The organism is Zwartia sp. (genome assembly GCF_049655405.1).
GTDB lineage: Bacteria > Pseudomonadota > Gammaproteobacteria > Burkholderiales > Burkholderiaceae_B > Zwartia.
In genome coordinates, this window is sequence record NZ_JBASJR010000016.1 from 114,406 (window position 1) to 172,076 (window position 57,671).

The window sequence follows — 57,671 nt, forward strand, 5'->3', positions numbered from 1 at the left end:
CAGCGGGCAGGCGACTGCCTTTTGTACTCCGGCCTCAATCATTGCGCCCAAAATATGCTCGTGCTCAGTCTGATTGCCTTGGGTCAAGTCCCTGAGCATGGAGGCTGCAAAGCTCGAACCTGACTTGGTCAGCATCGCCAAGGCTTTTTGTTGAGCGCTTTCTTTTGTGGGATAACCATTCGCCAGCGCAATCGCACAGCTTTCTGCATAGAAACTGGTCATCGTTTCTTTGCCCCAGGGTGCATCGGCAATTTTTCCAACATGTCCACGACAAAGCGTCGTCATACCGGCCAGGGTCGCAAGAAAGACCCATTTATCCCAGAGTGATTGTTCAATGTTTTCACTGTAGGTATTGTCAAACGCGGCTTGTTCGCACAATGCTGAAAACTCGCGTGCGAGTGCTTCGTGAGCGGGATCTCTGTGTCCGACCGTCAACGCGTGGAGGTCTGTGAGTTGTTTGACAGAGCCGCTGCCTGTCACGGTTGCGGCGATGTGTGCCACGCCACCCATCACGCGGCTACGCCCAAATTTCTCATCGAGTGTGGCGATATGGCTCAGGCCATTGAGCACAGGCAAAATCACGCCACGGCTACTTGCTGCGCTGACTGACTCGAGTGCGTCGTCTAGGTCATATGCTTTGGGCGCTAAGACGATGAGGTCGTACTCGGGCTTGAGCTGATCGCGCGTCACCGTCTTTGGGCGAAGAGTGAAGGTTTCCTTCGGTGTCTCAACCACGAGTCCCTCTGCTTGGATTTTTTGATGTCTTTTGTCCCGCAGCAAATATGTCACATCCGCACCCGCCTGAATGAGTCGAGCACCAAAATAGCCACCCACGCCGCCTGCACCCAATATTAGAATTTTCATGCTTTCTCCTTGTAAGCATCAATCTTATCGTTTTGACGCGCCTTGTGCCATGACAAGCTCAACGGGTGGAATCTTGGCTCGGAAATCATGGACAACGACAGATTTTTCAAGGAACATACCTGTCATGCTTTTCGTGCTACTTTTAAAAAAAGCACAATAAAAATCCTGGAGATTGTTTTGAAAATATTTCGCTTAGCCTCTGTGCTCCCTGCTGTCTGTCGTCTGTCGCTGGCCTTGGGTGCGCTCGGCACTGCTGCGTTCGTATCCGCCCAAGAGTTTCCAAAAGGTCAGACCATCACGATCGTGGTGGGTTTTGTGCCCGGTGGCGGGACCGATACCGCCACTCGCATTGTGGCTAAAAGCTTGTCGGCCAACTTAGGCCAACCCGTCGTCGTTGAAAACCGTGCCGGAGCGGGAGGGGTGATTGCAACCCAGGCGGTGGCCAATGCCAAGCCCGACGGCACAACACTGTTGCTGGGTACGATTGGTCCAATGACGGTTTCACCCCATCTGATGAAGATGACAATTGATCCGCTCAAGGACCTTGCACCGATCACCATGGGTGTGAACTTCCCCAACGTCTTGGTTGTGCCGCCAGAGTTAAAGGTGAACACTTTGGCCGAGTTAGTGGCCGCGGCTAAAAAAAATCCTGGCAAGTTGACCTATGCTTCAACTGGAGTGGGTTCGGCGGCGCATTTAGCGGGTGAGTTGTTTGCCCAGCGTGCCGGTGTGGAAATGATTCACGTACCCTACAAGGGCGGCAGCGCAGCCATGCTTGATTTGCTAAGCGGTCGCATTGATGCGTATTACGCGACGCCTACGACAAGTATTCAACATGTTCAGGCCAATAAACTCAAGGCCTTAGCGACAACAGGTTTAAAGCGTACCAACGCGATGCCTGATGTGCCTACGATGGCTGAATCTGGCTACCCAGGCTTTAATGCGACCAACTGGTATGCATTCGTGGCGCCAGGTAAAACACCAGCGCCGATCCTGGATCGTTGGAATACTGAGATCGTCAAAGTGCTCAATGATCCCGAAGTTCGCATGCAGCTCAACAAGCATGGTTTGACGCCTGACCCCACCACACGACAGGAATTGGCTGATTTTATGGCCAAGGAGTCTGCAACCTGGAAAAAAGTCGTCACTGAGCGCAACATCAAGCTTGAATAAACGCTCGTATGCCTGGTTCTTTTCGCAGCATGGTGGAGTCCACTCGCGCACCTTTTAAGGTGCGCAGTTTTCGTTATCAGTGGACAGCCGACATGGCGACTTCCTGGGCGTTCGAAATGGAATTGCTCGTGCTGGGCTGGTATGTCTTGGTCGAGTCGGGCTCTGTGCTTTTGCTGGTGATTTACGGTGCTTTGCAATACACAGGTGCCTTGATTTCACCTTTTTTGGGCATCGCAGGTGACCGGGTCGGTTATCGCGTGCTCTTTATGGTCACACGGGGACTCTATGCGCTGGCAGCGATGACGATTGCTTCGCTCGCATTTTTTGGTGGTTTAACACCCCTGACGGTGATTGCGGTGGCGACCTTTGTCGGCATGATTCGCCCTTCTGATTTGATGATGCGCTATGCCTTGATCGGGCAGACGCAACCCAGCGATCAGCTGACCTCTGCCTTGGGTATTTCACGCATGACCTCTGACTCGGCCCGTATTGCGGGTGCCTTAGCGGGGGCGGGCATCTTTGCTCAGTTCGGAATGGTGCCGGTTTACATCAGCATCACCGTGTTGTATGTGACGAGTTTTTATTTTTCCATGGGGGTGGCGGGCAAGCCTGACATCGAGCGTGTGCACACCGCACGGCCTTCGCCTTTTACGGATTTGCAGCATGCGTTTTCCTACGTGTGGGCCAAGCCGGTCTTGCTTGGGACAATGAGTATTGCATTTCTCGTCAACTTTTTAGCCTTTCCGTTCTCGCTCGGACTGCTGCCCTATATTGCCCGATCAGTCTACGACGTGGGTCAGTCTGGACTAGGTGCGTTGAGCGCGAGTTTCGCCTTTGGTGCCTTGGTCGGTTCGATTGTCTTGGGCACTAACCGGTTTTCGCTGGGAACGGGGCGAGCTCTTCTGGTCGCGACAGGGCTTTGGTTTGGGCTGCTCTTGATGTTCGGAGCCACGACGCATTTCACTTTGGGCGTGACACTTCTCATGACCGCGGGATTTGTGCAAAGTATCAGCATGATTCCGCTCGCGGCTGTGATGTTGCGGGCGACTGAACCACAGTATCGTGGTCGCATTATGGGTATGCGGATTTTGGCAATCTGGGGCCTGCCGGCTGGGCTGTTGATTGCTGGTCCGATGATCGATGTGCTGGGTTTTGCGTGGACGACAGCTTTATATTCATGTCTCGGTATTGCCGCCACAGTGGCGATTGCACTCAAGTGGCGCAATGCCTTGTGGATCAGATCAGCGCCTGCCAATCAACATGGCTAGCAGGCGCTTTTACGCTTAGACGCCTTCGACGATTCGGATATCACGCTCTGCAGCGCCCGTGCCAAGTGCACGAATCGCCTCTTGGTAGGCGGGGCTGTTGTAGGCGGCCAAGGCTGCATCCACACTTTCAAACTCAATCAGGACAGTGCGCTGCTTGACGCCATCTTCTTTGACGGCGGCGGCTTCATTGCGTGCTAAAAATTTTCCGCCAGCAGCCGTCAGGGCCGGGCCAGCAAGCTTGGCATAGGCTGCCAGCGCTTCGGGGTTAGAAATAGAACGGTAGGCACTGATCCAATATGCTTTTGCCATGATGGTCTCTAAAAAGTATGTGGGTGTTTTAAATTCAGATGAAAAGACACTGTAGCCGTCTCTGCAAAAGAATGCTCTTTATGTTAGGGTTGATACCAATACGAATAATATAAAAAAATCTGGCGTTCAGTCCGGATCCTAACTGTACACAAATGTAATCGCCCGGAGACAAACGGTGTTTGGCAAGAAGATTTTTTACGGCTGGAAAATGGTGTTTGCTGCAGCCTCGCTGCAGTTTATTCAGTCGATGATGCTGCATCAGGCTTTCGGGGCTTATGTTGCCGTCCTCATACAAGACAAAGGTTGGAGCAAAACCTCTGTTTCAGGTGCTTCGGCCATGATGTCAATGGAGGCGGCTGTCATTGGTCCAATCTTGGGCTGGTTTCTTGACCGTTTTGGTTCACGCGGGGTGATCAAGGTTGGTGTCATTATGTTTGGCATCGGTTTTATGCTGCTGAGCCAGATTGACAGTTTGTTGGGTTTTTATGGCGCGGTGATTGTCATTGCGATTGGGTCCTCAATGGCCGGTTATTTCCCCCTCAACGTGGGTGTGATTCAGTGGTTTGAGAAAAAGCGCGCACGGGCTCTATCGATGGTGGGGCTTGGGCTGGCGCTAGGCGGCATGTTTGTCCCTATCGTCGCCTGGAGTATTGAAAGTATTGGCTGGCGAGAGACCGCTTTTGGTTGCGGTGTGGTGGCAATCGTGATTGGCTACCCGTTGGCCTGTATTTTTCGTCGTCGTCCCGAGGATTTTGGGGAAACGGTCGATGGTCTGGGCGCAAAGCGCGGCACTGTCGACGTATCGGGTGTTGAGCCAGAGAGCAAGGTTGAACCTGAGTTCACGGCCAAACAAGCCCTCAGAACCAAGGCGTTTTGGCTGCTATCTGCCGGTCATGGCGTGGCGTTGATCATTGTGACGGCCGTCAATACGCATGCCATTAATCATATGCGGATTTCTTTAGGCTACACCATCGCCCAGGCGTCTTTTTACATCACATTGATGACTGGGTTTCAAGTCATTGGCGTTTTGCTCGGGGGAGTGCTCGGCGACAAATTGCAAAAAAATCGGGTAGCGGCCGTTTGTATGACGATGCACATGGTCGGCATGCTGATGCTCACTTATGCCTTGGGACCCGTTATGTTGGTGCTTTTTGCTGTCTTTCATGGTTTGGCGTGGGGCATCCGGGGGCCATTTATGCAGGCGATTCGAGCAGACTATTTTGGCCGGAAGTCCATCGGTATGATTCTTGGTTTGTCGGCGATGCTCACGGCGGTGGGGCAGGTCTCCGGGCCCTTGCTGGCGGGTATTATGGGTGACGCAACGGGCAATTACGACCTAGGCTTTACGGTACTCGCCCTGATCGCGGGCGCGGGCACCTTTTTATTCTGGTTTGCCAAGCCACCACCTATGCCAGGAATGCCTGTGAGTGCTCAGGCAGTATGAGGCTTTAAGGGTTTTTCCCCCCTAGGCTCTGTTAATCTTTGCCTATGACTTATTTAAGAATTTTAGTGGCACCTTTGGCGCTGCTGCTCTCGGCTTGCATCACGCTTGGTCCGGATTACGACCGCCAACAATCGACTCAGTGGGAAACTGAACCCAAGGTTTGGCAAGAGCCTTTGCCCCACGAGGGCGAACAGGTCACGCTTGTCTCGTGGTGGGCGCAGTTTAACGATCCAGTTTTGATTGAGCTCGTTGAGCAGTCGCAAAAGCAAAGCAACAGCATGGCTCAGGCGGCTTTGCGGATTGCGCAATCACGTGCACTGTTGATCACAGCCGACGGCGCCGCCTTACCTGTTTTAAATGCTACCGGTGGCATTTCTCGAGGCACCTATCAACTAGGTGGGCCTGTGATCGTGGCGACGACTGCCCAAGCACAGCTTCAGGCAGGCTGGGAAATCGACTTATTTGGAGGCTTGGCACGTGGCAGTGAAGCGGCGCGCGCACGCTTAGCGGCTCAAGTCGCAAACTGGCACGAAGCCCGGATTTCCGTCGCAGCCGATACGGCGAGTCTGTATACGAACTTCCGCGGTTGCGAGCAGCTCTCCCAACTCGCCCGCGCCGACGCGCAGTCACGGGCACAGACTGCTCGCCTGACTCAGGAATTGGCACAAACAGGCTTTCAGTCACCGGCAGTCGCGGCATTGGCGCGTGCCAGTGCCGCCGAGGGACAAAGTCGTGCCGTCGCGCAACGCGCAGAGTGTGATCTGCTCATCAAGGCACTGGTCGCGCTGACCGCTATCCCGGAGCCTGAGCTCAGAAGTCAATTAGTCAAAGGCACTCGGGTATTACCCAAGCCAGCAATGCCTATCGTGAATCGCATTCCTGCTCAAGTCCTGGTGCAGCGTCCAGATGTCGCAGCAGCGGAGCGCGAGTTGGCTGCCGCCAGCGCAGATATTGGTGTGCGCGAAGCAGAACGTTTCCCGCGCTTGTCATTGTTAGGCAACATCGGACCGCTGAGTTTTGAAAGCGCAGCGGGATCGATCTCCGCGACCTCTTGGTCGATTGGTCCTTCGCTCAGTCTGCCTATTTTTGATGGCGGTCGCCGGGCGGCCAATGTTGAGACTGCCAAAATCGCCTACGAAGTCGCGGCGACGCATTACAGAACCCAGGCGCGTCGCGCAGTCAAAGAAGTGGAGGAGGCGCTGGTCCGACTAGATAGTCTCAACCAGCGAGAGTCGGAAAGTTTGAAAGCCTCCCAGGGCTACCGCGAGTCACTCCAGGCCGCTCAAGATCGTTACAAATTTGGTCTCTCCAGCATTCTGGATCTCGAAGAAACAAGACGATTGTCTGTGAACGCAGACAATATTTTGGCGATTGTTCGACGTGAGCGTGTTAGTGCGTACATTGCACTCTACCGCGCAGTGGGGGGGGGCTGGGAGGCCCGAGACCTCGCTTCGGTTACGCGCGCGGTGCAACAAAACCCAAGTGATATTTTGACAGGCAAGCTCCAATAATGAAACCAATGATGAATTCAATGCGTGTCTCTTTGCTGAGCCTGACGATCCTGCTGACAGGTGCCGCTGCGGTGATGCCAATGTCGGCGATATCGGCGCAAACTGGTCCTGCGCGTCCCGCATTAACTGTCTCTGTGACCCAACCCTTAATGACGGCGTTGCCCGCTACGATTCGCGCCAATGGCAATATTGCCGCCTGGCAGGACGCGTCTGTGGGCGCTCAGGTTGGGGGGCTGCGCATTGCAGAAGTTCGGGTCAATGTCGGGGATCATGTCAAAAAAGGACAAGTCTTGGCCGTGTTTGCTCGAGATACTGTGTTGGCGGATTTAGCTGTACAAAAAGCGCTTGAGTCCGAGGCGGTAGCCGCCCTTGCAGATGCCGAAGCGAATGCCTCGCGCGCGCGCAGTCTGAAAACGTCAGGTGCGTTGTCTGCCCAGCAGATCAGTCAATATTTGACTGCCCAACAGACGGCTGCTGCGCGAGTGGAGGCGGCGCGTGCGCACCGTCAGTCCCAAGAGCTGCGTTTGACCTTCACTGAAGTGTTGGCGCCTGATGATGGGGTGATTTCAGCCCGTATGGCCAGTGTTGGCGCGGTCGTGCCGGTTGGCGCTGAGCTATTCAAAATGTTGCGACAAAATCGTCTGGAGTGGCGCGCGGAAGTCGTGTCCGAAGAGCTGAGTCGCATCAAAGCAGGCATGCCGGTGGACGTGTTTCCTGCCAGTCTGCCAAAAGGGCAACCCCCCATTCTTGGCAAGGTTCGCGTGATTGGGCCGACTGTCGATGCCCAAGCACGTACGGCGATGGTGTACGTAGACTTGCCGATTGCGTTGAATGATGAGCCACCTGTTCGAGCAGGGATGTTCGCAACCGGAGTGTTTAACCTTGGGGACAGTCAGGGCTTGACGGTGCCGCAAGAGTGCGTGGTGATGAGAGATGGTTTTAGTTATGTGTTCAAACTCGATGCTAATCAGCGCGCCGAACAGGTGCGCGTTCAGATTGGGCGTCGCGTAGGTGCTCGCATTGAGGTACTGGCGGGACTGACTGCTTCGGATACGATTGTTGAGTCGGGCGCGGGCTTTTTGACGAATGGCGATCTGGTTTCGGTTGAGCGACCATGAACTTTTCAGCCTTTTCTATTCGGCATCCGATCCCGGCGATTTTGTTATTTGTTTTGCTGTCGATCGCAGGCGTACTGTCTTTCCGTGCGATCGGGGTACAGGACTTTCCTGACATTGAATTACCGATGGTCACGGTCGAGGCAAGCTTGCCTGGGGCTGCGCCCGCGACACTTGAGACCGAGGTGGCACGCAAACTCGAAAACTCGATTGCGACCTTGCAGGGCATCAAGAATATGTACACCAAAATTCTTGAAGGCACGGTGGTCATCAACGTCGAATTCGTGTTGGAAAAGAATGCGATGGAAGCGGTCAACGATGTCAGGGATGCGGTGACGCGCGTGCGGGCGGATTTACCTGCGGATGTGCGTGATCCCACCATTTTGCGGGCGACCACGGCAGGCCGCCCATTGATGACCTACGCGATTACTTCGACGCGTCTAGACCAAGAATCCTTATCTTGGTTGGTCGACAACACTATTGCCAAACAGCTCCTCACGGTCAATGGTGTGGGCCGCGTCAAGCGCATGGGGGGGTTAAACCGGGAGATCCGCGTCGAACTTGATCCTGCACGGATGACTGCTCTGGGTGTCACGGCTGCGGACGTTTCGCGTCGTCTAAGGTTGATTCAGCAAGAAGCCCCGGGAGGTCGAGGTGATATCGGTGGCGCAGAGCAAGCCGTTCGAACGATTGCGACAGCTGAGTCCGCTCAAGATCTTGGCAAGATCGATCTGTCTCTCCAAGATGGCCGTCGTGTCCGGCTAGACCAGATCGCGACCATTACCGATACGACAGCGGAACGTCGCTCGTTAGCACTGGTCAATGGTCAACCCGTTGTGGCATTTGAAATTATGCGTAGCAAAGGGGCCAATGAGGTGACGGTTGCCCGTGACGTCCGTCAAATCATTGATGGTTTACGGGCAACGAATCAGGATGTCGCCTTTTCAGAGCAGATCGACAACGTCGCGATGACCGAGGAAAACTTTGATGCCTCAATGAAGTTGTTATACGAAGGCGCGATTTTGGCGGTGTTGGTCGTGTGGTATTTCTTGCGGGATTGGCGCGCCACGATCGTATCTGCTGCGGCCTTGCCGTTATCGATTCTGCCGGCGTTTCTTGGTATCTACTTGTTTGGCTTTACGCTCAACATGGTGACCTTGACCTCTTTGGCGCTGGTGGTGGGGATTTTGGTGGATGATGCGATCGTCGAGGTAGAAAACATCGCGCGTCACCTGCAAATGGGCAAGACGCCTTTTCAGGCCGCCATGGATGCCGCTGATGAAATTGGTATGGCGGTGATCGCGACGACCTTCGCGCTGATTGCCGTTTTTTTACCGACAGCGTTTATGGACGGCGTACCTGGTAAGTTTTTTAAACAGTTTGGCTGGACCGCCGTACTCGCGATTATGGCGTCTCTAGTGGTGGCGCGGCTTTTAACACCGATGATGTCCGCCTATTTGATGAAGCCTTTGGGCGGCAAGCACGCAGAGCCCAAGCCGGATGGCTGGGTCATGCAGCGATATATCAAGCTCATGACATGGTGTTTGAGCCATCGTCTCGTCACGATTATCTTTGCCTTGATATTTTTTGTCGGCTCACTTGCCCTGGTGCCTTTGTTACCCAAAGGTTTCGTGCCCCCAGCAGATCGTGGTCAAACCATGGTCAATATTGAGCGCGCGCCGGGCAGTACGCTCGAAGACACTTTGCGCGCGGCTGAGCTTGCTAAACAAAAGCTCTCTCAGGTTCCAGAGGTTCGGCGCGTGTTTAGCTCGGTCGGTGGCGGCGTGTCGGGCGATGTCTTTGCGCGCGGTTCGGCGGCTGAGGTGCGCAAGGCTACGCTGACCGTGACACTCAACCATCGTTCTGAGCGCAGCAAGACACAGCAAGAAGTCGAGTCAGATATTCGACGCGTGTTGGCACTTGAACCAGGCGTGCGGATCACCGTTGGTGCCCAGGATGTGGGCGTCAAAATGCAAATTGTGCTGCAGAGCGAAGATCCGGTTGCCTTGGGTAAAGCTGCGCAAGCTGCTGAGCGTGATTTGCGGACCTTGAAAGGTGTGGGTGGTGTGACCTCGTCGGCGAGTCTCGTTCGACCAGAATTGATTGTCCGCCCCAATTTTGCGCGCGCGGCCGATCTGGGTGTGACGGCACAAAGCATCGCGGAAACTTTACGAGTGGCGACCAGTGGTGACTACGACGTTGGTTTAGCTAAGCTCAATCTCGCCGAGCGACAGATCCCGATTCGCGTCAAGCTTCCTGATGCCACACGTACTGATATTGCGTCGCTTGAAAGGCTGATGGTGCCTGGGCGCTACGGTCCCACGATGCTCGGTAATGTCGTGACCTTTACGATGGATAGCGGCCCGGCTCAGATTGACCGACTGAACCGCAGTCGAAATGTGATTTTGGATGTGGAATTGGGCGGACGGCCGCTCGGTGAGGTGTTTGCCGAGGCGATGGCGTTGCCGAGCTTGAGTGCTTTGCCTCCCGGTGTCACGTTGGCCGAGTTGGGTGACACCAAGGAAATGCAGGCACTGTTCGCAAGCTTTGGCTTGGCGATGCTAATTGGACTCTTGTGTATCTACATGATCCTGGTGCTGTTATTTCATGACTTTTTACAACCCATCACGATTCTGGGGGCGTTGCCACTTTCAATCGGCGGCGCGTTCGTTGGATTGCTGCTGACGGGTAAAAGTTTTTCAATGCCGTCGTTGATTGGACTGTTGATGTTGATGGGCGTCGTCACTAAAAACTCGATCTTGCTCGTCGAATACGCTATCACGGCCAGGCGTCACGGGATGTTGCGTACCGAGGCATTGATTGATGCTTGCCACAAGCGTGCACGGCCCATTGTGATGACCACGATTGCGATGACGGCGGGCATGATACCGATTGCGATTGGTTGGGGCTCGGATCCGAGCTTTCGTTCACCGATGGCGATTGCCGTGATTGGTGGTTTGATGACCTCCACACTATTGAGTTTGCTGGTGATTCCTGCGGTGTTTACCTATGTCGATGATCTGGATCAGTGGTTTGGTCGACTTAGAGTTCGATTCTTTGCCAGCAAACCCGCAGCGACCGCTACGGGTGCAGAATCCGTAACGCCTCAGGTGGACCGTACGGTGTAAAAAACAGGTCCCTGAGACTGAAAGTGTTGCCAGTTTTTTCTGATCGCACTGAGGTTGTAGTTTGCACCGAGCGGAATATAAGGGACTTGATTCAGTACCTCGACTTGTATGGCCTGGCAGATTTTTTGTCTGGCTTGCAGGCTGTCCGCAAAAAACCAATCCATCCTCAAGGCTTCCAGCGTGGGGTTGGTTGGCCAGCCAAACCAACCCTGTTTGCCGGTTCCACGCATACCAAGATTTGAAGCGGGATCCAGATTGCTTGTGCCTGTGAGTGCAGTAAAGGCCACATTCCAGCCGCCAGCTTGTGGGGGTTCTTGATTGTTGCGACGCTGTAAATAGGTGCCCCAATTCATCGGTCGCAATTCAGTCTTGAGACCCAGCTGCTTGAATAAATCTTCAGTAACCAACGCGCAGGCGTGATAAGGCGCGGCATCGACCGGGTCTAGAATCACGATCGTCTCGCCCTTGTATCCCGCTTCTTTAATCAGTTTGCGCGCGCGTCCCATGTCGCGCTTGCCATTGAGCTTTTCCATGCCAGCCTCAGAGGCCATCGGCGTACCTGGTGCAAAGACGCCGCATTGCGCATTCCAGTATTCGGGAAAGTCCGCGCCATTGGCTGCCATCATGAAGTCGGACTGACTGATGACGGACAGAATAGCGCGACGCATTTCTACGTTGTCAAAAGGCGCGTGCAGATGATTGAACCGCATGATGAAAATCGAAGGTAGCGCGCTTTTGATCAATTCGATGCGTGGGTTTTTGCGCAGCATCGGAATAAAGTCATTGTCGACTAGCTCGATACCATCGACTTCGTTGTTTTGAAGCGCCGCCACGGCGGTGGCTCGATCGGGGATGATGAGCCATTTGAGCGCATCGATATGCGCGACCTTCGGCCCCGCAGTGTTGCTGGCAATCCCTTCGGCACGCGGGACATAATGAGTGGCTTTGGCGTATTCAACTTTAGAGCCAGAGACCCATTGCTCGGGTAAAAATCGGAATGGACCACTCCCGACCATTTCTTTGATCGCGACATTGTCGGGTGTGTTGGCCAAACGCTCAGGCATGATGGAAGCAGATGCTGAGGCGAGTGTGTAAGGCAGCAGGGAAAACGGTCTGCTAAGAGAGAGGGTGAGTGTGGTGGTGTCGTTCGCGACAATCTCAGTCACCAGGCTAAAGAGTGTCTGACCCAGCAAATTACGTTTGCCAAACCGTTTTAGGCTGGCCACAGCATCCTGAGCCACGACGGGACTGCCATCATGAAAGCGCAACTCTGGGCGTAAGGTGAGTGTCCACTGAAGCAGATTCTCACTGACGACAACCTCCTTCACCATTTGTGGCTGAGGCTGGTATTGGGCATCCAGTCCAAACAGCGTGTCGAACACCTGCATCGCATGACAGGCAGTAATCGCTGCTGTTGTAAAAACTGGGTCCAGCACCGAGAGGTCCGTCGAAGGCACCCAGCGAAAGCTCAGGTTCGGTGTTTGTGCGGACAGCTTGAATGGCGTACTCAACAGGCCAACTGTAGTCCCTGTTGTCGTGAGAAAAGTGCGGCGATCCATAAGGGCTCTAAAAAGATGTGCGGCGATGTCGGGTCGAATTAGGGCGCGAGGCTCCAAAGACTATCGTTCAGAACGGCTCGTGCTTCCGTGCGTAGTTTTTCCAAATGCGCCAACAAGGACTTTTGTGCAACAGCGTGCAGGCGCTCGGGGGTATCCGCATAAGCGAGTGTGACCAGCTCTTCAATCGAGGCAGGTTGTCCCGCGCGCTTGAGTGCAGCCATCACTTTATTTTCACGTTCTTGCCTGTGAATCAAAATACGGTCAACGTTTTCGGCCGGCTTGTCCATCAGGAAACCATGACCCGGTGCCAAGTAGTCTATTTTGTAATCAAGTAGCAATCGCAAAGAGGCCAGGTATTCAATCATGTTTCCATCCGGAGGGCTGATGACCACCGTAGACCCTTGCATGATGTGATCGCCAGTAAACAAGAGGTTTTGGGACTCGAGTAAAAAACAAACTTGATTGGAGGCGTGGCCAGGCGTATGAATGACGCGAAGGGCTTGACCCGCAATGTCAAGCCGCTCGTTGTGCGTCAAGACGTGATCGGGTTTGAAGTCCTGATCCTGATTGGGAAAAGCGGGTGCTGGCATGCCATAGACTGTTGCCCCCGTGCGTTGCTTGAGCAAGGCCGCCGCGGGCGAGTGATCTAGGTGCGTATGCGTACATAAAATCCAGCGAATCGGACCGGGTGCCGCTGCGATCAGGGCATCAATGTGCGCGTCGAGCAATGGACCGGGATCGATGACAGCGACGCCTTGTGCCGCATTGCCGATCAGATAACTGTTGGTGCCGGGCCCCGTCATCATGCCGGGGTTGGCCGCAGTCAGGCGCAAGACATCCTGTCCGATCTGGACGGGATGGCCCGGCTGGATATAAGAACAGCACGCACCCTGATTGTCAGGGTCGAGTTTTTTAATTTCAGCGTAGGCAAAGTCGCCCGGAATCAAAGGGTGCGAGGCGCCTGAGCGGTCGACCCCTGTCACGGGTGCCATCACCTGTTTGGGACGAGGTTTGCGCGCGTACTCCAGCAGCTCTTCAACACATTTAAATGGGGCCAGACTCTCAAGGGTTTTAATCGTAGGAAACATCAGGTTAAGAGTACCCGCGCGATGCAAGTCAATGGCTTGATCGGGACGAACCCAGAGCTGCCCAACTGTTTCATGATTGTCTTGTAGCGCTGTTTGCCCCTCAGGGGCTTGGGCCACAAAAAAGCGCGTGTCGTAGCGTCTAGGGCGTCCCGCCTGGGTGACCCAATGGCTGTAATAGGCGATACGGTCAGTGGCCGCTTTCACCTGTTCTTGTCGCAAAATGTCCATAAAGGACATTTTGCTCTGCGCCATGTCCACCCGCAGCGCTGCCAAGCGTTCCGCCTCATCCGCCGCCAATTGCAGGAGCTGATCGCTACCGCGGTAGCCAAGCAGCAAGCCCGACTCTTCAAAACATTCTCTGATCGCGGCAATCCAGTAGGCGAGACCGCCTTGCTCAATCCCGAGCGTCTCGCTGGCCGCTCTGTCGTCCAGGCCGATACAAAGAGAGGCGATCTCAGGATGGTGGTCAGCGCGATCCAGCGCGCCACCTGGGAAAACATGCATGCCCTTGGCAAACTCTACGGCCGTGGTCCGCTCCATCATGAACACTTCGATGCCATCACTGACATTGCGCGCGAGAATAACGGTGGCGGCGGGGCGGGGAACGGCTGGGGTAGGATTCATGGTCATAAAGGAAAACGAGCAGTTACAAAGGGTAGCTTTGGAGTATATATTCCAGTCACACTTTATCATTGCGCGTCGATTCAGCGCGTATTGGAGACTCATTATGAAATTATCCCTGCTTGTTTCTGCGGGACTCGCCTCTCTGACGATGGGCTTGACCAGTGTCAGCCTGGCTCAGGCATGCCCAAATCGGGGAGATTTGGACGCGTTGTATTGCGATGCAAACAAAGACATGGTGGCAGACACCCCGACCGACAAAGCAAAGCTCAAGACGCCTTCCACCTTAGTGTTTACCTATACGCCAGTCGAAGATCCTGCGGTCTACGAGGAGATTTTCACTCCCTTTACCAAGCATCTGGCGCAGTGCACAGGCAAACGTGTGGTGTTTTATCAAGTCCAGAGCAATGCCGCTGAAATCGAAGCCATGCGCTCCGGCCGATTGCACGTGGGTGGCTTTTCTACCGGCCCAACTGCGTTTGCAGTGAACATCGCGGGTGCCGTACCCTTTGCTGTCAAAGGCACTGCAGACGGTTTCCAGGGCTACAACTTGATTTTTATCGTCAAGAAAGACAGCCCCTTTCAGTCAATGGCGGATATGAAAGGCAAGAAAGTCGCGCACACTTCACCTTCTTCAAATTCCGGACATATGGCACCCATGGCGCTGTTTCCCAAGCAAGGACTTGCCCCTGAAAAAGATTACAAAATCTTGTTTTCAGGTAAGCATGATCAGTCCGTGATGGGCGTGAAATCTGGCGACTACGATGGCGCTGCGGTGGCCTCGGACGTGTTTTACCGGATGGCGGCGCGCGGTCAGATCAACAAAGACGATTTCCGTATTTTGTACACGAGCCCAAAATTCCCAACGTCATCCTTTGCTTACGCGCATGATCTTGAGCCAGGCTTCCGGGACAAAATGTTGGCGTGTTTTTATGACTACCGCTACCCAGCCGCGATGCAAAAAGCCTTTGATGGCGCTGACCGTTTCTATCCGGTGACCTACGAAAAGGATTGGGCGATTGTGCGTGAAGTCGCCGAGGCCGGTGGTGAAAAATTCAACCGTGCCGCCTACGACCGTGAGGCCGAGAAAGCAAAAGCAAAAGCAAAAGGTAAGTAGGTTTTATGGCTGCAGCATTGAGCATTAAAGGGTTGGTCAAGTCTTATCGGGCGGGCCACCCTGTTTTAAAAGGCATTGATCTGGAAATTTCAGGTCAAGAGGTGACGGCGATCATCGGTCCCTCGGGGACCGGTAAAAGCACGTTGTTGCGCTGCATCAATCGGTTGGTTGAGCCCTCTGCCGGAAACATCATCCTCAATACCGCTCAGGGCAGTATCGATCTGACGAGGGTGCGGGGGGCGTCGCTACGTCACGCCCGACGTCACATCGGTATGGTTTTCCAAGAGTACAACCTGGTCGAGCGTTTGACTGTGATGGAAAACCTGTTGACCGGTAGGCTTGGTTATTTGTCTGCTTGGAAAGCGTGGTTTCGCAGTTTCAGTGCTGAGGATATCGAGCAGGCCTATCGCTATCTCGATACGGTCGGTTTGGGAGATTTTGCCAGTCAACGCGCCGATGCTTTATCGGGTGGACAGCGACAACGTGTGGGTATTGCCCGCGCACTGATGCAAGCTCCGGCTATTTTATTGGCCGATGAGCCAACGTCCTCCTTGGATCCCAAAACATCGGTCGAGATTATGGAGTTGCTGACCGCTCAAGCGCAGGCTCAGCAAATCCCGGTGATCATTAATATGCACGATGTGGAGCTCGCAAAGCGTTATGCCACGCGCTTGATCGGAATGTCTGGCGGTGAGGTGGTCTATGATGGCCCCGCAGCTGGGCTAGATCATGGGATGCTCAAAAGAATTTACGGCGGCGAGTCCTGGATCGTATGACCACCGCGACCTCTTCCGGCGCACAGCGTGCGCACCCCAAACCTTTTTCCATGTCCCTCAAGGCAAAGCTTGGCTTGCTGGTTGGTGTGTTGTATGTCATCTATGCAAGCTTGCAATTAGATGTGACACTGGCGCGGTTTATTGCGGGTTTAGGTCATGCGGGCACATTTCTCAACCGAATGTTCCCTCCCAATTTCGAGCGTTACAACCTGCTGATCAAAGGCTTGTCAGAGAGTCTTGAAATCGCGGTGCTAGCCTCTACGCTTGGTATTTTTCTCGCCTTACCCCTTGGCTTGCTTGGCGCGCGTAATCTGATGCCCGGTTGGGCTTCTTGGCCGGCGCGCACGATCGTGGCGTTTTGTCGTGCCTTGCATCCGGTGATCGTCGCAATCCTGTTCGTCAAAGCCGTCGGGTTCGGTGCGTTGGCCGGTATTTTGGCTCTGACCGTAGCGTCGATTGGTTTTATCGGCAAACTATTTACTGAGTCGATTGAGGAGATTTCTCTCAAGCAAGTCGAGGCAGTGCGCGCAACGGGTGCCTCGTTTGCCAATGTCATTATCTTTTCGGTCTTGCCTCAAGTGTTTCCGCGATTTATCGGTTTTTGTACCTATCAGTTCGATTCCAACCTTCGAAATTCGACCATGGTGGGGATCGTTGGCGCAGGTGGTATTGGTGGAACGCTGTTTTCGGCCTTCCAGCGCTTTGACTACGACTACGTTTGTGCGATTTTGATCAGCATCATTACGCTCATTATGTTGGGTGAGTTACTCGCCAATGTGATTCGACGGGTATTTTTGGATAACCTGACGATTGCCGAGTTGTTCAAAGGTAAGCCTTCTACCACTTTACCGGGTTCGAAGGGGACGCCATGAACAGGGTCTGGGAACGCTATTCGCTGAGTCAACGCTTGGTGCGGTTTGGTTTTTATTTTTTATTTGTTGCGGCAGTGGTCCAGTCGATTCGTCAGGTAGAGGTGATTCCTGAGTTCTTGCTGGATGCCCCGGAACAAATGGCCGACTTGTTTGGACGGATGTGGCCGGTGGATTGGGCACATTACTCAGGTTCGGTGCATGACGCGCTCATTGAAACCATCCATATCGCCTCACTCGGCACAATCATTTCTGTTCTTTTAGCTGTCCCTATCGGGCTGCTGGCGGCCAATAACCTGACTCCTAACCGTCTAATCAATACCCTCGCGCGTCTGGTGTTGGTGTCGAGTCGCTCGGTCAACTCTTTGGTCTGGGCACTCTTGTTCATTGCGATTTTTGGTCCTGGACCGCTTGCGGGCACGATGGCGATTGCTTTTCGTTCTATTGGTTTTGTCGGTAAGTTGGTGGGTGAGTCCGTTGAAGAGGCGCAACGCGGTTCGATTGAGGCGCTCACGTCAGTCGGTGCTAGCACAGGGGCCTTGATTCAGTATGGCTACTGGCCGCAGATCAAGCCGGCTTTTTGGTCTATTGTGTTGTTGCGTTGGGATATCAATGTCAGAGAATCTGCTGTCCTCGGTTTGGTGGGAGCAGGAGGTATTGGCATGGCGCTCGATACGGCGCTCAATCTTTTTCAATGGGATCGCGTGGCGGTGATCTTGATTTCTATTTTTGTGATTGTGATTTTGGCCGAAATCGTGATCACACGGATTCGTCAAAAAATCCTATAAAAAAAGAGCGACAACCCAGTTGTCGCTCTTTGCTCATTGCATACTCAACGCAGCTTTTGATGGCTGAGCAGCACTAAGCCTTTGTGCTGAGAGGCAGGGACGTCCCGATCATCGAGTCGCGCGTCACCAACTCTGCCAGCTCAGCCTCACTGAGACCTTCGGTGCCTGCAGGCTGATAAGGCAACACTAAAAATCTCAAGTCCGCGGTGCTGTCCGAGACGCGTACTTCGACATCCTCCGGTAAGTGCGTGCCAAACTCAGCGAGCACCTTACGGGGTTCGACGACAATGCGTGAGCGATAGTCGATCGACTTGTACCAAGCCGGTGGAATGCCAAGCAACATACGCGGGTAACAAGAGCACAGCGTGCAGACCACGACGTTGTGAACCGTTGGCGTATTTTCCAAGACGACGAGATCCAGCGGTGTGGTGATGTCGAGCTCAAAAGACTCATTAATCGTCTTGAGAGGATCCGCCAGCAGTTTCTTTTTAAAGACAGGGTCTAGCCAGGCTTTGGCGACAATTTTTCCACCAATGGCGGGCGTCAAGCTGTCCTGATAGTCAATCTGTCTGTGCAATTCATCCGCAGTGATAATGCCTTTTTCATCTAGCAGTTCACGAATGGCAGTTTGCAGCAAGACCTCGTAACGATCGTACTGGTCATCGTCATCGGGAGCGGGTGGAGAATGAGGGTGTGCGTGCGCATGATCGTGGTCGTGATCATGGTCATGATCGTGATGGTCATGGTGATGGCCGTGTGACGTACTCATACTTTTTTTACTCCAGCGATTGGGTCAATCCAGTGCTCGAAAATGTCTGCGACAACGGTGTCGTTCGGGCCGCCTGTGTATTCGGGCCAGACGTCCTTTTGTTTAAAGCGGACGCGATATAGCACGCGCATCGGCAGTCCAGGCTTGTGGAAAGCGAGCAAAGAGGGATCTCGAAAGCATCCGCGTACCTCCGCGATCTCACCGACCGCACCCCGCAAGTAAAAAGGAGTGCGGCAATGTGTTTCTGGTGGCTGCTTGCGGATCACAACGGGTGTGCCAGCGGGCAGGGCACGTCCGGGACGTGGCTCAATCGCGTTCATAGCGTCCCCTTTTGTTTAAAACGCTCGCGCAAGACTTCGATACGGTCATCGATTTCTTTGGCCGTCAATAACTGTTGTTCGATGACGAGAGCGCGCACGGCGCGGATCCATTTGTCGTAATACAGCATGCTTTTGTAGTCTTCTTCGGTGTTGGACTCAATGGCACGGCGCATCGCGTCGGAGGTAAAGGCCTGAAGCTTTCCGCCTGTCAGGAGCTTTTGCAGCGCATCCACACGCTTTTCGTGCAGCGTGCTGGGATGCTCGTCGAGACAGACCGGTCCAGCCGGCTGCCCACCTAGGTCATTTACCTTTCTTTCAGTCATTCTGGACTCTCATGTCAACTTGATCAGGATAGAGTCTATTTTTACACCTATTTTGTCTGCACTGTCTTGTCGTTTGACGCTAATTGAGCAAAATATTTGTGCTAAAAGATCACAGCATTCACCCCATATCTGCACTGATTCTTTTAAGGATGTCTCCGTGAGCGATTATTTCTACGAACCCAGCAAAGGCCATGGCCTGCCACACAACCCTTTTAAAGCCATCGTGGCGCCGCGGCCCATCGGCTGGATCTCCAGTATCGATCTGCAGGGACGTGTTAACCTCGCGCCTTACAGCTTCTTTAACGCCTTTGCTGAAACACCACCCGTGATCGGTTTTTGTACCAGCCACGTGCGCAAAGACAGTGTCAACAACATCGATGCGACGGGCGAGTTTGTCGCGAATTTCTGTGGTGCGGAGCTCGCGCAAGAAATGAACATCAGCTCAGCCTCTGTAGAGCCAGGTGTGGATGAGATGAAACTGGCCGGCCTCGAAGCCGCTGCCTCGACCTTGGTCAAGCCACCGCGTATTGCCCGTGCGATTGCTGCGCTTGAGTGCAAGCTCATCAGCACCACTCAGCTCAAAAATGCCAAAGGCGAGCTGATCGACACATGGCTCACGCTGGGTGAGGTAGTGGGTGTGCATATCAATGACGAGTTCCTCAAAGACGGTATCTTTGACACAGCAGCGGCACGTCCTCTCGGTCGTTGCGGCTACAAGGGCGACTATGTTGAGGTCAATACCTTGTTTGAGATGATTCGCCCCAAAGAGTACACACCTGCTAAATAAGTCGGTGATTGGCTTTTAGTTCGATCAGCCTGAAATCAGGCTGATCGCTCTAAAAGCCGTCGCTGCACCCAGAAGAATCAAGCTAAAAAAGAAGTAGCGACGAAACTGTTCCTGTGGAATTTTCTTTCTCAGGAATTGCCCCACAAATACCCCCACAAAGGCAGGTGCTAAGGCCAGTAACGAGGCAGTGGCGATCTCAACTTCATATTCTCCTGTGATGAGCAGGCCGATTGCTAAGGCGAGCGAGGCGACAGTAAATCCCAAGCCCAAGGCTTGAATCAACTCATCGCGTTTCAGTTCAAGCGCGGTGAAGTATGGCGCAAGAGGCAGGGCGGCAATTCCCGTCGCGCCAGATAAGATTCCCGTGAGGAAACCAATCAAAGGTGATGTCCACAACTCAGCGCGTGCGGAGACCTTGATGCGTGCTGCGGATAAGCCATAGAGACCATACGCCATCAGCACAACGCCTAAACCTGCAGTCACGATCGCAGTTTGGCCACTCACAATGAAACTCACACCAAAAGGTGTACCGCAGCAAATGCCGAGCAAAAGAAACTTAAATCTTTTCAGCAAGGCAATAAAACTCGGGCCGGAGATCAATTGCCAAATATTGGTAATGAGAGAGGGGAGCACCAGCATCGCGGCGGCCTCGACGGGGGCAACAATCAGGCCAAGCAGACCGATCGCAATCGTGGGGAGCCCCATGCCGATGACGCCTTTAACCAGTCCGGCAAGGATGAAAACGAAGGCGACGAGGGTGAGTGAGAGAATCGAGTCAGTCATTATAATTGGCGTCAGTCAACGCTTACGATAGCACCATTTCAGACCGCATTACTTTTTAGGATACTTATGCAGATCGATGCTTTGCCTCCAGAAATTATGGGTCCAAGCGCTTGGTTAGGCCCTGAGGCTTGCGCGTCTGACCGTTGGATTCACTATCTCAAGGATGAGGAGCTCAGAGAGCTCGAACAGGCCGCCCAACGTGCTTTGGCGACCCATCCAGATATCGCGGCGATCCGGCGTGAAAATTTTATGTTGCCGACGCTCGGCCCTCGGTTGGCAAGATTGCATGATGAGCTGATCCATGGGGGCGGTTTTGCGTTGGTGCGCGCCTTGCCCGTGCGTGAATGGTCGCGCGAGATCACTGCGGCTGCATTCTTTGGCTTGGGCTGTCATCTCGGTCATCCGCGTCCGCAAAATGCCAAAGGACATGTGCTGGGACATGTGATGGATCTGGGGCTCAATGCCGATGATCCCAAAGTCAGGATTTATCAGACCCATGAGCGTCAAACTTTTCACACGGATTCGAGCGACATCGTGGGGCTAGTATGCTTGCATCAAGCTAAATCCGGAGGCGACTCGGCGCTCGTCTCTTCGAATACGATTTATAACGTCATGCGCCGCGATTATCCCTCGCTCGCAGCCGCTCTGTTTGACCCGATTGCGACCGATCGGCGCGGCGATGTCGCGCCCGGTCAAAAACCTTATTTTGAAATTCCTGTCTTTTCTTGGCATGCGCAACTCATGTCGACGATTTATCAGCGCCAATACATCGACTCTGCGCAGCGTTTCGATGATGCGATGCGTCTGACACCTTTGCATGTCGAAGCCTTGGATTGTTTTGATGCGCTGTCCAACGATACGCGCTTGAATTTTCTGATGCGACTCGAAGCGGGGGATATGCAGTTTGTCCATAACCACACCTTGCTTCACGATCGGACGGCGTTCGAGGATTGGCAAGAACCCGCTCGCAAGCGTCATCTGTTGCGGTTGTGGTTGTCTTCACCTCAGGCCCGGCCGCTTGCTCCAGTATGGGCAGAGCGCTATGGGACGGTTGAGCCAGGTGTGAGAGGCGGGGTGATGGTGCCCGCCGCCTCTTGGATCGCACCTCTTGAGCCAAACTAAAACGTTGATTTAGTCCGCGTAGCCGGGCAACTCGCGGTCCAACACGCGCATCATCGCCTCAAAGTAAAGATTGTCGCGACCGGCACGTGTGTGGCGATCATCAACAGGCGGTTTTTGAACGGCTGCGACCACTTCGTCTGACAAAATCTGGATAGGTTTTCCGGTGCTCATCGCCAAGACTTGCGCGCGACACACGCGTTCGAGTTTGTAGAGACGCTTGTAAGCCTGAGCCACAGTATCGCCGACCACGAGCACTCCATGATTTTTCATGAACAAGATTTTTTTGTCCCCAATCGCATGGGCGAGTCGTTCGCCTTCGGAAATAAAGTCTGCTGTACCTGTATAGGTATCGTCATAGGCGATCAAACCATGAAAAAAGGCTGCGGTCTGGCTGGCGGGCAACAGACGATTGTCTTGCAGCATGTTGAGCGTGACGGCCCAGTTTTGATGGGTATGCAAGACGACATTCGCACCCGTGATGCGATGCACAGGTGCATGAATGCACTGAGCGGAGAGCTCAACGATCCCTTCGCCCTCGAGCGTCTCACCTTTTTCATTAAAGACAACTAGATTGCTGGCAGACGCTTCGGACCAGTGCAGACCGAAGGGCAAAATCAGGTAACGATCTTTGGCGCCCGGTACCGCCATCGTAAAGTGGTTGTCAATGCCTTCGTGCAAATCATCCAGCACGGCGAGTCGGTTGGCGGCAGCGAGATGGATTTTTGCCTGTTGAATCGCATCGACCTGGGGCTTGGTTTTAAGATTGTGCACGGACATGACGAACCTTTTAAAATAGATGTTATTCGAGGTATTCTGATGAAGATTACTCTGCTTCATCTGACCCTGCAACATGTGAACAAGGCCTTTTCGTGGTTCTTCAACGCTTATTTAAAAGTGCTCGGCTGCACTTGATCGCGACTTCGATTGTGTGTCTCGGAGTATTCAGTTCAGGCGCTGCAGCGCAGCAAAATGGCGTGACCTTATACGGAATCATTGACCTGGGTCTCGAATACGATCACGTGCGTCAATATGCGTTCTCGGGTGGCCTGCCTCAAACGCCCCTCAATCAGTCATTTTTTGGCATGACCAATGGTGTGCAGTCAGGATCCCGCTTTGGACTGCGTGGTAACGAAGATCTTGGCGGTGGGTTTGGGGTCAATTTCGTTCTTGAAAACGGTTTTAATTCTGCGCAAGGGACGCTTGCCCAAGGCGGGCGCATATTTGGTCGTCAGTCGACGGTGGGGATGACCTTGCGTCAAACAGGAAGTATCGATTTTGGGCGTCAGCTCAATCTTGCCTCCAATTACTTTCTATCGATTGATCCTTTCCAAGAGGGGTTTGGTCAGGCCAATATTGGTTCATCCTTTGGTTCAGCAAACACCTCACGCCTTGGCAATATGCTCTTGTTACAGGCGACGCCTGTCACAGGTTTGACGGTGGGTGCAGGGTATTCGTTTGCCACTGAACTATCAGCAATCTATGCAGGCGAGCTGAGTTGTATTAATACCCTGTCCTGTCCTGTGAATTCAGGTGGATATAACTTTAACTCCAGCCAAAATATGCGCGCTCTGACTCTCGGGGTGCAATACCAGCGCGGACCGCTTAATATGGTCGCGGCTTATGACAAGTTGTATGGGGATCCCTCGCTACAAGAGAGCGGGCCCAATCCCAGCATTTGGGTCCTTGGTGGCGCCTACGATTTCAAGGCGGTTAAGTTGTCCCTTGCGTATGGAGTCGCTCAAGATGGTTTTGCGAACGGACAGACTCAGGGTACGGGGGCAACAGCCTCTTCGGGGTTGATATCCACTTCTTGGACGCCCGGCGCCGTGTTGTTTTTACCCGGTGCACGCGCGAGTTCATATCTCGTCGGGGTAACGGCGCCACTGACCTCACAGCTGACTCTTTTAGCTTCTTGGCAGATGATGCAGCCGCAGGGGTTATTGGAAGGTGACGCTCAGTTTAAAACGCAGCAAATCTACAGCGCTGCGCTCACGCAACAACTCTCTGCGCGCACGAATCTGTATACCTATATATCCTACGGACAAAATTTCGCGATGATCAATACGGCTGAGAGTTTTGTGTTCGGTGTGGGGATGCGTCACCAGTTTTGAGCGCATCAATCGATGCGCAGGTGTCAAGCGATCATTCAGGCCGCTGCCGAGCGGTAGCGTTCTTTTTCTTTGGTCATGTCCGGTAAAAACCAGGCGACGACACCCAAGATTGGCAGGAACGAGCAAATCTTGTAGACCACGGCAATGCCATATACATCCGCGAGTCCCCCCATTACCGCGGCACCCAGACCACCGAGTCCAAAGGCGAAACCAAAGAACATCCCTGAGACCAAGCCCACGCGGCCCGGCATGACTTCATGCGCATACACGAGCACGGCAGGAAACGCTGAGGCGGTCAGCATGCCAATGATGATGGTCAGTACACCTGTCCAAAACAGGTCTGCATAGGGCATCGCCATCGTAAAGGGCAATACACCAAGAATCGAAATCCAGATCATGGGTCTGCGCCCAATGCGATCGGTAAGCGCACCACCTACCAGTGTCCCGACTGCAATCGCAGCCATGAAAATGAAAAGCTGAATTTGTGCGGCTTGCACGGGCAAATCAAAGCGTTCAATCAGATAAAAAGTAAAAAACGAGGTGAGGCTAGAGGTGTAAACATTTTTGGAAAAGAGCAACACCATCAAGACCGTAATCAGAAACAATACGCGCATGCGCGGCAGACCTGAGTCTTTTGATTCTGTCGAAGCATGAACATTTTTTTTGGCAGGACGCAGGTTTGCGCCGTACCACATCCCGACATGCGTCAGAAAAGCCATGGCCACTAAGGCTGCCATGGACACCCAGGCGATCGCACCTTGGCCATGGGGGAGCACAATAAAGGCGGCCAGCAAGGGACCAATGGCTTGCCCCGCATTGCCGCCAACTTGAAACAAAGCCTGGGCTGTTCCGTAACGGCCGCCCGAAGCCATCCGCGCGACGCGAGAAGCTTCAGGGTGAAAAATCGCAGAGCCTGTACCAACCAACGCGGCTGCGATCAAGACAACGGTGTAGCTGCTCGCGACTGACAGCAGCAACAGACCGATCAGCGTTGAGCCCATCCCGATTGCCAAAGAATAGGGCTGTGGTTTTTTGTCCGTGTAAAACCCGACAGTTGGCTGCAGGAGCGAGGCGGTTAATTGAAACGCCAGCGTAATCAGCCCAATTTGTGCGAAATCGAGATTGAACTCTGTTTTTAAAAGAGGGTAGAGCGCAGGAATCAGAGATTGGATGAGGTCGTTGAGCAAATGACAAAAACTCAGCGACAGCAAAATCGGCATAGTCGCCGCCTGCGCACTCACTGTGCCTGAACCGGTGAGTGGAGGTTGTGCGTGGGCGGCGGTTTTATTCATGACGAGTCAGGCGATTAATTTATTGAACAGTGACCTTGGCTGTTTTAATGACGTTGCCCCATTTGTCGACTTCCGCCGCAAGAAACTTAGCTGTTTCGGCTGGATTTAAACCCATTGGTACGATGCCAAGTTCGGTAAAGCGGGCAGTGATCTCAGGCGACTTGACGGCTTCGTGAACGGCTTTGGCAAGCTTGTCGACGATCGCTGCTGGTGTGCCAGGTGGGGCAAAAAACATGACCCAGCTTGAAGATTCAATGAGCGGACCACCAGACTCTTTGATGGTAGGGACGTCCGGGGCGCTCGGTAAACGCTGATTTGAAAACATGGCGAGCGCATTGACTTTGCCGCCTTTGACATGGGGCATCATCGAGCTTGGAACATCCACCAGCATTTGGATGTTGTTTGCCATCAGGTCGGCAAGCGCGGGTGCCGTGCCTTTATAAGGCACGTGAATCATATTGACGCCCGCCGTGGTTTGAAGCAACTCTGAAGTCAGATGGGCCGCCGAGCCAACGCCCGAAGAACCATACGCGAGCTTGCCTGGGTTTGCTTTGGCATAGGCAATCAGTTCACTGACATTTTTGACAGGAAACTGCTTGCTTGTTGTCAAAATCAATGGGGAAACCGCTACTAAAGAAACGGGGGCAAGCGCTTTGTGGTCAAACGGCAGTTTGCCTTCATAGAGGGTCGCATTCGCCGCGTGTGCCGTGATGACTGTCAGGATGGTGTAGCCATCGGGGGCAGCTTTGGCGACAAAGTCTGCACCGATGATGGAGTTGGCACCTGGTTTGTTTTCAATGATGATGGGTTGGCCCAAAATCGTCTGGACTTTCGCAGTCACCATGCGCGTCACATTATCCGTATAGCCGCCCGGTGTGTAGGGGACGACCCAGCGAATCGGCTTGGTGGGATAGTTCTGGGCAATTGCGCTGACGGATAGCGTTGCCAATGCTGCAGCCAGTAAACCTGCTTTCAATATTTTCATGTCTCCACCTATTGGTTGGTGCAAAATTTTTGTTGATTGTGTTTTTGACGATACTACTATTTAGCGTCGGCTGGATCACCCAGAATGACAGATTCGTAGGCATGCAGCGAGGTGGCACCCCCTGTATGCAGGAACAGAACGTTATCGGTTGGTTTAAAGTAGCCTTGACGACTCAAACCGATCAAGCCGGCCATGATTTTTCCTGTGTAAACAGGGTCAAGCAAAATGGCTTCTGTTCGAGCGAGCAACTGAACCGCTTCAACCATTGCAGGATTAGGGATCGAGTATTTTGGACGCCACCAGTCGCCAAACGAGACCACTGCCTCGGCGGGTACTTGAATGCCTGTGCCGAGCAAATCCATAATGGCTTGCGCTTCTTTATGCACCAAAGGGTTTTGGTCTTGAGGGTCGCGGCTCACACCGATTCCCACCAGTGGGATCTTAATGTTATTGCCTAAAAAGCCCGCCACCAAGCCACCGTGCGTGCCAGAGCTTCCCGAACCCACGACGATATGGTCCATGGGTTGACCCATTTCAAACAGCTGCTGTTGAATTTCTTGTGCACAAGCGACGTAGCCTAAGCCGCCGATTGCATTTGAGCCACCGCCAGGAATGATGTAGGGTTTACGCCCTTGTGCGCGCGCCTCTTGTGCGACCGCTTCCATCGCTTGCGCCATGTTGGAGCCACCGGGCACCACAGTGATGCTTTCGACGCCGAGTAATCGAAACATGAAATTGTTGCCGCTGGCTTCAGGGTCGTAGCTTCCTGGCACGCGCTCCTCAATCACAAAGCGACATTTCAGGCCTTCTTTGACGGCGGCAGCCAGGGTGATTCGACAATGGTTGGATTGTGGTGCACCGCATGTGATCAGCGTATCTGCACCTTTTGCGAGCGCATCGCCCATCAGAAATTCAAGCTTGCGGGTTTTGTTACCGCCAGGCGCCAAGCCAAGCATATCGTCGCGCTTGATCCAGACTTTAGGGCCTCCCAGGGCCTTGGTGAAGTTTGGCAAAAACTCAATAGGTGAAGCACCCACTGTGTATTGACGGCGTGCGAAGCGGCTCAAATCCATGCTTGTCTCCTGATCGTTTGAATGATTTCAATATTTGGACTGTGTGTGCCGCACAATGTACGCCTGCGCTTGCGTGTTGCCAAGTCAAAAATAATCTGTTGACGGACTGAGCATCAGTCGATAGCATCGGATCACATTGAGGCTTTTCAGGACGTGTGATCTAGATGTTTGCTTACACTATTCGCCGTTTGTTGTTGACATTGCCTGTCATGCTGGTGGTCGCGCTGTTTGTTTATGGACTGCTCGATTTGGCACCAGGCGATCCGGCTGTCTTTCTCGCAGGCGAAGAGGCTTCCCTCGAAGACATCGCTCGTATCAGACAGACCCTTGGTCTGGATCAGCCTTTCTATCATCGCTTTACCTTGTGGTTATTGAATGTTCTGCAAGGTGACCTGGGCAACTCTCTTTTTACGGGCGTGCCTGTTTCACAGATGATTGTCCAACGGATGCCCCCCACGTTTACCCTAATGATCATGACCTTGTGTGTCTCGGTCTTGATCGCGATTCCCTTGGGAGCGTTAGCGGCCTGGCGACACAACAGCACGTACGATCGCGGTGTCATGATGGTGGCTGTCTTTAGTTTTTCCATTCCGACTTTTGTCGTGGGCTACATGCTGGCATGGGCGCTAGGCATCGAAATGCGCTGGTTGCCTGTTCAGGGCTATGTTCCTTTTTCGCAGGGTTTTTGGAACTCAATCAGGACGCTCATCCTCCCGACACTTGCTTTGAGCAGTGTGTACGTGGCGCTCATCACCCGTATTACGCGTGCAACACTATTAGAGACGCTTTCTCAGGACTACATCAGGACGGCTCGCTCAAAAGGGGTGGGTAATCAAAATATTCTTTTTAAGCATGCACTCAAAAATGCGGCGATTCCTGTGATCACAGTCATTGGCAGTGGTGTGGCTTTACTCATCAGTGGGGCGGTCGTGACTGAGACTGTGTTTTCAATTCCAGGTTTGGGGCGCCTCACCGTTGATGCGATTTTGCGCCGCGACTACCCCATCATTCAAGGCGTCATTCTGCTCTTCAGTTTTTTATACGTGATGGTCAATCTCTTGATCGATCTGCTGTACCGTGTTTTTGATCCAAGGATTAAATACTGATGACGCAAGCATTTAAATTCCTGAAGCGTTATCCAACGATTGCGGTAGGCGGGACGTTATTGTTTTTGCTGATCCTCATGGCGATTTTTGCGCCATGGATTGCCGATAAAGATCCGATGGCGCTGTCGCCCATTCATCGCGCGCGAGTGCCCAGTGAAAGATTTTGGTTCGGCACAGATTTGCTTGGGCGCGACGTGTTTGCACGTGTGGTGTATGGGGCGCGGGTCTCTCTTGTGGTGGGTTTCACCGTCGCCTTTTTATCGGCCGTGATCGGCACTATCATTGGCTTGACCTCGGGCTTTGTGCGTTGGGTCGACGCGATTGTGATGCGAGTGATGGACGGCTTGATGTCCATCCCCACGATTTTGCTTGCCATTGCCCTGATTGCTTTGACGCGTGCTTCTCTAGAAAATGTGATCATCGCCATCACCATTGCCGAAGTGCCCCGCGTTGTGCGTCTGGTGAGGGGGCTGGCACTCTCCCTTCGTGAACAGCCCTATGTCGAAGCTGCCATTGCTGCGGGTGCCTCACCAGTTCGGGTGGTGTTCAAACATATCTTTCCAAATACCGTTGCCGCGTTGACAGTCCAGACCACTTATATTTGTGGCTTGGCTATTTTGGCCGAAGCGAGTTTGTCTTTTATCGGAGCGGGTGTGCCCCCCTCAATTCCCTCATGGGGCAACATCATGGCAGAAGGACGCGCGCTGTGGCAGATCAAGCCGCACATGATTGCGTTTCCCGCTTTGTTTTTGTCGATCACAATCCTGGCAATCAATATGTTGGGTGATGGCTTGCGTGATGCAATCGATCCACGCATGGCCAAGAGAATTTGACATGATCCATACACATTCACACACAGGCATCAACGATCGACGGGTATTAGACGTCAAAGAGTTGTCCGTTGTTTTTGGATCTGGCCCCAATCAAGTGCAGGCAGTCAAAGCGCTGAATTTGCATGTCGACCGTGGCGAGACATTAGCCATTGTCGGCGAATCGGGCTCGGGAAAGTCGGTGACTTCGCTCGCACTGATGCGACTGATCGAGTTTGGTGGTGGCACGATCACGAACGGTGAAATACTGTTTCACCGTGCCCAAGGAGAGACGGTAGACATACGGCGCGCGCCAGAGGCCGAAATGAGAAGCATGCGCGGCGAAGACCTCAGCATGATTTTTCAGGAGCCGATGACCTCTTTAAATCCTGTCTTTACAGTTGGCTCGCAGATTACTGAGGCCATCGTCTTGCATCAGCGTTGTGAGCAGGCACAGGCCAATGCCGCAGCCATCCGCATCCTTGATCAAGTGCGTATTCCCGATGCGGCTGCGATGATGAAGCGCTATCCGCATGAGTTATCTGGTGGTATGCGTCAGCGCGTGATGATCGCGATGGCACTTTCTTGTCAGCCCTCTGTGTTGATTGCGGATGAGCCGACCACGGCCTTGGATGTCACCATTCAGGCGCAGATTTTGCAGCTGATTGCTGAGCTACAAAAAGAAATGGATATGGGCGTGATTTTTATCACGCACGACATGGGTGTCGTGGCCGAAATTGCCGATCGTGTGATGGTGATGCGACGCGGCGAAGTAGTCGAAGAAAACGATGTGTTCAATTTGTTTGCGGCGCCTCAGCATATTTACACCAAGACCCTTTTGGCTGCGGTGCCCAAGCTGGGTTCGATGCGAGGTATTTCGCAACCGACGCGCTTTGATCTGCCTATGCAAGAAGATCAAGCGCATGCGCGCCGTGCCGAAGATCGCGCCATCAAGCATTCAACGCATTCCTCAGATGGCACGCTTGATAGTCCTGTGATTTTGGGCGTACGTGATCTGGTCACGCGCTTCGATATTCGTGGCGGCGTCTTCTCTCGTGTTCAGCGGCGTGTTCATGCGGTTGAACAAGTCTCTTTTGACTTGCATGAAGGTGAGACACTTTCCTTGGTTGGTGAATCTGGCTGCGGTAAAACAACGACGGGTCGTTCCTTGATGGGGCTGACCAAAGTGACAAGCGGGCAGGTGATTTTTGAAGGGTCGCCTGTCAACTTGGCTCACGCACACTCCTTGAAAAGCTTGCGTCGCAATATGCAGTTTGTTTTTCAAGATCCTTTTGCTTCCTTGAATCCTCGTATGCGGGTGGGCGAATGTATAGCAGAGCCCATGGTGATTCAGGGACTGGCGAGTGGCGCAGAGGCTTCGCGACGTGTCGCAGCGTTGATGGAGCGTGTCGGCCTAGATCCTGCGACTGTCCATCGTTGGCCCCATGAGTTTTCTGGCGGACAAAGACAACGTATTTGTATCGCACGTGCCTTGTCCGTGAATCCCAAGGTCTTGATTGCGGACGAAGCCGTCTCTGCCTTGGATGTCTCGATTCGTGCGCAGATTGTCAATTTATTGATTGATTTACAAGATGATCTTGGGATTTCATATCTCTTTATCTCGCACGATATGGCGGTTGTTGAGCGAGTGAGTCACCGTGTGGCGGTGATGTATCTTGGACAGATTGTGGAAATTGGTCCAAGACGCGCGATCTTTGAAAATCCTCAGCATCCCTATACAAAAAAATTGATGGCTGCGGTCCCGATCGCGGATCCTCTCGTTCGACGTCAACACAAACTCGAAATTTCAGAAATCCCCAGTCCCGTAAGAGGCGTGGGTGAACAGCCCCTTGTCGCACCGCTAGTCAGGGTGGGTGAGGGTCATTTTGTCGCAACCCATCAGGTGGGTGGCATGTATTGATTTGAGTTCTTGGGAGAGTAAAGATGGATCGCAGAAAGTTCTTGGTGACGTCTTCCGCTACTGCAGCAGCGTTAAGCTTGCCTGCAGCCTTTAAAGTCCATGCTGCCGCACCTGCAAAATTGTTTCGTTGGGTGCCGCACGCGGATCTGACGATTCTGGATCCGATGTTCAGTACGGTGTTCATCACCAATATCCACTCCCAGCTCATTTTCGACACCCTCTACGGCTTGGATAATGAGTATCAGCCCCATCCTCAGATGGCTTCGGGTCACGAGGTCGACAGTACGGGACTCATTTGGACGATTAAGTTGCGCGATGGACTGAAGTTTCACGATGGTTCGCCTGTGCGTGCACAAGATGCTGTGGCGAGTCTGAATCGTTGGTCTAAAAAAGACTTGATGGGACGCTCATTGTTTGATTCGACCGAGTCCTTGACCGCCCTCGATGACAAGACGCTCCAGTTCAAGCTCAAAAAGCCTTTTCCGCTGATACTGCACGCCATTGCGCGTCCGACAGGCAGTATGGCCTGCATCATGCCGGAAAAACTGGCGCTGACACCCGATAACGTTCAGGTCAAAGTCATGAACGGCTCAGGCCCCTTTAAGTTTGTGCACGACCAGTGGGTATCGGGTTCTCAGGCGGTCTACCAAAAATTTAATGAATATGTCCCCAGCAGTAACAAACTCAAACCTGAATTCACGTCTGGGCCCAAGATTGTGCATATCGAACAGGTGAAATGGCAAATCATCCCTGATAGTGCGACTGCCGTCGCAGCGCTTCGTAATCATGAGGTTGATGGCGTTGAGCACATTGACGCTGACTTTTTGCCCGTTTTGAAAAAAGATCGCAACATCACACTCATCAAACGGACACTGCCGTCGATTTCTTTGATGCGTTTTAATCATCTGCATGCGCCTTTTAATAACAAGCTCATGCGGCAAGCTATTTTGTCTGTCGTCAGTCAGACTGAATACATGATGGCGATGAATGGCCCTGATTTTCCGGAGTTCTGGAACGATAAGTGTGGCGTGTTTGTCCCTGATTCACCGATGAGTAGCGATGGTGGAATGGAAAAGCTGTTGGGTAAACGCGATCTCAACAAAGCTCGCGCGATGATTAAAGAAGCCGGCTACAAAGGAGAAACGGTGGTAATCCTTGATCCTGTGGACTACCCAGCGTTTCACACTGCAGCACTTGTCACAGCGGATTTGTTTAAACAGCTGGGAATCAAAACAGATGTTCAGGCGATGAATTGGGGCACGCTGATGCAGCGGCGCAATAGTCAAGAGCCGCCCTCATCCGGGGGATGGAATATTGCGTTTACTGCGACCACGGGCCCTAACAATCTGGATCCCGCCGGTCATCTCGCGATTCGAGGCCTTGGCCTCAAGAGCTGGTTTGGCTGGCCAACTAGTGAACGTATTGAGCAGTTGCGCACGGATTGGTTCAATGCCAAATCGCTTGATGAACAAAAACGGATTTGTCGAGAGCTACAAATTCAAGTGTTTGAGGATGTGCCTTACATTCCTTTGGGTGCCACCTATCCTGTTTCGGCGATCCGCAAGGAATGGGTAGATTTCCAGCCTCAGATGCCGTTGTTTTATACCTTGCGTAAAGTTTAATTTCCGGAGTGTTGCTAAAGATGAAAAAGAACCCCAAGGTTGCCATTACTGGCTTTGCACTGGAGGCGAATAGCTTTTCGCCAGTTTCTACGAGAGAGGACTTTGAAAAGTCTTGTTGGCATGAGGGCGCCATCATTACCGAACTCGCTCGTCAGACCAGTAATTTGCCCGCAGAGGTGACAGGGTTTTATGCGCGCATGGATGAAAAAGGCGCTTGGACACCGGTGCCCACCATTGTCATTGGTGCCCCGCCCGGGGGGCCTGTCGTCCAAGCAGTATGGACCGAGTTCATGGAAAAACTCGAGAAAAGTCTGCGTGCTGCAATGCCAGTGGATGCCGTATACGTATCGAATCATGGTGCCTCGAGTGCCGAGCATCTCGACGACACTGAGGGCGACATGATGAGCTTGATTCGCCGGATCGTTGGTCCTGACGTGCCTGTGATCGCGACACATGATTTGCATTGCAATGTCTCTGAGCGCACCGTCGATGCCCTGGACGCGCTGATCAGCTACCGCACCAACCCACACGTGGATCAACGCGAACGCGCAGCAGAAGCGGCGGATCTATTAGTGGAAATGTTGAGTGGGATGAAAACACAAAAGGCATTTATCCGGATGCCGATCACGCCACCTTCTGTGACCTTGCTGACTGCGCGCGGTCCCTATGCGGATCTTGTCAAGATGGGCACAGCGATGATGCAAACGCCCACCGAAGGGCCGATTGCCAATGTGTCTGTGTCGGCTGGCTTTGTTTTTTCTGACTTGCCAAAATGTGGCATTACGATCTGTGTGACCTCGCGCGGCGATTTGGCCGCGGCGCAACGTTGCGCGCTCAAGCTCGCCCGCGCCGCGTGGGCAGATCGTGCGCGTTATGTGCCGGACATGCTGGAGATTCCCGAAGCAATAGAAAAAGCTCAACAGACCACCGTACCGCTTTTGTTTGCGGATGTCGCAGACAATCCAGGCGGTGGGGGCCGCGGCAATACATCTTGGCTGCTGGCAGCCTTTAATGCCGCCAAGATTCCCGGTGTGTTATTGGGTGTTTTTATTGATCCTGCGCTTGCGCAACAGGCCCATCAGGCGGGCGAAGGGCGTGAGTTTGATGCGGTGTTCAATGCAACGGAGAGTCAGTTTTCCAAGCGGTTTACGGGTCGCGCACGCGTGCTCAAGCTCACTGACGGAGAGGGCTTGGGTCGCCGTGGCATTTTGCGCGGGAAAAAGTTTTCGTTGGGACCTTCTGCACTGATTGAATTGGTCGACACAGGGACGCGCGTAGTGGTGGGAAGCTTGCGCCGACAACTCTGCGATCCCGCCATGCTTGAAATGCACGGGATTGATATCGCAACGGTCAGGATACTCATCGTCAAGAGTCGAGGTCATTACAGAGCCGGCTTTGACGAGTTTTTTCCTGAGTCACAGATTTTTGACGTCGACAGTCCCGGATTGACAACGCCGAATCTTAAAAACGTGGACTTCAAACGCTTGCCCAGGCCGGTATTTCCGATTGATCAGGACGCCACGTGGACGGAGCCTGCCTGGGCTTGATTGACTAGCGCATGGCAGTGATTGACGGGTAGGGACCATCTGCGAGCGTATGGGTCTCGAGCACCATTCGACTGACTTGGCGGCGACTGATCTTACCTTGTGGATTACGCGGGAGCGTCGAGACGGCCACATAGAGGCGAGGGCGTTTATGTTTTGACATGCCTGCCACGAGTTGCTCGCATGCCTCCTGCCAACCTGCTTGTGTGCCTTCTCCAACGGCGATGATGATCTCTCCCCAGTAGTCCGACGCCAGCGAGGTGACACAAATCTGTCCACACAGAGGATTCGAGGCGAGGTCAGCCTCAATCTCGTCCGGATTGACACGATAGCCACCCGTCTTTATCACATCGGCGACGCGTCCAGTCAAAATCACTCTGCCTGCAGCATCTACGTAACCGAGATCCCCTGTGTTGTGCCAACCCTCAGGCAGGTGCGGTCTGAATCCATTCGCATCAATGAGGCCAGCCGACATGTGCGGAGAGCGCAACCAGACCTCGCCGTGTGGCTCATCCTCTGAAGTCGGCGCTTCGATTTTGATTTCAACGCCAGTCGCCGGCCAGCCCACACAGGCGCCCGGTGGCACATCAGGTTGGTTGAAGTAGGCATGCGTGTCATCACGATCCAGAATCGTAATGGGATTGACACATTCTGACTTGCCGAACGTAATCCGTACTTTTGCGCCGAACATCGCATGGGCGCGCTGATAGAGAGCAGGCGTTAGGGGTTGCGTGCCAGTGAAAACACATCGGACAGAAGGAAATTGTTTGGGTGCCAAGGCACCAGTGATTTTTGCCAAGACAGTGGGTGGTGCAAAAATCGCGGCGAGTGACTGGCTCTCAAGCAAAGGCTCGATTCGATCTATTTGGACCCCATCGTGCAGCACGATCGTGCCACCATGATCCAGCCAAGCAAAGGTCAAAAGTGAAGAGCCATGCACAAAGGGCGTCATCAGCAAGATGCGCGCACCACGCTCGGGCACAAAGGGCAGGGAGGCTTTGAGTAACTGTTCGCCTTGCCAGCGCGCACCATGTGTATAGAGCACGCCCTTGGGCTTGCCTGTCGTGCCGGAGGTAAAGAGAATTCTTCCGGAGGTGTCGCTCTTCACGGCAGGAAGCTGGCTTGGCAGGGAAGCTGTCGCTGTCTGAGAGGTTGTCGCTGCATCGATAAAAGATAACCCCAGCGCAGAGATGCCTTCTTTACGGCTCTGTAGAGAGATGACCTGTTTGAATTGAGCGATTTGCGCACACCACTCGATTTCGTCTTGGGTATAGCTCCAGCTTAAGGGTGTTTCACAGGCTCCCGCCAACCGCACACCATAAGACACCCAGACAGCATCCACGCTATTGGGCATGAGTGTGGCAACAGGGTCGCCGGGTTGAAGGCCTTGCGCGAGCAAGTCTTTAGCCAAAGCGTGCGCGCGGATATTCAGTGCGTTATACGAGAGGGTTTGGTGCTGTCCGTCAATCGCAGCGAGATCGTCGCCAAATCTTTTGGCAAGTGTTTGTAAGCTGTTAGACCACGAAATGGGCATGCTGGCGTGACTGTTCATGGATGTCTGTGTTGTCAGTGATGTTTTGATTGTGTTCACAATATACCCAAGGTTACTATCCGAAATTGTTAATCTATTTGTCTAAAGGGGTTGGTATGAAAAATAACGAACATAACCGCACACGCCGCTCGCTGTTGGGCGTTGCAGGTGTCTCATTGGTGGGCGGTGCCTTAGGCTGGTCTCCTGCCGCCTTGTCGCAAGCAGCTTATCCAAATAAGCCGATCAAGATCGTGATTCCATGGCCTCCTGGACAGGCAACTGATTTAGCGGGCCGTGCAATTGCAGTGGGCATGACCAAGTTACTAGGTCAAACCGTGATCGCCGATAACAAAGCCGGTGCAGGTGGCATGATCGGTACAGATAGTGTGGCGAAGTCGGCACCTGATGGCTACACCTTGCTAGCAGGCTCGAGCGGCCCGCTTTCCGTTGCACCGCTTCTTCAAAAAACAGCCTATGACGCGCAAAAAGATTTCACACCGATCGCAATGGCCGGTTTGTCGCCTTATGTTCTAGTGGTTAACCCCAAGTTCCCTGTTAAGGACATCAAAGAATTCATCGCTTTGGTCAAGGCAAATCCTGGCAAATATACGTTTGCTTCCTCTGGAACTGGTGCAACTGCGCATTTGGTTGCTGAAGCCTTTAACGCAGCATTAGGTCTCAACGCTGTCCACGTCCCATATAAGGGTTCTTCCCCCGCATTGTCTGATGTGTTGGCGGGTCGTGTCGATTACTGCCTTGAGACAGCGGCTGCAACAATGCCATTTGTGCGCGATGGTCGTCTGAAAGCGCTGGGTGTTTCTCTTGAGAAAGGCAGCATCGTGGCGCCTGGCGTGCCCGCGATTGCGACCGCTGCCAATATACCCGGCTTCAATTTGGGTGCGTGGATTGGTTTGATGGGTCCGGCAGGGATGCCAAAAAATGTAGTGGTCACTCTGGAAAAAGCAATGCGCGAGATTATGGCAACGAAAGAATCGCGCGATGTGTTTGAGCGAAGCGGATTAGAGCCCCAGTTCAGAGAGGGTTCTGACTTCTTGGCCTATCTTGAAAGCACACGTGTCCAGTTCACCGATGTGATTAAGAAAAACAACATTAAAATCGATCCGACCTGATAATTAATATCCGGATTGATTTATTTTGGGTAAATGCCCCGCCTTGGTTTTAAGGTGGGGTTTTTTTTAGTGCCCGCATGCAGTGTTTGGATAAGAATTATCAAGTCTGTTCTCAGGGTAAGTGCTTTGACAAAAGTCACCTTGAATAGAATAGAATGGACCACCAAATGATTGAAAAAAAGGTTCAGACAAATGACCGGGGAAGCGAGATGAGTGAAATGCGTTTTGAACAGCCCAAAACAGCCGAGGCGGCGGCCGCGTTGCTAGCAGGCACCCAAGGTTTGGCCAAGGTGTTATCCGGCGGAACCGACCTGATGATTCACATGCGTAATGGCAACGTGAAACCAGAGTTGGTCCTCGACGTCAAAGGGATTGCCGAGATGAATACGATCGCCGTTGAAGACGGCGGTTATCGTTTTGGAGCTGCTGTTTCCTGCATGCAGCTTCTTGAAAACAAGGCGTTCGCAGCGACATGGCCTGGTGTGATTGATGGCGCCAACCTTGTGGGCTCTGTGCAAGTGCGTGGCCGTGCAACGGTTGCTGGTAACTTGTGCAATGCCTCTCCCGCCGCCGACACTGTGCCTGCGATGATTGCAGCTGGTGCCATCGCCCGCGTGGTCGGCCCGAATGGACGTCGTGAAGTTCCCGTCGAGGAGATTCCTGTTTCTCCTGGAAAAACGTCCCTCACCAAGGGCGAGTTTATTGTTTCGTTTTTCCTGCCCAAGCGTGCGCCTCGTTCGGGTGATGCGTATTTGCGCTTTACGCCACGCTCAGAAATGGATATTGCGGTAGTGGGTGTTGGATTGAATTTAACCCTCGACGCAAGTGGTACTTGTACAGACGCGCGTGTCAGCCTCGGTGCTGTGGCAGAGCGCGCTTTATTGGTACCAGAGGCTGCAGCAGCCTTGATCGGTACCAAGGTCGATGAAGCGGCACTCACGAAATTAGCTGCAGCAGCAAGCGCTGCAGCCCGTCCAATTGACGACAAGCGTGGCACCAAGGTGTTCCGTATCAAATTAGCAGGTGTACTGGCTCGCCGTGCGGCAGAGAAAGCACTGAGCAGAGCGAAGGGGAATTAAGCAATGTCAAAGCAACACGTAACAACCGTCATTAACGGTGATCCAGTTGAGTTTTTGTGCGCCACCAATCAATCGCTGCTCGATGTGCTGCGCAATGACCTGAATATGACAGGTACCAAAGAAGGTTGTGGCACAGGTGACTGTGGCGCTTGCAGCGTGACACTAGATGGTCGCCTGGTCTGCTCCTGTTTAGTCCTGGGTGTCGAGGCGCAAGGCAAGTCCATTCAGACGATCGAAGGCATGGCCAACGGTGAGCATCTGCATGTCTTGCAGCAAAAGTTTTTGGAGCATGCTGCCTTGCAATGCGGCATTTGTACACCTGGATTTTTGGTCGCAGCACGCTCCTTGCTCGAGCGCAATCCCGATCCAACTGAAGAAGAAGTCCGCTTCTGGCTCGCCGGTAATCTGTGCCGTTGCACGGGCTACAACAAAATCATCGAAGCGGTGCTGGATGCCGCGCGCGAATTGCGGGGAGCCTAATCATGCTGACAAACACTAAAAAAACCGAACAGACATTTAAATCCGTGGGTACGAGCCCCATCCGTCCCGATGGTGTGCCAAAAGTCACCGGAATGGCTCAGTACGGCGCGGACTATTCCTTGCCAGGCATGTTGTGGGCCAAGATCCTACGCTCACCGCACGCCCATGCACGCATCCGTTCGATCAACACTTCAAAGGCCGAGGCACTGCCTGGCGTCAAGGCCGTTCTGACTTCAGCGGATCTGCCTAATCAGCCCTTCGATTACATCGGACCCGAGCGCGTTGCAGTGAACTACTGGCACATGACGCGTAACATTTTGGCGCGTGAGAAAGCTTTATATGAAGGTCATGCGATTGCCGCTGTTGCGGCAACCACTGCAGCGATTGCCGCTGAAGCGATCGCCCTGATCGAAGTTGACTATGAAGTCTTGCCTCACGTCATCGATGTGGATGAGGCCATGCAGCCTGATGCGCCTGTGCTGTTCGAAGACATGATCACACGTGGTGTCGAACCCGCACCGACCAAACCCTCGAACATCACTAAGCGTCTTGAGTTCAAAGTGGGTGATTTGGACGCAGGCTTTGCCGCTGCCGATGAAATCGTTGAGATGAGCTTCAAAACGGCCGCCGTGCACCAAGGCTACATTGAGCCGCACTCATGCTTGGCCCGCTACGGAGCCGATGGTCAATGTGAGTTGTGGTCGGCCAGCCAAGGTCACTTTGTGGTGCGTGCTTACACAGCCAAGCTGTTGGGCATGGAGATCGGTAACTTGGTGGTTCACCCTGCCGAGATTGGTGGCGGTTTCGGTGGCAAGACTGTGGTCTATGTCGAGCCTATCGCTGTGGCCCTATCACGCAAGACCGGTCACCCAGTCAAGATCATGATGAGCCGCGAAGATGTCTTCAAAGCGACAGGTCCGACCTCTGGTGGATCGATGACTGTCAAGATTGGCGTCAAAAAAGACGGCACGATCGTCGCAGCCGATGGCGTGTTCAAGCTCCAGGCGGGTGCCTTCCCCGGCTCTCCTGTGATGAATGCGGCGATGTGCGCTTTTGCGCCCTACATCATTCCTAACGTTCGTACCGTCGGCTTTGATGTTGTCAGCAATCGTCCAAAATCTGCCGCCTATCGTGCGCCAGGTTCACCGATTTCTGCATTTGGCGTGGAAAGCGTGCTGGATATCTTGGCTCAAAAAATTGGTATGGATCCTTTAAAGCTGCGACTGAAAAATGCAGTCAAAGCAGGTTCGCCTACACCTTATGGTCCTAAGCATTCGCATGATGGCTATGCTGAAACGATCCAGGCTTTGCTCGATCACCCCGAATACAACAAACCCCTTGGCAAAAACCAGGGGCGCGGTGTGGCCTCTGGTTTCTGGTTCAACGGTGGTGGCGAGTCGACCGCGTCGATCCACATCAACGAAGATGGCACCGTCGTGTTAGCCACAGGCAGTATGGACGTAGGTGGTTCGCGTGCCTCGATGGCGTTGATGGCTGCTGAGACGCTTGGCGTGCCTTATGCGTCTGTGCGCTCAACCGTAGCCGATACCGCTTCGATTGGGTATAACCATGTCACAGGTGGTTCCCGCGTGACTTACGCAACGGGTCTGGCTGTCGTCGAAGCCTGCAACAAGATTATTGAGCAACTGCGTTTGCGTGCCTCGATCATGTGGGATGTCGATGTTAAAGGCGTTGTCTGGGAGGACGGTTTTGCCAAGCCTGCTGACAAGAGCGTGGGCGAGTTTGAGCCTCTGTCACTCAAGGCCATCGCAGCCAAGCGTGCCGTGACAGGTGGACCAATCGTGACCGAAGCGGCTGTCAACGCGGGCGGTCAGGCGCCAGGCTTTTCGACACAGTTTTGCGATGTCGAAGTCGATCCCGAAACAGGTGCAGTCAAGATCCTGCGCTTTGTTGCCGCACAAGACGTCGGTCGCGCCATTCATCCCAAGTATTGCGAAGGTCAGATTCATGGTGGCGTGGTGCAGGGTATTGGTTGGGCGCTCAACGAAGAATACATTTACGACAAGCAGGGCCGTCTGTCGAATGCAGGCTTCCTTGACTACCGTATTCCCGTTGCGTCAGACCTGCCGATGATCGAGGCGATTTTGGTTGAAGTGCCTAATCCGAACCACCCCTATGGAGTGAAAGGTGTGGGCGAGGCCAATATCGTGCCCCCCATGGCGGCAATCGCGAATGCGATTCAGCGTGCAACGGGCAAGCGTTTGACTGAGTTGCCGATGTCGCCGCCGAAAGTATTGGCTGCAATTGATGCAGGCTAAGTCAAAGACTCACGCGTAGGCTCACGTGCAAACCGACATGCAAGCAGTAGCGCCTCAAACCGTCCGGGTCATGTTGACCGGCGGTTTTAGTCGGCGCTATACCGACGGCATACGCGAGTTTGAGATCGAAGCACGAACGGTCCGTGGTGTGATTAGCGCCATGGATCGTTTATATCCTGGGCTGGGTGAGCACCTTGAAGAGGAAACTTCCCTGGCCGTCAATGGCGTCATCCACGAAGTGGTTTACACGCAGATTATTCCTGCGGATGCCGAAGTGTTTTTCATACCTCGTATCGAGGGCGGTTAATTCCCCATGAATGTAGAAAAAATCAATCAGGCTGTGGCCCAACTGCTACCTGCCTGGAAAGCGCACGCGCGTCTCGATGGCTTGGCGCCTCAGTGTCGTCCGACGAGCCGCACAGAGGGCTATCAGATTCAATACGCCTTATTTGAGGCAACAGGTGAGCCCGCGCTGGGCTGGAAAATCGCAGCGACCAGTGTTGCTGGTCAGCAGCATATTGGCGTAAGTGGACCGTTGGCTGGACGCTTGTCCGCGAGCCGATGTTTGGCCGATAACAGCGAGTTATCTCTCGAGCGAAATTATATGTGCGTGATCGAGGCTGAATTCGCCTTTCTGATGGGACGGGATGTGGGTCGTGAGCTTGCTGCGGGAGTAGATCGCCAAGATGCGTCACTCACGATGGCGCAAGTGATGGACTGTGTTGCTGGCTTGCACATTGCGATCGAGGTTCCTAATTCTCGTTATGTTGATTTTGTGGGTGCAGGAGAAGCACAACTTATTGCTGATTTTGCCTGTGCTTGCAACGTGGTGTTAGGTCCTCGCGCACCTGATGAGTGGCGTAATACGGACTTGAGCCAACATGCCGTGACTGTCCGTCGAAACAACGAAATTGTCGCGACAGGATCCGGTGCTAATGTTTTAGGTGACCCAAGGATAGGGCTGACGTGGCTTGCCAATGAGTTGTTGTCGCAGGGACAACAACTCAAGGCCGGCGAGGTGGTGATGACGGGTACTTGCGTAGTGCCAGTTCCCGTTGCGGCAGGTGATGCGATGACCGCGGATTTTGGCGCGTTTGGTCAAGTTCACGCACGCTTCAGAGCCTAGGGCCGATAAGAGGTTCGGCTCGATAAAGACCTCAAGCTGAATGCTCGAGGTCTTTTTTATTTAAGCCGCAACAGGCGCTTTTTGTGCGCCTCTGATCAGCTTGCCTGGAAGTTTGCCTGTGTGTGTGCCATTCTGATAGGTCACGACGCCTGAGACGATGGTGGCGCGATAGCCCTCAGCGGCTTGACCCAAGCGTCTGCCACCAGCGGGTAAGTCATAAACGATTTTGGGTGCATGGAGTTTCAGCCCCTCAAAGTCAATAATATTGACGTCCGCTTTGTAACCGGGCCGCAAGACACCACGATCATTGAGTCCAACCGTTGCAGCCGTGTCCTGCGTCTGCCATTTGACCAAGAGCTCAAGCGGAATTCTCTCGCCGCGGCTGCGATCACGTGCCCAATGTGTCAGCAGATAGGTCGGGAAGCTCGCGTCGCAGATAAAACCATAGTGTGCGCCGCCATCACTCAGACCGGGCACGGTGTCGCGATCCATCAGCATTTCACGTAACACTTCGTGGTCGCGATCCGCGTAGTTATAGAGCGGGCGATAAAGCATTGCCGTGCCATCGTTTTCCAGCAAATAGTCATACGCGAAGGCGGTGGGATCTACACCAGCACGTTCCGCACGCGCTGCGATGCTGTCCTCAGGCTTGGGCTCGTAGTCTGGTGGGTCACCGAGTGGGTAGAGGTTGTCAAAGTTCGCTACGCGGCGCTTGTACATCGCTTCGCCGTGTTCTTCGGACAAAATCTTGGCGCGGATTTCTGGATCGCGTAGTTTTTTCAGGCGCTCCTCTGGGCTCAGACTGCGCAAGGCTTCAAAGCTCGGGAGTTGCGTAAAAGGGCAAAGTGATAACGCAAAGCTCAGAATCAAAGCGACCGGACGTGCGCCGACTTGTGCTTTCATTTTCAAGCCCGCATCGGTGGCCGCATGCATATGCTCCATCACGCGACGCCAGCGATCTGGCAAGTGTTCGTGTTGCAGCAGCGTGAGTGAAAGGGGACGACCCGAGGTCTCGACAATTCGGCGCAACATGGCGAACTCTTCGTCGACATCATCAAAGTCAGTCACAAGTTGAAGCACGCCAAGACCTGCCTCGCCGAGACCTTTTGCGATGGCAGTCAGTTCACCTTCGGCCGCGCCCAAGGAGGGTGTCGGACTACCATCACTACTGCGATGCAAAATGGTGCGTGAGGTGGAGAAACCCAGGGCCCCGGCTTTGATGGCTTCGACTGCGAGAGCAGCCATCTTGGATCGATCTTCTTCAGTCGAGGGTTCGCGCTTGGCGCCTCGATCTCCCATGACGTTGATGCGCAGCGGCGCATGGCCGATTTGTGTCGCCACATCAATATCAAATTCGCGTGCTTCTAATGCATCAAGATATTCTGGAAACGTACTCCAGTTCCAAGGCAGGCCTTCATCCAGCACCACGCCAGGAATGTCCTCAACGCCTTCCATGAGTTTCATGGTGATGTCGCGATGTTCTTGTTTACAGGGCGCGAAGCCCACGCCACAGTTTCCCATCACAACAGTCGTCACACCAAGCTGCGAAGAGGAGGCAACGTTGTTGCTCCAAGTCACCTGTCCATCATAATGGGTGTGAATATCGACAAAACCAGGCGTCACTAGCATGCCCTTGGCATCAATTTCTCGGTCGGCGCTGCCCGTGACCTGACCGACCTCTGCGATCAGACCATCCACGATTTTGATGTCACCGACGAACGGCTTGCCGCCAGTGCCATCGACGATGGTGCCGTGACGAATAATGAGAGAGCCTGTGTGTGCCATGAGAAGATGTAAGAAGTGTGATGAGACAAGTCTCAGTTGTACTCACCACACGCAGGCATGTCAAGCCAGCCGTTTATATACTGATTTGGCAACAGAGTTTTAGGTCACAGCCTCTCATGACTGCTCAGGCACTTGGGCGATGACTTGTGCCACGGCTGCAGTCAGTTTCTTGGCATAGGGAACATGCAGAAACTCATTGGGACCATGAGCATTGGACTGAGGTCCCAGCACCCCACAGACCATCATTTGTGCTTTGGGAAAGCCCGTGCTGAGCAATTTCATCAACGGAATCGTGCCGCCTTGGCCGATAAAGCCGACTGGGGCTTTAAAGTGAGCCAAGCTGGCATCGTTAAGCGCCTGCTCAAACCAGGGCGCCGTGCTCGGTGCATTCCAGCCGCTTGAGGTACTTTCAGAATGGAAGGTGACCTTGGCTTGATAGGGGGCATTATCCTCAAGCAATGTTTTCAGTTCTGCTACGGCGGCCGCCGCATCGATCAGTGGGGGCAGTCTCAGGCTAAGCTTAAAGGCCGTATAGGGACGCAGCACGTTGCCAGCATCTTTGAGAGCAGGAAAGCCTTCAGCACCCGTAACGCTTAAGGTCGGTTTCCAAGTGCGTCTGATCAAGGCTTCAACAGGGTCGAGTGTCGTTGGGAGTGCGACCAAACTTGAACCACCACAATCGTGATGTGCCCAAGGAAAGCGCTTGTAGATGGCATCGCCTAAGATGCCTGCCGTTGCTCGCGCTTGAGCCAGACGCTCGGGCGGGATCTCGCAGTGAAAGCTCTTGGGTAGCAACCGACCCGTTTCACTGTCCTCAAGACGATCCAGCACATGGCGCATGATTCGAAAGCTCGAAGGCACGAGTCCAGAGGCGTCGCCCGAGTGGATGCCTTCCGTCAAAATTTCGACCTTTAGCACACCGGCCGCCATACCGCGCAAACTCGTCGTCAGCCAGAGTTGATCGTAATTGCCGGCACCACTGTCCAAACAAATCACTAGTCCGACATCGCCCAAGCGTGTCTTGAGCACATCGATGTAGGGCAGCAAATCCGGCGAGCCACTTTCTTCGCAGGTTTCAATCAAACCCACGATCCGCGGGTGGGCGATCTTTTGCTCTTTGAGTGCCTGGATTGCTGTAATGGCAGCATAGGCTGCGTAGCCATCATCCGCACCACCACGGCCATATAACTTGCCGTCGAGATACTTTGGTGTCCAAGGGCCGAGGCCATTGCGCCAGCCATCAAACTCAGGTTGTTTGTCCAGATGACCATACATCAAGACCGTCTGACTATTCGCGCTTTGCGAGCGCGTAGACGCCACCTCAAAAAACAGGACAGGTGTGCGACCAGGCAGTCGAATGATCTCCAGCTTGAGACCCGCGACTTTTTGCGCTTCGATCCAGGCGGACGTGCGCTCAATGACCTTGTCCAAATAACCTGCCTGTGCCCAGTTGGCATCAAAGGCGGGTGATTTGGCGGGAATCTCGATGTAGTCACTGATTTGACCCACCAGATCGTCATCCCACGCTTGACTCACCGAGGTCAGGACTTGTGCGGTATCGAGCATCGGGACGGGAGCATTCATTGTTTTTCCTTAACCTTGAGGCGCCATGCATGCAGCAGAGGTTCTGTGTAGCCGCTCGGTTGCTCGAGACCCTTGAGGACCAAGTCACGGGCGGCGCGATAGGCATAAGAGTCTTCAAAGTTCGGCGCCATCGGCTGATAGAGCGGATCTCCGGCATTTTGGCCATCAACGACTTTGGCCATACGCTGCAAGGTCTCGTGCACTTGGGCTTCGGTCACAATGCCGTGCAGCAACCAGTTGGCGATGTGCTGACTGGAAATACGCAGCGTCGCGCGGTCTTCCATTAGACCTACGTTATGGATGTCGGGGACTTTTGAACAACCCACACCTTGATCAATCCAGCGAACGACGTAACCCAAAATGCCTTGAGCATTGTTGTCCAGCTCCTGTTGAATCTCGGTCGCACTCCAGTTTGGTTTGACAGCCACGGGAACCTGAAGGATTTCACCCAGCAGTCGATCAATCTCTGCTGGGGCATCAACTTTTTCAAGGGCAGTCTGTACGTCTGCGACACTGACTTGATGGTAGTGCAGGGCATGCAGAGTCGCGGCAGTTGGGGAGGGAACCCACGCAGTATTTGCACCTGCTTTGGGATGGGCGATCTTCTGTTCAAGCATCGCTGCCATCAGATCTGGCATGGCCCACATCCCTTTACCGATCTGCGCACGTCCACGCAGTCCGCAGGCTAAGCCCGTCAACACGTTGCTGCGTTCGTAAGCCGACAGCCAGGCACTGGATTTCATGTCGCCTTTGCGGATCATCGGACCGGCATGCATTGCGGTATGCATTTCATCGCCTGTGCGGTCCAAAAAGCCTGTGTTGATAAAAGCTACGCGCGCGGGAGCTTCAGAGATACACGCTTTAAGGTTGACACTAGTGCGACGTTCCTCGTCCATGATGCCAAGCTTGACTGTGTTGGGCGCCAGACCGAGCATGCCCTCTACGCGACCGAAGAGTTGGTTGGCGAAGGCAACTTCGGCAGGACCATGCATTTTTGGTTTAACGATGTAGACCGAACCTGTGCGTGAGTTGCCATATTTATGCGCTTGATTGCGCTTGAGATCATGCAGCGCAATCGTGACGGTCACTACGGCATCCAGGATGCCTTCAAAAATTTCCTGACCCTTGCCATCGAGAATGGCGGGATTGGTCATCAAGTGTCCCACGTTGCGCAGAAACAGCAAGGAGCGGCCGTGCAAAGTCACTACGCCATCTTTCGCCTGCTTGGCACCTGCAGCCGCCGTGTAATGACGATCCTGATTGAGAGTTCGCTCAAACGTCTGACCACCTTTGGTGACGCTCTCCACGAGCGTGCCTTTCAGGATACCGAGCCAGTTGCGATAGGCAAGCACCTTGTCGTCAGCATCGACGACGGCGACGGAGTCTTCGAGATCGAGAATGGTGGAGAGTGCCGCCTCAAGCACGATGTCGTTGACGCCAGCGGGATCGTCTTTGCCAATACCTTTGCTGGCATCGATTTGAATGTCGATATGCAAGCCGTTGTTCATCAGCAAAATAGAGGAGGGTGCGGTCTCAGCGCCTTGGTAACCGACAAATTTTTCCGGTGCTGCCAATGCAGTCACCGAGCCGTCCTTGAGCGTGACAACAAGCTGTCCGTTTTTAACGCGATAGGATTGAACGTCTGCATGCGAGCCTTTGGCAAGCTGGGCAGATTGATCGAGAAACTGCCTGCCGAAAGCGATCACTTTGGCGCCACGAATCGGGTTGTAACCACCCGCTCTAGTGGCACCCTCCGTCTCAGCGATCGCGTCTGTGCCGTACAGTGCGTCGTAGAGTGAACCCCAGCGGGCGTTTGCGGCATTCAAGGCGTAACGGGCATTCAGCACGGGCACGACAAGTTGCGGTCCGGCCTGAAGCGCCAACTCTGCATCAACATTTGTCGTGGTAGCTCGGGCGTTAACCGGTACGGGAGCTAGATAACCGATTTTTGTCAGAAAGGCACGATAGGCCTGCATGTCTTGAATCGGTCCGGGGTGTTTGCGGTGCCAGCTGTCCATCTCTGTTTGCAGACGATCACGCTCTGCCAACAGTGCTGTGTTCACAGGTGTCAGGTCATGCACCAGTGCATCAAAGCCCTTCCAAAAACTCGCACTGTCGATCCCAGAGTCAGGTAACACCTCTGTTTCGATAAATTGATACAAAGGTGTCGCGACGTTGAGACGATGGCAAACTGTACGAGCAGTCATATTGGCTAGACCTCAGAGAAATTCGGTTTGTGAAAAACTGATCACATAGTTTACCGATTTCTCACACAAAAGATCGTATAGCGCCCTTGATGACGTCTTTTGAAATGCCCAGCCCCCAAGCAGCCGCAATGGCTGCCAATACTTCGCCTGTCGCAGGCGCTTGAAGACGATGATCCGTGTGGTTCAGCTCATTCATTGTCATGAACGCTTGCTGCGATGCACCATCGGCGAGCATGATGGTGTTTTGCTCAAGGAAGACCGCTCGCTTACCCTCGGCACGATGTGCCGCGATGACGGGCGAATCAGGCAACATGCTGTAAAAGGTGATGGAGCCATCACAATATTGCGTCATGGTCGCGACATTGGCATCGTCTGCATTGAGGACGCCAACGCCATGGGGCCAGACCACATCGACTTGGCAGCGGTAGACCTTAACCAGATCTTCAGCTGTCTCAAAGGCGTGATAGGCCACCTCGGGTTGTTTAAACGCCTCCGAGTAAACAATATTCGTGACGACTCCGACTGTGCAGCGGTCGTAGGCAAGACCTTTTGTCAGGATTTCCATTCCGTCATTTTCAATCACAGCGGCTTCGACTTCGCGGTTCAGTAGCAAGCGTCTGGCCTGATCCCAGTTTGCTGCATTGCCTGCGAAAAGTTGACGCGAGCCGACAGACAGTCCGTTCGTGTTCGCCAAGCCTGTGCGCCAGCCATGCGCATTAAGAATATGATTGATCAAACGTGCAATTTGAGTGGTACCGTGACTACCGGTGACCCCAACGAGAGGAATGCTGCCGTTTTCGTCTTCGGGGAAAATATGATTGATGATCGCGTGACCGACAGGCCGTGATAAACCCTCGGCTGGCTTGAGGTGCATGAGCAGACCAGGGCCTGCATTGACCTCAACAATCGCACCACCTTGAGAATGCAAGGGCTTGGAGATGTCCTCTGCGACCAAGTCAATACCCGCGACATCCAGTCCGACTGCTTTTGCCGCCAACGCAGCCATCGCGACCACTTCAGGATGGACATCATCCGTGCAATCGAAAGCCACGTTGCCATTGCGCTGAATCAGCACTTCGCGCCCGGCCGGGATGACACTTTCAGAGTCAAAGCCTTGTCGGGTGAGTTCGAGGCGGGCGGCAGAGTCGATCCGCACAGGGTTTAAAGGTTGATCTTCACCTCGACCTCTGCGCGGATCAGAATTAATCTGGCTCGCAATGAGTTCCAATACGGTTTGTTGACCATCACCCACCACGCTGGCGGTTTGCCCTTTTGCCGCTGCGGCGAGTTTACCGCCGACGATTAACAGGCGGTGCTCATTACCGCGAATAAAACGTTCGACCAGCACGCCCGATCCTTCATCGACAGCTACGTCGTAGGCGGCTTCGATCTCTGCGCGGGTCTCAAGGTTGATAAACACTCCGCGACCATGATTGCCATCAACAGGTTTGACTACGACGGGTAAACCGAGGTCTTGTGCGGCCTCCCAAGCATCTGCGGCGCTGTCGACGGCTCTGCCATTTGGAATCGGTACGCCGCAGGTTTCGAGGATCTCTTTGGTGAGACTCTTGTCGCGCGAAATGGTCTCAGCGATTGCACTTGTCTGATCCGTTTCAGCGGTCCAGATGCGTCGCTGTTTGGCACCGTAGCCAAACTGAACGAGGTTGCCTTGGCTGAGCCGAATGGCTGGGATTGTGCGTTCGTCTGCGGCGAGCACCATTGAGGCGGTACTGGGTCCTAAGCAAAGGTCTTGAGCGATATCTCTGAGTTTTTCAAGTTCGCCCTCTAAGTCATAGGGCAGATCATCAATCGCGGCCATCACTAGATCTCGACCCATATAGAGTGCTGCAAGTGTGACTTTCTCTTCCCAGCCGCTGACCATGACTTTGTAGACGCCACGTGTTTCCGTCTCGCGGGCTCGACCAAAGCCATAACCCGGCACACCCGCCAAGTCTTGAAGCGCGAGTGTCACGTGCTCCAAAATGTGGCAAGGCCACGTGCCTTCTTTGAGTCGCATCAAAAAACCGCCGCGCACGCCTGGGCTGCAGCGGTGCTCGATCAAACTTGGGAGCCAGTCTGTCAGGCGCTCGTAAAGGCCTGGAACCGTATCGGAGGGGCTGTCTTCAAGGTCACCAATATCGATGACGGCCTCAATAATGGCGCAGTAAGTCCAGATATTTGGACCACGCAAGTAGGTGGTACTTTTGATAACGATGTCGCGCGTGTTCATGAGCAGAAAACCTTGATGACCAAGCGCTTATTATCACCGCAAAACAGGTCCTCGGGAGGCCTGAGCACCTGTCTTGCGGACTGACATAAACTGGTTTAACGCGCTTTGCGACCTTTAATTGGATACTGAGGATCCACAAAACCATGCGTGGATGCATAGCCAGGAGGAACGAGTTGATCAACCAGGGTCTCGTCCTCTGGCAGGAGCTCGACACTCAGCGCAGCAACGTAGTCTTTCCATTGATCGAGTGTGCGCGGTCCGCCAATCACTCCACTTAATAAACGATTATTCAAGGCCCAGGCGATGGCGAACTGAGTGGGGCTTAAACCACGGCTCTGCGCGTGCGCTTTGAGTGCGTTAGCGATTTCGAGCGATTCTGGACGAAATTCAGTCTGGTGCATACGGCGATCACCTCGTCCAGCTCGGCTTGCGGGATCGGGCTGAATGCTTGGGTCGTACTTGCCTGTCAAGACGCCGCGCGCAAGCGGACTGTAGGCCACAACGCCGACACCATAGTGTTCACAAGCAGGTATCACTTCTGTTTCAATCAAGCGCGTGACAGCACTGTATGGTGGCTGGCAGACAATGGGTTGAGGAATGCCCATGCGACGCGCGGTTTCGACCATGCGCGCGACACGCCACCCTCTGAAATTAGAAATGCCGTAATAACGGATTTTTCCCATCTCGATCAAGCGGGCAAAACTCGATAGTGTTTCTTCAATAGGGGTCGTTTCATCGTCTTTGTGCATGTAATACACATCAATCCAATCCGTATTGAGTCGTTTCAGGCTGTTGTCGACCTCTTGCATAATCCAGCGGCGTGATAAACCCTTGTCGTTGGGCTCCTTGCCAATAGGATTGGCGACCTTGGTTGCCAGCACCCAGCGTGAGCGATCTTGAGCAATCAGTTTTCCAACAATGCGTTCGGATTCGCCACCCGCATAGTTGTCTGCACTGTCAATGGCATTCAGATCCGCATCACGGGTGACGGCGACCATTTCCCGCGCAACTGTTTCGTCAGTCTGATCGCCAAACATCATTGAACCGAGCCAAAGGCGTGGAACCATTAAGCCACTATTGCCCAGTGGGCTGTATTGCGGTGTGTTGAGAGCCATTTGTATTGTTACCGTTTAAATTTTAAGAATAATAAGAGAGTGGGTGTCTCATGCAAAACAAGAAACTCAGACAGGGCGCATGCTTGAGGTGATCTGACGGATATCCTTGACGTTTTCAAGCGCCTCAAGCGCATCGAAAAGGGGGCGGATCTGCGCGAGGCCTAGCGAACGTTGCGCGCAGTCAGAAAACTTTTCCCATAACTCATCAGTCGAGAGTGGGTTGTCTCCCCCGCGACCAATCAGACTATTGATTCTTCGAGAGAGCTGGGTGCCTGACTTGAGTGTGATGATGACTTCAGCACCAAACTGCTCAGGTGAGTCATCTGGCATATCGGGATGTTCGCGGGCAGTGGTTTTTGCCATGAGCTTGCGTACTGCGGGATCAAAGTGCGCGGTTCCTTCAAAATCGTTGAGCTTAGGCGCGCCTTTTAGTAATGCTAAACAGACTGCATATTGAACAGAAAACTTTGCAGCAAGAGGACTTTGCGGATCAGGATTATTAGTGTGAGGCAGTCGCCGTTTGTGTGGGAGGATTTCGATTTTTTCAATTTCGGTTATTTCAAGTGGCTCTTCATGACGCAGCTGCAAGGCCATGGCGACCGCAGGAATAGCACTGCCGCAGCAAGGAAATTGTTTTAGACCCATACTTGGGCTCAGAACTTCGAGCGGGTGAGCCCAGTCTTTAAAAATCAAGTCAGCATTAAAGTTTCCCGGACCGTTAAAGGCGTTAAAAAACCCCTGCTGATGCTCAAGGGCAGCAGGGTTGGCGTCGTAGCCGACTTGTGCCATCAAGGTGGCCAACAAACCATTGCGCGCGCATTGGCCGACATGCAAAGGTTTAACCATCGTGCCAAAGTTTGCTTTTAATCCTGAGGCGAACGAAGCCGCAATCGCCATCGCTGTGGTGACTTGCTGAGGTTTTAAGCCAAGCAGGTGTGCACTCGCCGCAGCGGCACCAAACACTCCCAAGGTCGCGGTGGGATGCCAGCCTTTATCGTAGTGATAAAAATTGACCGCACGCGCCAAACGAATCTCAGTTTCGATGCCGACGATGTAAGACTGAAGCAGTTGTCGCCCTGACAAGCTGTGCTCTTCTGCGAGCGCCATGAGCGGAGCGACTAAAGGCGCCGACTGATGCCCTCCCATCGGCTGGCTGAAGTCGTCATAATCTAATGCGTGGGACGCTGTGCCATTGATGAATGTGGCGTCAAGGGCAGAGGTTTGACGGCGCGTACCTAAGATAGAGCAAGTCCCAGGTGCCGTGGCAACGCCTGGGGTTTCCAAAAGCAGGGTGGTGCAAGGTTCAGAGGCGCCTGCGATCGTGACACCCAAGGTATCGATGATCGCTGTTTTTGCCAAGCGGTAGGCCTCTGGCGAAATAGCGGACAAATCAAAGCCGCATATTTTTGCGGCCATTTGCTCAAGAATCGTGTTTTGAGAGGGTGCTGCTGTCATACCAAATTCCTTAGTTTGCGGGTTGCCCGGAGACCCTGATGCAAAAACGCCTCAGACCTTGCAATAAGTGTCTGAGGCGCAGTCAAGAAAGTGTTGCAGCTTACAAAGGTGAGTGCAAGAGATTAAAGCTCAATCTTTGCAGTTTTGGCAACAACGCTCCACTTTTCGATCTCTGAGCGGACGTACTTTTTGAACTCATCAGGCGTGCTGCCAACGGGAATGGCACCCATCCCTTCGAGTTGTTTACGGACATCTGGAGAGCTGAAAATCTCAGTGATTGCCTTGGAAATTGTATTGATAATTTCTGGTGGAGTGCCTTTAGGGGCGAACAAGCCACTCCATGAGCTCACCTCAAAGTCCTTAAAGCCGAGCTCTTCCAGCGTCGGTACATTGGGAAGTTGTGGCAGGCGTGTGCTGCTGGCGATCGCAATCGGTCTGAGACGTCCCGCTTGGATGGTGCTTGTCACGCCCGAGGCTGTTTTGAAACCCATCGAGACGGTGCCGCCCATGACATCGTTCATGGCGGGGGCAGCGCCTTTGTAGGGGATATGCAGTGCATCGATTCCCGCGCGCTGTTTCAGCATTTCGCCGGCCAAATGTGGTGAGCCACCAGCACCTGAGGACGCATAGGACAGTTTGCCTGGGTTAGCTTTTGCGTAGGCAATCAGCTCGGCCAAGTTTTTAACGGGCAGGTCGTTGTTGACGACGAGCACGCTTGGCGATGAAACGAGTTGGCTAATTGGAATGAAATCCCGCTCGGTGTCGTAACTCAGGTTTTTGTAAACCGACATATTGGTTGCGTTGGCGATTGTGCCCAAGAACAGCGTGTAGCCGTCGGGCTTGGCACGAGCTGCTTCCGCCGAAGCGATATTTGAGCCTCCACCAGGTTTGTTTTCGACAATCACCGGTTGGCCGAGGGCTTTTTCCAAGCGTGCGCCAACAAATCTTGCCACGATGTCTGTCGGACCGCCTGCAGCGAAGCCAACGATGAGTTTGATAGGTTTGTCAGGATATTTGGCTTGGGCGAATGCAGTCATTCCAAACCCTGTCGTTAAAACGAGGGCGCCTAATAATGCGCGTCGGGTGCGTTTCATTGCGTTAGTCATGTCAAGATCTCCTGATTTTTTTGCACGATACCATGGCAGCATACCCCTGTGGAAATTTTGACTCAAGCGCGCGGTCTCTGATGCAAAGATTCAAAGGAGGAGGGGGGCGTCATCCCTGCAACGGGCGCCTTGGGTTATATTTATTCGGCTATGCGTGGACCCGCCTGATGCATCCCGCCAGACATCTACTTTTCCTGGAGTTAACCATGAGTGCAGCTTTTCTTTCGCCCCGAATGTCTTTGGTCAAACCTTCGCCCACGTTGGCGATTACTGATAATGCAAAGGCGATGAAGGCTCGCGGCATGGACGTGATTGCGCTGGCACAGGGTGAGCCCGATATGGATACCCCTGCCAATATTTGCGAGGCGGCCATTCAGGCAATCAAAGGAGGCCAGACGCGTTATACCGCAGTCAATGGCACGGCTGAGCTCAAGCGGGCAATCGCCCGAAAGTTTCTGCGTGATCACGCAATGACCATCAATCCAGACGACGTCATTGTTTGCACAGGTGGTAAACAGGTGTTGTTTAACGCATTGGTCGCCACGATTGGTGAGGGCGACGAGGTTCTCATTCCAGCCCCTTATTGGGTGAGCTATCCCGACATGGTGGTGTTGGCGGGTGGAAAATCTGTATCCGTGGAATGCGATGCTTCTGTTGGTTTCAAACTGACGCCCGAGCTGCTTGAAAAAGCCATCACACCCCGCACCAAGTGGTTGATTCTCAACTCCCCTTCAAATCCTACGGGTTCGGTCTACACCGCAGCAGATTTAAAAGCCCTCGGACAGGTCCTCAAAGCACACCCTCACGTTCTGGTGATGGTGGACGATATGTACGAAAAGCTCTTGTTTGACGGCGCTAAGTTTGCGACCCTCGCACAGGTTGCTCCTGAAATTGCCGATCGAGTCTTGACAGTCAATGGCGTGTCAAAAGCCTATTGCATGACAGGATGGCGGATTGGCTATGGCCACGGACCGAGCTGGTTGATTGGTGCCATGTCCGCCATTCAGTCACAGTCGACCTCCAATCCTTCTTCGATCAGCCAAGCCGCTGCACTTGAAGCACTCGACGGTCCTCAGGATTTCATCGCCGACCACAATGTTATTTTCCAGCGTCGCAGAGATATGGTTGTACGCTTGCTCAATGAATGCGAGGGCGTCACCTGCATGAAACCACAGGGTGCCTTTTATGTGTATCCAAGCTGCGAGGGTACCCTTGGCAAGACCACACCCAAAGGTGTCAAAATCAACAGTGACTTTGATTTCGCCAATGCGCTGCTAGATGAAAAGATGGTTGCGGTGGTGCCAGGTTCTGCTTTTGGCTTAGCACCTTATTTCCGTATTTCCTACGCAACCTCGGACGACATTTTGAAAGATGCCTGTCAGCGTATCAAAGAGTTCTGCGCCTCACTCAAAGCGTGATCCTGCGCAGAGCTTGACTGAATCGTTGCGTTAACGTGGGGGTTTAAATGCCCCCATTTCTTCGAGCATCTCTTGAACTAAATCCAGCCTCAGGCGCGGGTTTTCCATCGACAAGAGATGCTGTTTCTGAGAGGGAGGAATGTTGAGCAACTCCGCCCATCTATTTGCAACCCACCCACAGTCATTGAGGCGAAACGGCTCAAAAAAAGGTCTCTCTGAGGGATCGACTTCCTGTTCTTCAAAAGACGCAATCAGACGTGCGAGCGCTTGAGACGTTGGTGTGAGTTCGGGTGGGATGTCAATTTCAGGATCATCATCCATCAGTTCAATCTCAGCTGACCATGCTCCATTCGCACCGAGGTGACGTTCTAAAATTTTGAAGCGCCTCGCACCCCGACAACGCAGCATAAACAAGCTGGGTTGAACCGCATCAAACTCCGTGATGTGCGCGAGCGTACCGATATCTGAAAATTCGATGTCTTGCCCCGGTACACGTACCTCAGGCCCCTCAGTCAGGGTCACCACACCAAAAGGGCTTTGCTGTTTAAAGCAGGTTTTCGTCATGTCCAGGTAGCGCACTTCAAAGATTTTGAGTGCGAGCAAACCATCTGGAAACAGCGTTGAACCGAGCGGAAATAGGGGGATTTTCATATACATTGCCTGTCGAGTGATTCGACCATTGTGACTTCAATGGTTATAGCGCGGATTTGCCGCGAAGCGCCTTAGTTTCTGAATGCTTACGTTTCGTATCAAGACGTCTTTGCCGGGAACCAAACGTTGGCTTGGTGGCGTGTCGCGTTTTTGGGGGCCGTGCCACGCTGTTGACCAGTTCGTGAAGTCGGGCAAAAGCATCGACACGATTGAGCTCCTGACTGCGGTGGGTCTGTGCTTTGATGACGATCGCCCCATCTCTGTTGATGCGAGAGTCTCTGAGTGCGAGTAACCGAACTTTGACATCTGCTGGCAGGCTTGAGTTGGGAATGTGAAATCGTAAATGAATTGCGCTAGACACTTTGTTGACGTTTTGCCCACCCGCGCCCTGCGAGCGCATGGCGGAGACCTCAACTTCTGATTCGGGAATGTGCAATATGGGGAGCATTGGGTTTTTTGCCGATAGACCTGTACACTAGTTTATCGTTAATTTATCGGAGAAGGATCATGGCCAAAGGTCAGCAAAAAACCAACAAAGAAACTAAAAAACCTAAAAAAGACACCTCCACACCTAAACCCGCGTCTGGTCTGAGTGAGCCTGTGCGTGCGACGGTTGTGAATACTGTTTACACAAAGATCAAACAAAAAGATCGTTAATCTGATGGCTTCAATTGGTCGCGAAGTATCCGCTGTCGATGCACTGAAAGCGCACAGCAGGTTTCAAGAGGCGTTTGCCTTGCATCAACAGGGTGATCTGAAGGAGGCGCGAGTGCTTTATGAACGCGCGCTCAAATGGCAACCTAACCATTTTGATGCATGTCATATGCTTGCTACGCTCCTGTATCAAATGGGGCAACTCGATCGTGCCGAAACGCTGTTCATCAAGGCACTCAAAATTGATCCTGAGGCTACACATGCCCTGAACAATTTCGGCAATTTGCTTAAAGATATTAAAAAATATAAGTCTGCACTCGCATGCTTTGATAAAGCATTGGCGATTGATACGCATTATGTCGAGGCTCACAATAATCGCGGGGATCTCCTTCAGCATTTGGGTCGATGGTTTGATGCCCTTGAAAGTTATGAGCGCGCAATCACTTTATCGCCGAAATTTGCGGCTGCTCATTACAACCGTGGCAATGCTTTAGGAATGATGGGTCGGTTTGAAGAGGCTGTTGCCAGTCATACTGCAGCGATCGAGATTGATCCCCAATACGCTCAAGCCTACATGAATCGTGGCAATGCTCAAAATGAGCTTGGGCAGCTTGCCCAAGCTGTCGAGAGTTTTGATCGTGCCATTCAATTGGCCCCAGATATTCCCTATCTGCTCGGTACGCGCCTGCATGTCAACATGCAGATGTGCGATTGGCGTCATTATCAAGAACGTCTCGCGACTGTATTGGCGGCTGTTAAAAACGACCAGCCTGCAAGCTTGCCCTTTCCGCTCCTTGCTTTAACCTCTGGTTCCGACTTGCAACAGCGTGCTGCGCAGCATTGGATACGTACCGTTCATCCCTCACCTAAACAAACCTTACCCTTTTCTAAACGCTCACCCAAAGACCGTCTGCGTATCGGGTATTTTTCAGCTGACTTTAGGCAGCATCCTGTTGCACAACTGATTGCGGGTTTGTTCGAGGCTCACGATCGCGCTAAATTTGAAGTCTATGCCTTTTCCTCTGGCCCGGATACGGGTGATGCAATGCGGCTGCGTCTTGAGCAAGGTTTTGAGCATTTTATAGATGTCAAAGCTGAAACCGACGCTCAGGTCATCGCCCGTGCTAGAGCACTGGAGCTCGATATCGCCATTGACTTAAGTGGGCTGACGACAGGATGTCGACCAAGCGTTTTTGCCGCAAGAGTTGCCCCCCTCCAGATCAATTATCTCGGCCATCCCGGCACAATGGGCGCGCCTTACATGGATTACATCGTTGCGGATACGACCATTATCACGCCAGAGACCGAGCCGTATTTTTCTGAAAAAGTGATTTATTTACCTCATAGCTATCAGCCGAACGATCGTCGTCGCGCAGTTTCTTCTCACGTTTTTACACGTGCTGAACTCGGCCTACCAACAGACGCCTTCGTCTTTTGTTGCTTTAACAACAACTTCAAAATCACACCCGAAACATTCGATCATTGGATGTCAATCTTGCGGGGGGTTCCGAACAGTGTGTTGTGGCTGTTAAAGGCGAGCGCACACACTGAGGATAATCTTCGCCGTGAAGCGACAAACCGAGGTGTGAGCGCGGAGCGTCTGTTCTTTGCGCCCAAGTTACCGATGGATCAACATCTTGCTCG

Annotated in this window: 48 protein-coding genes and 1 pseudogene (2 of these 49 only partly in view); 27 read left to right on the plus strand and 22 right to left on the minus strand. The window is 53.3% G+C overall.

The genetic code is table 11. The annotated features are described in order from the left end of the window. Positions 1 to 864, minus strand: the 5' portion of a protein-coding gene (locus WBJ47_RS14820) for a ketopantoate reductase family protein (RefSeq protein WP_422243931.1). 48 nt of this gene lie to the left of the window's left edge; the window shows 864 of its 912 coding nt (coding positions 1-864); its start codon is at positions 862 to 864; its stop codon lies off the left edge, out of view. A gap of 177 nt (positions 865 to 1,041) precedes the next feature. Between WBJ47_RS14820 and WBJ47_RS14825 the strand changes: the two genes are divergently transcribed. Continuing rightward, positions 1,042 to 2,037 carry a Bug family tripartite tricarboxylate transporter substrate binding protein gene (locus WBJ47_RS14825; RefSeq protein WP_422243932.1) on the plus strand — a complete coding sequence of 332 codons (996 nt, stop codon included), beginning with the start codon at positions 1,042 to 1,044 and terminating at the stop codon, positions 2,035 to 2,037. Between the two features lie 8 nt (positions 2,038 to 2,045). After that, complete coding sequence (locus WBJ47_RS14830; protein WP_422243933.1) at positions 2,046 to 3,305, plus strand: MFS transporter; 1,260 nt, start codon at positions 2,046 to 2,048, stop codon at positions 3,303 to 3,305. 15 nt (positions 3,306 to 3,320) lie between these two features. Here WBJ47_RS14830 and WBJ47_RS14835 read toward each other — a convergent pair whose 3' ends face one another. Beyond that, positions 3,321 to 3,614 (minus strand): DUF1330 domain-containing protein, encoded by a 294-nt coding sequence (locus tag WBJ47_RS14835; RefSeq protein ID WP_422243934.1) that lies wholly within the window; start codon positions 3,612 to 3,614, stop codon positions 3,321 to 3,323. Between the two features lie 175 nt (positions 3,615 to 3,789). Here WBJ47_RS14835 and WBJ47_RS14840 point away from each other — a divergent pair, with 175 nt between their 5' ends. Genes WBJ47_RS14840 through WBJ47_RS14855 form a run of 4 tightly spaced genes read left to right on the plus strand, consistent with a single transcriptional unit; the run spans position 3,790 to position 10,812 of the window. Further along, complete coding sequence (locus tag WBJ47_RS14840) at positions 3,790 to 5,058, plus strand: MFS transporter (RefSeq protein WP_422243935.1); 1,269 nt, start codon at positions 3,790 to 3,792, stop codon at positions 5,056 to 5,058. A 44-nt stretch (positions 5,059 to 5,102) separates the two neighbouring features. Continuing rightward, complete coding sequence (locus WBJ47_RS14845; protein ID WP_422243936.1) at positions 5,103 to 6,569, plus strand: efflux transporter outer membrane subunit; 1,467 nt, start codon at positions 5,103 to 5,105, stop codon at positions 6,567 to 6,569. An 8-nt stretch (positions 6,570 to 6,577) separates the two neighbouring features. Beyond that, on the plus strand, positions 6,578 to 7,687 hold the full coding sequence (locus WBJ47_RS14850) for an efflux RND transporter periplasmic adaptor subunit (protein ID WP_422243937.1): 1,110 nt from the start codon (positions 6,578 to 6,580) through the stop codon (positions 7,685 to 7,687). Next, the gene (locus tag WBJ47_RS14855; RefSeq protein ID WP_422243938.1) at positions 7,684 to 10,812 is read left to right on the plus strand and encodes an efflux RND transporter permease subunit; all 3,129 of its coding nucleotides are present in this window, start codon (positions 7,684 to 7,686) and stop codon (positions 10,810 to 10,812) included. Before WBJ47_RS14850 ends, WBJ47_RS14855 begins: the two co-directional genes overlap by 4 nt. Here WBJ47_RS14855 and WBJ47_RS14860 read toward each other — a convergent pair. Both WBJ47_RS14860 and WBJ47_RS14865 read right to left on the minus strand, forming a co-directional pair. Next, the gene (locus WBJ47_RS14860) at positions 10,791 to 12,371 is read right to left on the minus strand and encodes an ABC transporter substrate-binding protein (RefSeq protein ID WP_422243939.1); all 1,581 of its coding nucleotides are present in this window, start codon (positions 12,369 to 12,371) and stop codon (positions 10,791 to 10,793) included. The genes WBJ47_RS14855 and WBJ47_RS14860 overlap by 22 nt on opposite strands. Before the next feature lie 38 nt (positions 12,372 to 12,409). After that, positions 12,410 to 14,083 carry an MBL fold metallo-hydrolase gene (locus WBJ47_RS14865; RefSeq protein ID WP_424585393.1) on the minus strand — a complete coding sequence of 558 codons (1,674 nt, stop codon included), beginning with the start codon at positions 14,081 to 14,083 and terminating at the stop codon, positions 12,410 to 12,412. A gap of 148 nt (positions 14,084 to 14,231) precedes the next feature. On the opposite strand from WBJ47_RS14865, the gene phnD reads away from it, so the two are divergent. From phnD to phnE (WBJ47_RS14885), 4 genes are read left to right on the plus strand one after another with little or no spacing between them, the layout of a single operon-like run. Further along, on the plus strand, positions 14,232 to 15,197 hold the full coding sequence (phnD, locus tag WBJ47_RS14870; protein ID WP_422244037.1) for a phosphate/phosphite/phosphonate ABC transporter substrate-binding protein: 966 nt from the start codon (positions 14,232 to 14,234) through the stop codon (positions 15,195 to 15,197). Between the two features lie 5 nt (positions 15,198 to 15,202). Further along, the gene (gene phnC, locus WBJ47_RS14875) at positions 15,203 to 15,973 is read left to right on the plus strand and encodes a phosphonate ABC transporter ATP-binding protein (protein ID WP_422244027.1); all 771 of its coding nucleotides are present in this window, start codon (positions 15,203 to 15,205) and stop codon (positions 15,971 to 15,973) included. Then, complete coding sequence (phnE, locus tag WBJ47_RS14880) at positions 15,970 to 16,845, plus strand: phosphonate ABC transporter, permease protein PhnE (protein WP_422244028.1); 876 nt, start codon at positions 15,970 to 15,972, stop codon at positions 16,843 to 16,845. The genes phnC and phnE (WBJ47_RS14880) overlap by 4 nt, the downstream gene beginning before the upstream one ends. Next, the gene (gene phnE / locus WBJ47_RS14885) at positions 16,842 to 17,630 is read left to right on the plus strand and encodes a phosphonate ABC transporter, permease protein PhnE (RefSeq protein ID WP_422244029.1); all 789 of its coding nucleotides are present in this window, start codon (positions 16,842 to 16,844) and stop codon (positions 17,628 to 17,630) included. The genes phnE (WBJ47_RS14880) and phnE (WBJ47_RS14885) overlap by 4 nt, the downstream gene beginning before the upstream one ends. A 73-nt stretch (positions 17,631 to 17,703) precedes the next feature. Here phnE (WBJ47_RS14885) and WBJ47_RS14890 read toward each other — a convergent pair whose 3' ends face one another. From WBJ47_RS14890 to WBJ47_RS14900, 3 genes are read right to left on the minus strand one after another with little or no spacing between them, the layout of a single operon-like run. Then, a complete protein-coding gene (locus WBJ47_RS14890) occupies positions 17,704 to 18,399 on the minus strand; it encodes a nitrile hydratase subunit alpha (protein WP_422244030.1) in 696 nt (231 codons plus the stop codon). Continuing rightward, a complete protein-coding gene (locus WBJ47_RS14895; RefSeq protein WP_422244031.1) occupies positions 18,396 to 18,719 on the minus strand; it encodes an SH3-like domain-containing protein in 324 nt (107 codons plus the stop codon). The genes WBJ47_RS14890 and WBJ47_RS14895 overlap by 4 nt, the downstream gene beginning before the upstream one ends. Next, positions 18,716 to 19,042 (minus strand): hypothetical protein, encoded by a 327-nt coding sequence (locus WBJ47_RS14900; protein ID WP_422244032.1) that lies wholly within the window; start codon positions 19,040 to 19,042, stop codon positions 18,716 to 18,718. The genes WBJ47_RS14895 and WBJ47_RS14900 overlap by 4 nt, the downstream gene beginning before the upstream one ends. Before the next feature lie 157 nt (positions 19,043 to 19,199). Between WBJ47_RS14900 and WBJ47_RS14905 the strand changes: the two genes are divergently transcribed. Beyond that, a complete protein-coding gene (locus WBJ47_RS14905; protein WP_422244033.1) occupies positions 19,200 to 19,829 on the plus strand; it encodes a flavin reductase family protein in 630 nt (209 codons plus the stop codon). A gap of 24 nt (positions 19,830 to 19,853) precedes the next feature. On the opposite strand, the gene WBJ47_RS14910 is transcribed toward WBJ47_RS14905, so the two are convergent. Next, positions 19,854 to 20,612 carry a sulfite exporter TauE/SafE family protein gene (locus tag WBJ47_RS14910; RefSeq protein WP_422244034.1) on the minus strand — a complete coding sequence of 253 codons (759 nt, stop codon included), beginning with the start codon at positions 20,610 to 20,612 and terminating at the stop codon, positions 19,854 to 19,856. Positions 20,613 to 20,678: 66 nt separating this feature from the next. Here WBJ47_RS14910 and WBJ47_RS14915 point away from each other — a divergent pair, with 66 nt between their 5' ends. Next, on the plus strand, positions 20,679 to 21,734 hold the full coding sequence (locus WBJ47_RS14915) for a TauD/TfdA family dioxygenase (protein ID WP_422244035.1): 1,056 nt from the start codon (positions 20,679 to 20,681) through the stop codon (positions 21,732 to 21,734). A gap of 9 nt (positions 21,735 to 21,743) precedes the next feature. Here WBJ47_RS14915 and WBJ47_RS14920 read toward each other — a convergent pair whose 3' ends face one another. Then, a complete protein-coding gene (locus WBJ47_RS14920; RefSeq protein WP_424585394.1) occupies positions 21,744 to 22,511 on the minus strand; it encodes a class II aldolase/adducin family protein in 768 nt (255 codons plus the stop codon). A 92-nt stretch (positions 22,512 to 22,603) separates the two neighbouring features. Here WBJ47_RS14920 and WBJ47_RS14925 point away from each other — a divergent pair, with 92 nt between their 5' ends. Then, on the plus strand, positions 22,604 to 23,845 hold the full coding sequence (locus tag WBJ47_RS14925; RefSeq protein ID WP_422243205.1) for a porin: 1,242 nt from the start codon (positions 22,604 to 22,606) through the stop codon (positions 23,843 to 23,845). A gap of 35 nt (positions 23,846 to 23,880) precedes the next feature. On the opposite strand, the gene WBJ47_RS14930 is transcribed toward WBJ47_RS14925, so the two are convergent. Genes WBJ47_RS14930 through WBJ47_RS14940 form a run of 3 tightly spaced genes read right to left on the minus strand, consistent with a single transcriptional unit; the run spans position 23,881 to position 27,195 of the window. Next, a complete protein-coding gene (locus WBJ47_RS14930) occupies positions 23,881 to 25,137 on the minus strand; it encodes an MFS transporter (RefSeq protein WP_422243206.1) in 1,257 nt (418 codons plus the stop codon). Between the two features lie 19 nt (positions 25,138 to 25,156). Then, positions 25,157 to 26,122 carry a Bug family tripartite tricarboxylate transporter substrate binding protein gene (locus WBJ47_RS14935; RefSeq protein ID WP_422243207.1) on the minus strand — a complete coding sequence of 322 codons (966 nt, stop codon included), beginning with the start codon at positions 26,120 to 26,122 and terminating at the stop codon, positions 25,157 to 25,159. A 56-nt stretch (positions 26,123 to 26,178) separates the two neighbouring features. Then, the gene (locus tag WBJ47_RS14940; protein ID WP_422243208.1) at positions 26,179 to 27,195 is read right to left on the minus strand and encodes a D-cysteine desulfhydrase; all 1,017 of its coding nucleotides are present in this window, start codon (positions 27,193 to 27,195) and stop codon (positions 26,179 to 26,181) included. A 164-nt stretch (positions 27,196 to 27,359) separates the two neighbouring features. Between WBJ47_RS14940 and WBJ47_RS14945 the strand changes: the two genes are divergently transcribed. From WBJ47_RS14945 to WBJ47_RS14965, 5 genes are read left to right on the plus strand one after another with little or no spacing between them, the layout of a single operon-like run. Beyond that, positions 27,360 to 28,301 carry an ABC transporter permease gene (locus tag WBJ47_RS14945; protein ID WP_422243209.1) on the plus strand — a complete coding sequence of 314 codons (942 nt, stop codon included), beginning with the start codon at positions 27,360 to 27,362 and terminating at the stop codon, positions 28,299 to 28,301. Next, on the plus strand, positions 28,301 to 29,134 hold the full coding sequence (locus WBJ47_RS14950) for an ABC transporter permease (RefSeq protein WP_422243210.1): 834 nt from the start codon (positions 28,301 to 28,303) through the stop codon (positions 29,132 to 29,134). Before WBJ47_RS14945 ends, WBJ47_RS14950 begins: the two co-directional genes overlap by 1 nt. 1 nt (position 29,135) lies before the next feature. Continuing rightward, on the plus strand, positions 29,136 to 31,031 hold the full coding sequence (locus tag WBJ47_RS14955; RefSeq protein WP_422243211.1) for a dipeptide ABC transporter ATP-binding protein: 1,896 nt from the start codon (positions 29,136 to 29,138) through the stop codon (positions 31,029 to 31,031). A gap of 23 nt (positions 31,032 to 31,054) precedes the next feature. Beyond that, positions 31,055 to 32,653 (plus strand): ABC transporter substrate-binding protein, encoded by a 1,599-nt coding sequence (locus tag WBJ47_RS14960; protein ID WP_422243212.1) that lies wholly within the window; start codon positions 31,055 to 31,057, stop codon positions 32,651 to 32,653. A 20-nt stretch (positions 32,654 to 32,673) separates the two neighbouring features. Further along, positions 32,674 to 34,200, plus strand: coding sequence for a M81 family metallopeptidase (locus WBJ47_RS14965; RefSeq protein WP_422243213.1), 1,527 nt, complete (start codon positions 32,674 to 32,676; stop codon positions 34,198 to 34,200). A gap of 4 nt (positions 34,201 to 34,204) precedes the next feature. Here WBJ47_RS14965 and WBJ47_RS14970 read toward each other — a convergent pair whose 3' ends face one another. After that, positions 34,205 to 35,749: a class I adenylate-forming enzyme family protein gene (locus WBJ47_RS14970; RefSeq protein ID WP_422243214.1), complete on the minus strand. Its 1,545-nt coding sequence runs from the start codon at positions 35,747 to 35,749 to the stop codon at positions 34,205 to 34,207. Positions 35,750 to 35,844: 95 nt separating this feature from the next. On the opposite strand from WBJ47_RS14970, the gene WBJ47_RS14975 reads away from it, so the two are divergent. The 6 genes from WBJ47_RS14975 to WBJ47_RS15000 all read left to right on the plus strand — a co-directional run bounded on the left by WBJ47_RS14975 (position 35,845) and on the right by WBJ47_RS15000 (position 41,822). After that, complete coding sequence (locus tag WBJ47_RS14975; RefSeq protein WP_422243215.1) at positions 35,845 to 36,858, plus strand: Bug family tripartite tricarboxylate transporter substrate binding protein; 1,014 nt, start codon at positions 35,845 to 35,847, stop codon at positions 36,856 to 36,858. A 167-nt stretch (positions 36,859 to 37,025) separates the two neighbouring features. Beyond that, positions 37,026 to 37,937, plus strand: a complete 912-nt coding sequence (locus WBJ47_RS14980; protein WP_422243216.1) for an FAD binding domain-containing protein — start codon at positions 37,026 to 37,028, stop codon at positions 37,935 to 37,937. A gap of 3 nt (positions 37,938 to 37,940) precedes the next feature. After that, entirely contained in the window at positions 37,941 to 38,417 is a 477-nt protein-coding gene (locus WBJ47_RS14985; RefSeq protein ID WP_290241310.1) for a (2Fe-2S)-binding protein, read from the plus strand. Between the two features lie 2 nt (positions 38,418 to 38,419). Further along, entirely contained in the window at positions 38,420 to 40,696 is a 2,277-nt protein-coding gene (locus WBJ47_RS14990; protein WP_422243217.1) for a xanthine dehydrogenase family protein molybdopterin-binding subunit, read from the plus strand. Between the two features lie 37 nt (positions 40,697 to 40,733). Continuing rightward, positions 40,734 to 41,003, plus strand: a complete 270-nt coding sequence (locus tag WBJ47_RS14995) for a hypothetical protein (protein WP_422243218.1) — start codon at positions 40,734 to 40,736, stop codon at positions 41,001 to 41,003. Positions 41,004 to 41,009: 6 nt separating this feature from the next. Further along, positions 41,010 to 41,822 (plus strand): 2-keto-4-pentenoate hydratase, encoded by an 813-nt coding sequence (locus tag WBJ47_RS15000; protein ID WP_422243219.1) that lies wholly within the window; start codon positions 41,010 to 41,012, stop codon positions 41,820 to 41,822. Positions 41,823 to 41,882: 60 nt separating this feature from the next. On the opposite strand, the gene WBJ47_RS15005 is transcribed toward WBJ47_RS15000, so the two are convergent. The 7 genes and pseudogenes from WBJ47_RS15005 to WBJ47_RS15035 form a co-directional block, all read right to left on the minus strand. Beyond that, complete coding sequence (locus WBJ47_RS15005; protein ID WP_422243220.1) at positions 41,883 to 43,607, minus strand: N-acyl-D-amino-acid deacylase family protein; 1,725 nt, start codon at positions 43,605 to 43,607, stop codon at positions 41,883 to 41,885. A 114-nt stretch (positions 43,608 to 43,721) separates the two neighbouring features. Next, positions 43,722 to 45,191, minus strand: coding sequence for a M20/M25/M40 family metallo-hydrolase (locus tag WBJ47_RS15010; RefSeq protein WP_422243221.1), 1,470 nt, complete (start codon positions 45,189 to 45,191; stop codon positions 43,722 to 43,724). After that, complete coding sequence (locus WBJ47_RS15015; RefSeq protein ID WP_422243222.1) at positions 45,188 to 47,398, minus strand: malate synthase G; 2,211 nt, start codon at positions 47,396 to 47,398, stop codon at positions 45,188 to 45,190. The genes WBJ47_RS15010 and WBJ47_RS15015 overlap by 4 nt, the downstream gene beginning before the upstream one ends. A 67-nt stretch (positions 47,399 to 47,465) precedes the next feature. Then, a pseudogene (cphA, locus tag WBJ47_RS15020) lies at positions 47,466 to 49,628 on the minus strand (cyanophycin synthetase); the annotation flags it as partial. 95 nt (positions 49,629 to 49,723) lie between these two features. Further along, positions 49,724 to 50,743, minus strand: a complete 1,020-nt coding sequence (locus tag WBJ47_RS15025) for an aldo/keto reductase (RefSeq protein WP_424585395.1) — start codon at positions 50,741 to 50,743, stop codon at positions 49,724 to 49,726. Positions 50,744 to 50,809: 66 nt separating this feature from the next. After that, complete coding sequence (locus WBJ47_RS15030; RefSeq protein WP_422244985.1) at positions 50,810 to 52,198, minus strand: MmgE/PrpD family protein; 1,389 nt, start codon at positions 52,196 to 52,198, stop codon at positions 50,810 to 50,812. A gap of 122 nt (positions 52,199 to 52,320) precedes the next feature. Beyond that, the gene (locus WBJ47_RS15035) at positions 52,321 to 53,304 is read right to left on the minus strand and encodes a Bug family tripartite tricarboxylate transporter substrate binding protein (protein ID WP_422244986.1); all 984 of its coding nucleotides are present in this window, start codon (positions 53,302 to 53,304) and stop codon (positions 52,321 to 52,323) included. A gap of 206 nt (positions 53,305 to 53,510) precedes the next feature. On the opposite strand from WBJ47_RS15035, the gene WBJ47_RS15040 reads away from it, so the two are divergent. Then, positions 53,511 to 54,722 carry a pyridoxal phosphate-dependent aminotransferase gene (locus WBJ47_RS15040; protein WP_422244988.1) on the plus strand — a complete coding sequence of 404 codons (1,212 nt, stop codon included), beginning with the start codon at positions 53,511 to 53,513 and terminating at the stop codon, positions 54,720 to 54,722. Between the two features lie 30 nt (positions 54,723 to 54,752). On the opposite strand, the gene WBJ47_RS15045 is transcribed toward WBJ47_RS15040, so the two are convergent. Both WBJ47_RS15045 and arfB read right to left on the minus strand, forming a co-directional pair. After that, positions 54,753 to 55,373, minus strand: a complete 621-nt coding sequence (locus WBJ47_RS15045; RefSeq protein ID WP_422244990.1) for an LON peptidase substrate-binding domain-containing protein — start codon at positions 55,371 to 55,373, stop codon at positions 54,753 to 54,755. A gap of 43 nt (positions 55,374 to 55,416) precedes the next feature. Next, positions 55,417 to 55,821, minus strand: a complete 405-nt coding sequence (gene arfB, locus WBJ47_RS15050) for an alternative ribosome rescue aminoacyl-tRNA hydrolase ArfB (RefSeq protein WP_422244992.1) — start codon at positions 55,819 to 55,821, stop codon at positions 55,417 to 55,419. 59 nt (positions 55,822 to 55,880) lie between these two features. On the opposite strand from arfB, the gene WBJ47_RS15055 reads away from it, so the two are divergent. Both WBJ47_RS15055 and WBJ47_RS15060 read left to right on the plus strand, forming a co-directional pair. Beyond that, positions 55,881 to 56,030 (plus strand): hypothetical protein, encoded by a 150-nt coding sequence (locus WBJ47_RS15055; protein ID WP_422244994.1) that lies wholly within the window; start codon positions 55,881 to 55,883, stop codon positions 56,028 to 56,030. Positions 56,031 to 56,034: 4 nt separating this feature from the next. Continuing rightward, positions 56,035 to 57,671: the 5' portion of a tetratricopeptide repeat protein gene (locus WBJ47_RS15060; RefSeq protein ID WP_422244995.1), read on the plus strand. The gene runs 388 nt beyond the window's last position; the window shows 1,637 of its 2,025 coding nt (coding positions 1-1,637); it begins with the start codon at positions 56,035 to 56,037; its stop codon lies beyond the right edge, outside the window.

Coding starts and splice junctions, on each gene's coding strand:
- WBJ47_RS14830 (WP_422243933.1), top strand. CDS start 2,046: ATGCCTGGTTCTTTTCGCAGCATGGTGGAGTCCACTCGCGCACCTTTT.
- WBJ47_RS14835 (WP_422243934.1), bottom strand. CDS start 3,614: ATGGCAAAAGCATATTGGATCAGTGCCTACCGTTCTATTTCTAACCCC.
- WBJ47_RS14845 (WP_422243936.1), top strand. CDS start 5,103: ATGACTTATTTAAGAATTTTAGTGGCACCTTTGGCGCTGCTGCTCTCG.
- WBJ47_RS14850 (WP_422243937.1), top strand. CDS start 6,578: ATGATGAATTCAATGCGTGTCTCTTTGCTGAGCCTGACGATCCTGCTG.
- WBJ47_RS14855 (WP_422243938.1), top strand. CDS start 7,684: ATGAACTTTTCAGCCTTTTCTATTCGGCATCCGATCCCGGCGATTTTG.
- WBJ47_RS14860 (WP_422243939.1), bottom strand. CDS start 12,371: ATGGATCGCCGCACTTTTCTCACGACAACAGGGACTACAGTTGGCCTG.
- WBJ47_RS14865 (WP_424585393.1), bottom strand. CDS start 14,083: ATGAATCCTACCCCAGCCGTTCCCCGCCCCGCCGCCACCGTTATTCTC.
- phnD (WP_422244037.1), top strand. CDS start 14,232: ATGGGCTTGACCAGTGTCAGCCTGGCTCAGGCATGCCCAAATCGGGGA.
- phnC (WP_422244027.1), top strand. CDS start 15,203: ATGGCTGCAGCATTGAGCATTAAAGGGTTGGTCAAGTCTTATCGGGCG.
- phnE (WP_422244028.1), top strand. CDS start 15,970: ATGACCACCGCGACCTCTTCCGGCGCACAGCGTGCGCACCCCAAACCT.
- phnE (WP_422244029.1), top strand. CDS start 16,842: ATGAACAGGGTCTGGGAACGCTATTCGCTGAGTCAACGCTTGGTGCGG.
- WBJ47_RS14890 (WP_422244030.1), bottom strand. CDS start 18,399: ATGAGTACGTCACACGGCCATCACCATGACCATCACGATCATGACCAT.
- WBJ47_RS14895 (WP_422244031.1), bottom strand. CDS start 18,719: ATGAACGCGATTGAGCCACGTCCCGGACGTGCCCTGCCCGCTGGCACA.
- WBJ47_RS14900 (WP_422244032.1), bottom strand. CDS start 19,042: ATGACTGAAAGAAAGGTAAATGACCTAGGTGGGCAGCCGGCTGGACCG.
- WBJ47_RS14910 (WP_422244034.1), bottom strand. CDS start 20,612: ATGACTGACTCGATTCTCTCACTCACCCTCGTCGCCTTCGTTTTCATC.
- WBJ47_RS14915 (WP_422244035.1), top strand. CDS start 20,679: ATGCAGATCGATGCTTTGCCTCCAGAAATTATGGGTCCAAGCGCTTGG.
- WBJ47_RS14920 (WP_424585394.1), bottom strand. CDS start 22,511: ATGTCCGTGCACAATCTTAAAACCAAGCCCCAGGTCGATGCGATTCAA.
- WBJ47_RS14930 (WP_422243206.1), bottom strand. CDS start 25,137: ATGAATAAAACCGCCGCCCACGCACAACCTCCACTCACCGGTTCAGGC.
- WBJ47_RS14935 (WP_422243207.1), bottom strand. CDS start 26,122: ATGAAAATATTGAAAGCAGGTTTACTGGCTGCAGCATTGGCAACGCTA.
- WBJ47_RS14940 (WP_422243208.1), bottom strand. CDS start 27,195: ATGGATTTGAGCCGCTTCGCACGCCGTCAATACACAGTGGGTGCTTCA.
- WBJ47_RS14945 (WP_422243209.1), top strand. CDS start 27,360: ATGTTTGCTTACACTATTCGCCGTTTGTTGTTGACATTGCCTGTCATG.
- WBJ47_RS14950 (WP_422243210.1), top strand. CDS start 28,301: ATGACGCAAGCATTTAAATTCCTGAAGCGTTATCCAACGATTGCGGTA.
- WBJ47_RS14955 (WP_422243211.1), top strand. CDS start 29,136: ATGATCCATACACATTCACACACAGGCATCAACGATCGACGGGTATTA.
- WBJ47_RS14960 (WP_422243212.1), top strand. CDS start 31,055: ATGGATCGCAGAAAGTTCTTGGTGACGTCTTCCGCTACTGCAGCAGCG.
- WBJ47_RS14965 (WP_422243213.1), top strand. CDS start 32,674: ATGAAAAAGAACCCCAAGGTTGCCATTACTGGCTTTGCACTGGAGGCG.
- WBJ47_RS14970 (WP_422243214.1), bottom strand. CDS start 35,749: ATGAACAGTCACGCCAGCATGCCCATTTCGTGGTCTAACAGCTTACAA.
- WBJ47_RS14975 (WP_422243215.1), top strand. CDS start 35,845: ATGAAAAATAACGAACATAACCGCACACGCCGCTCGCTGTTGGGCGTT.
- WBJ47_RS14980 (WP_422243216.1), top strand. CDS start 37,026: ATGATTGAAAAAAAGGTTCAGACAAATGACCGGGGAAGCGAGATGAGT.
- WBJ47_RS14985 (WP_290241310.1), top strand. CDS start 37,941: ATGTCAAAGCAACACGTAACAACCGTCATTAACGGTGATCCAGTTGAG.
- WBJ47_RS14990 (WP_422243217.1), top strand. CDS start 38,420: ATGCTGACAAACACTAAAAAAACCGAACAGACATTTAAATCCGTGGGT.
- WBJ47_RS14995 (WP_422243218.1), top strand. CDS start 40,734: ATGCAAGCAGTAGCGCCTCAAACCGTCCGGGTCATGTTGACCGGCGGT.
- WBJ47_RS15000 (WP_422243219.1), top strand. CDS start 41,010: ATGAATGTAGAAAAAATCAATCAGGCTGTGGCCCAACTGCTACCTGCC.
- WBJ47_RS15005 (WP_422243220.1), bottom strand. CDS start 43,607: ATGGCACACACAGGCTCTCTCATTATTCGTCACGGCACCATCGTCGAT.
- WBJ47_RS15010 (WP_422243221.1), bottom strand. CDS start 45,191: ATGAATGCTCCCGTCCCGATGCTCGATACCGCACAAGTCCTGACCTCG.
- WBJ47_RS15015 (WP_422243222.1), bottom strand. CDS start 47,398: ATGACTGCTCGTACAGTTTGCCATCGTCTCAACGTCGCGACACCTTTG.
- WBJ47_RS15025 (WP_424585395.1), bottom strand. CDS start 50,743: ATGGCTCTCAACACACCGCAATACAGCCCACTGGGCAATAGTGGCTTA.
- WBJ47_RS15030 (WP_422244985.1), bottom strand. CDS start 52,198: ATGACAGCAGCACCCTCTCAAAACACGATTCTTGAGCAAATGGCCGCA.
- WBJ47_RS15035 (WP_422244986.1), bottom strand. CDS start 53,304: ATGACTAACGCAATGAAACGCACCCGACGCGCATTATTAGGCGCCCTC.
- WBJ47_RS15040 (WP_422244988.1), top strand. CDS start 53,511: ATGAGTGCAGCTTTTCTTTCGCCCCGAATGTCTTTGGTCAAACCTTCG.
- WBJ47_RS15045 (WP_422244990.1), bottom strand. CDS start 55,373: ATGAAAATCCCCCTATTTCCGCTCGGTTCAACGCTGTTTCCAGATGGT.
- arfB (WP_422244992.1), bottom strand. CDS start 55,821: ATGCTCCCCATATTGCACATTCCCGAATCAGAAGTTGAGGTCTCCGCC.
- WBJ47_RS15055 (WP_422244994.1), top strand. CDS start 55,881: ATGGCCAAAGGTCAGCAAAAAACCAACAAAGAAACTAAAAAACCTAAA.